The organism is Vineibacter terrae (assembly GCF_008039615.1).
Lineage (GTDB): Bacteria > Pseudomonadota > Alphaproteobacteria > Reyranellales > Reyranellaceae > Vineibacter > Vineibacter terrae.
The window spans coordinates 1-54,365 of sequence record NZ_VDUZ01000057.1; the positions used below are offsets into that span (position 1 = coordinate 1).

Below are 54,365 nucleotides of genomic sequence, written 5' to 3' on the forward strand. Positions count from 1 at the left end.
CGACCCCGAGCCGCGATACGACTTCACCATGCAAGACAGGTCCAGCCGATCAATCACCTCGACCACGAACCGCGCCAGGTGACGCTCCGGAAGCCACTCGTCCACCGACGGCGGCAGCAAAAAATCGATCTGACGATCAACTTGGCGGAAATTACTCATCACAACCACGCTGGCTCGAGCCAATATCAACCCTCGATAATGAATCTCATTCCAGCTCTCGGCTCAAGTCCGACAGGCTGCTAGAGGAGGCACGATGTCGGTCCAGGCGCGACGAGCACGCTACGTTCCGGTCGAGCAGGGCTTCAACATCGTGCGCCCCTCCATCGCGCCGCAAGCATTCGAGCCGCAAAAAGCCTGCGCATTCGCGACCGACGCCGCCACCGGGATCGTTCCGCTCGATCTTTCATCGCCTCTTGTCGTCCTGAGCGAAGCGAAGGACCTTGCGGTGGGTCGTCAGAGAATTGTGTGCTGATGCGCACCGGCATCTGCAGTGCCTGGGGCCAACACCGCAAGATCCTTCGCTTCGCTCAGGATGACAGCTGTGAGAACCGCGCTTCTTCCTAAATGCGCTACGTCCAGGGAGAGCGTGCATGGACTGATGCTCATCGGCAGCCTTCTCGACCGGGTGCATCAGGCCGTCGGCGCTACTCCTCGCCGCTCCCCATCCGGCGCAGGGCCTCGGCTTCGTAGTTCGGGCCGATCGACATGGCGCAGATGCGTGACACGTGCAGGACCGGCAGCCCGCTCTCGGCGGCCCAGGCGTTGAACTGGTCCTGGATCTTGCGCCGGTCCTTCTTCGAGGTCGGCTGCTCGGCGATATCGAGGCCTGAATCGCGCAGGCAGGCGATCACGTCGCGCGACAGCACGAAGCCGTCCTTGCCGATGAAGCGCAGGAGATACTGCCCGGTGTTGCCGCCCAGCCGCGCCCCGCGCTTGGCCAGCAGCTCCAGCAGGCCGATCTGGTCGGTCGCCGGCCAGGCGGCCAGGAACTTGCCGAAGCTGCCGTGCTCGGCCGCGATCTCGGTCACGAGCTTCGCGTTGTCGCGCACCGCCATGATCTTGGCGCCGTTGCGCACGATGCGCTGATCGCGCGTCAGCGCGTGCCAGAACTCCTCGGTCTCGAACAGCAGGCGCTGGGGCACGAAGCCGAGAAAGGCTTCCTCGAAGCCCGGCCACTTGTTCTCGATCACGCTCCACACGAAGCCGGCCGAGAAGATGCGCTTCGTCATCTCGGCCAGTGCCCGATCGTCCTTCAGCCGCGCCAGCGCCTTGGCATCGGGCGGCGGCGGCAGCAGGTCGGCCAGGGCGCGCTCGCCGCCCTTGCGCTTGGCGGCCCGGGCATGGATCGTCTTGAAGGAGGATGGCATGGTCGTCGTCCGGGAATCTGAAGCTGTGGAGTCTTACGCGAGCGCAGGCGGTTCGGAAAGGCGACGGCGCGGTGTTGCTTCATATGCGACAGCCCGGTCCGGATGCGATAAGCGGGAATGCTGCGGCCTTCGGCGCAGCACAATCGAAAACCGCGCGGGAGGCGGCGACATGACGGATGAGCTTGCGACCACGATCCAGCGCGCGCGGACCCAGGGCATCGGCGACATGCTGCGCCGCTCCGCCCGGCGGCTCGGCGACAAGATCGCCATCCAGTGCGGCGTCACGACCTGGACCTACGCGCAGATGAACACAATCTGCGACCGCCTCGGCCGCGGCCTGCGCCGGTTCGGCGTGACCAAGGGCGACCGGGTCGCGGTGCTGTCCCGCAACTCGCACAGCTTCGCCGCGCTGCGCTTCGCGCTGGCGCGCATCGGCGCCGTGATCGTGCCCATCAACTTCATGCTCAACCCGGACGAGATCCGCTTCATCCTGGCGAGCTCGGGCGCGACGGTGCTCGCCGCCGGCCCGGATCTCATCGACACGGCGCGGGCCGCATCGGCGACGGGCTGCGCGGTCAGGTCGCTGGTCTGGCTGCCCGGCGAGCAGCCGTCGGCACCGGCGGCCGGCATGACCACCTTCGACGACCTGCTCGATGGCGATGCGACGCCGCTCGGCGCCGAGGTCGACAGCCGCGACCTGGCGCAGATCATCTACACCAGCGGCACCGAATCCCTGCCCAAGGGCGCCATGCTCAGCCACGAGGCGGTGATGTGGCAGTATGTCAGCTGCATCATCGAGGGCGGCATGGCCGAGGATGACGTGGTCCTGCACGCCCTGCCCCTCTACCACTGCGCCCAGCTCGACGTCTTCCTCGGGCCCGCGATCTACCTCGGCGCCACCAGCGTGATCATGGGCCAGCCCGCGCCCGACCTGATCCTGCCACGCATCGCCGCTCATCGCGTGACGTCGTTCTTCGCGCCGCCCACCGTATGGATCGGCATGCTGCGCTCGCCCGCTTTCGATGCGACCGACCTCACCAGCCTGCGCAAGGGCTACTACGGTGCGTCGATCATGCCGGTGGAGGTGCTGCGCGAGCTGCAGCAGCGTCTGCCGGATGTGCGCTTCTGGAACTTCTACGGCCAGACCGAGATCGCACCGCTGGCCACCGTGCTGAAGCCCGAGGACCAGGTGCGCAAGGCCGGCTCCGCCGGCAAGCCGGCGATCAATGTCGAAACCCGGGTCGTCAACGAGGCCATGCAGGACGTCGCGGTCGGCGAGGTCGGCGAGATTGTGCACCGCTCGCCACATCTGCTGTCGGGCTACTACAACGACCCGCAGAAGACGGCCGATGCCTTCGCCGACGGCTGGTTCCACAGCGGCGACCTCGCCACCGTCGATGCCGACGGCTACATCACCGTCGTGGACCGCATGAAGGACATGATCAAGACCGGCGGCGAGAACGTCGCCAGCCGCGAGGTCGAGGAAGTGATCTACCGCCTGCCGCAGGTGTCGGAAGTCGCCGTGGTCGGCCTGCCCCATCCCCGCTGGATCGAAGCGGTCACGGCGATCGTAGTCGTCAAGACCGGCCAGGCCTTGACCGAAGCCGCGGTCGTCGACCACTGCGCCAAGGCCATGGCGCATTTCAAGACTCCCAAGCGGGTGGTCTTCGTCGACAGCCTGCCGAAGAACCCCAGCGGCAAGCTGCTGAAGCGCGAGCTGCGGCAGCGCTACCTGGACGCGCCACGGTCCGATCGATAGGGTATCGGCGCCGCCGCGTGTCCCGACACCGTCCTCACGCCGTCGCGACGTAGCCGTCGCGGCGCGGGTCGCAGGCGCCGGTCATGGCGCCGGTGGCGGCGTCGATGGCGATCGCCTGCATGCCGCCAACGCGCATGTGCCAGGCCGGCAGCGGCGAGACGGCATGGCCGCGCTGGCGCAGCGCCGCCTGGGTCTTCTCGTCGATGCGGCTCTCGGGGTGCACGGCGCGGCCGTCCATCAGGCGCGCCCGCGGCGCCTCGATCGCGTCCTGCAGCGGCAGGCCGAAATCGAGGTGCTGGACCAGCGCCTGCACCTGGGTCTGCAGGATGCCGTAGCTGCCGGGCGTGCCCAGGGCCAGCGCCGGCTTGCCGTCCTCGCGCAGGCCGATGGACGGCGCCATGCACACCGGCAGCACGCCGCCGGGCTTCGACCGGTTGGGGCTGTGCGGATTGACGTCGGCCCAGTACAGGAAGTTGTTGAGGCACATTCCGGTGCCGGGCACCACGACGCCCGATCCGAACGGGCTGCCCAGGCTCTGGGTGACGCACACCACATTGCCGTCGCGGTCGGCGATCGAGAACGAGGTCGTGTGCTGTTCGGCCATCGCGGCCGCCGCTGGTGAAGCCGCCGGCGGCGCGCCGGGCGTCCATTGCTCCGTCGGCCCTTCCACCGGCTGGCCGTCATGCAGGCGCGCCCGCAGCTGGCCGACATGCGCGTCGCCCAGCAGCCATGCCAGCGTCTCCGACGAGGGGTGGTTGTGGGCGATGCGGGCGCCGGCAGCGAGGCGGATGGCGCGCCAGACGAGGTCGAGATGCTCGACGCCGTTGCGCTCCAGGCGCGCCAGGTCGGCATCCTCCAGCAGCCGCAGGGTCAGCAGGTACTGGAAGCCCTCGCAGGGCGGCGCCAGCGTGTGCAGGCGCAGGCCGCGATAGGTGACGCAGAGCGGCTCGCCCCAGACTGGCCGCGCGGCCTCGAGATCCTCGATCGTGAGGCAGCCGCCCGCCGCCTGCAGGTGCGCCACGACGGCGCGGCCCAGGGCGCCGCCATAGAGATGGCCGGGGCCCTCGGCGGCCAGCGCCTCCAGGGTGCCGGCCAGATCGGGCTGGCGCAGGATGAAGCCGGGCTCCACCCGGCCGGTGCCGTCGGTGTAGGTGCGGGCCCAGGTGTCGAACAGCGCCGTGTGGCGCCGCAGCTCGGGCGCGGTGCCGCGTGTCTCCTCGACGTTGAACTCGATCAGCGGATAGCCGTCGCGCGCCAGCGCGATGGCCGGCGCGAAGATCTCGGGCAGCGCCTTGCGGCCATGGACGCGCACCATCTCGCACCAGCCGGCCAGATTGCCGGGCGTCCCGACCGAGAGCGCGCCGCGCGCCAGCTCCTCGCGCTGCGTGAAGCGCTCGACGGGGAAGCGCCGCGGGATCGGGTTGACGAAGTTCAGCGTGCGCACCCGGCCTTCGGCCGCGACGTAGCACGCCGCGTAGCCCAGGCCGGCAAGCCCGGACATGTAGGGCTCCACCACGTTGAGCGCCGCCGCCGTGGCCGCGGCCGCATCGAAGGCATTGCCGCCATTGCCCAGGATGCGGGCACCGGCCTGCGCCGCCAGCGGGTGGGCCGCGGCAACGACGCCATGGAGGGACGAGATCGTGGGACGTTTGCCGTGCAAGGTGGTGTCCTCCGCTGCGACCGCCAAATCCTGCACCGTCCCGCCGCCCGGTCGCCACCATCGATTCCGCCATGGCTGGCCCGCAACCATGAGGCGACGGGGACCGCTGCCGCGCCGCCGCCCGTGCTACGCTCCCCGCCAAGGCCGCGGCATCGATGGCGATGGCGACGGCCGCAAGCACAGGAGGAACCGATGCCCACGCTGCGCCGGCGCGTCACGCGCCGCAACCTTGCGCCCCTGGCCGCCACCACGGCGGCCGCCGCCCTGGCCACGCCCGCCATCGCCCAGCCGGCGGGCGAGCTGGTGCGCTGGCGGCTGGTCTCCAGCTTCCCCAAGAGCCTGGACACGCTGTTCGGCGCCGCGCTCACCATCGCGCGCGTCGTGGGCGAGCTGACCGACGGCAAGTTCGTGCTGCAGCCGTTCGCGGCCGGCGAGATCGTGCCGGCGCTGCAGGTGCTGGACGCGGTCTCCAACGGCACCGTGGAATGCGGCCACAGCTATACCGGCTACTATATCGGCAAGAACCCCAGCTTCATCTTCGACGGCTCGGTGCCGTTCGGCCTCACCCCGCGCCAGCACAACGCGTGGCTGATGTTCGGCGACGGCCGCAAGCTGATGGACGAGGTGTACGACAGCTTCAACGTCGTCGCCCTGCCGGCCGGCAACACCGGCGGCCAGATGTTCGGCTGGTTCCGCAAGGAGCTGAAGACGCCGGCCGATTTCCAGGGATTGAAGATGCGCACCGCCGGCTTCGGCGGCAAAGTGATGGCCAAGCTGGGCGCCGTGCCGCAGCAGATCGCCGGCGGCGAGATCTATCCGGCGCTGGAGCGCGGCACCATCGATGCCTGCGAATGGGTCGGCCCGCACGACGACGAGCGGCTGGGCTTCCACAAGGTCGCAAAATACTACTACACGCCCGGCGTGATGGAGATGGAGGCGATCAACCAGCTGTTCGTGCAGAAGGCGGCGTGGGATGCGCTGACGCCGCGCTACCAAGCGGTGCTGCGCTACGCCTGCAACTACGCCATGACCGAGATGCTGGCGTCCTACGATGCCAAGAACGCCACGGCGATCGCCCGCCTGGTCGCGGCCGGCACGCAGCTGTCGGTGCTGCCGACCGAGGTGGTGCGGGCGCTGCGCGGCGCGCTCGAAGCCGTGCTCGACGAGGAGGCGGCCGCCAACGCCCAGTTCAAGAAGGTGCTGGAGAACTGGCGGCACTTCCGCAGCGACCAGCACCGCTGGTTCTCCATCTCCGACACGAGGGCGGAGTTCGCGGCCTATAATTCGGTACGATGAGGCGGCCGGCTGGACTCTGCTCCTGGCAGGTTTCACATACCGACCTCGGATGCCATTATCAACAGTATGTGGCATTCGAGGTGATCCGATGGAAACGGCCAAGCTGTTCCGATGCGGACGTTCCCAAGCGGTCCGGTTGCCGAAGGATGTTCGCTTTCCAGGCAGGAAAGTCCGCATCCGACGCCACGGCAGCGCCGTCATCCTCGAGCCCGTTGCCAGCGACTGGAGCTGGCTGGACGCGATCGTCGACAAGCTTGACGACGATTTTATTGAGTTGATGAAGGAAGAGCCGCAGCAGCAGGATCGCCCCGGGCTGGATGATCTCTTCCGGTAATCCCTCGGCGAAAGCAATAGCGGTGCTGATGCCCATCAGCACCTGCAGTGCCTGGGATCAACACCGCAAGATCCTTCGCTTCGCTCAGGATGACAGCCGTGGGACGCGACGGCTTTCCTACGAGCGTGTGCCGAAGTTACGAATCAAGACCGACACACCTGCCGCATGGTTTTTGCATCGGCATGGCTGTCATCGTGCCACGCCGCATGCAACTATGCCGTACATAATGCCCGTCATGCCGACGCGGCAGGAGACTGCGCGATGACCACACCGCTGTCCGACGACGACCTCAGGCTGGAGCTCGACATTGTCGCGAGGAAGGCCGGACTGACCATTCCGGCGGACCGCCATGATGCGGTCCTGACCAGCTACAAGGAGCTCAAGCGCATGACCGCGCTGATGCGCCAGCCGCGCGGCGCGGCGGCGGAGCCGTCGAACATCTACTCGCTCGTCGGCAGCCGCCGTGGAGGCCGCCATGGCTGAGGCGCAGGCGCTGCACACGCTGTCGATCGCGGAGGCCGGTGGCCGGTTGCGGGCCGGCACGCTGACATCGACCGCGCTCACCCGCGCCGCGCTGGAGCGCATCGCGACGTTCGACGGCGCCCTCGACAGCTTCATCACGCTGACCGCCGAGCGGGCGCTGGCCGACGCCGCGACGGCCGATGCCGACTTCAAGGCCGGCATCGACAAGGGGCCGATGCAGGGCATCCCCTACGGCCTCAAGGACATCTACGACACCGCCGGCATCCGCACCACCTGCCACTCCAAGCTGCGGCTGGATGTCGTGCCCACCACCGACTCGGTCGTGGCGCAGCGGCTGAAGGACGGCGGCGGCGTGCTGCTGGGCAAATTGGCGACGCACGAGTTCGCCATCGGCGGCCCCAGCTTCGACCTGCCGTTCCCGCCGGCGCGCAATCCGTGGCAGCGCGACCACATCCCCGGCGGCTCGTCGTCCGGCTCGGGCGCGGCCGTGGCGGCCGGGTTCTGCCGCATGGCGATGGGATCCGACACCGGCGGCTCGATCCGCGGGCCGGCGGCGTTCTGCGGCATCGTCGGCCTCAAGCCAACATACGGCCTGGTGTCGCGCCGCGGCGTCTTCCCCCTGTCCTACACGCTCGACCATTGCGGCCCGCTGGCGCGCACGGTCGAGGACTGCGCGCTCACCATGCAGGTGATCGCAGGCTACGATGCGCAGGACCCGGCCAGCGCCGACGTCGACATGCCCGATTTCAGCCGCGGCCTGGACTGGGGCGTGCACGGCCTGAAGATCGCCGTGCCGCGGCATTTCTACGCCCGGGCCGACGGCGTCTCGCCGGAGACGATCGGCTTCATCGACTCGGCAGCCGAGGCGCTGGCCCGGCAGGGCGCCAAGGTCGAGGAGGTCACCCTGCCCGACTACGACCTGTTCAACGCCTGCGGCCGCATCATCCTGAACGCCGAGGCCTATGCGATCCACGAGCAGGACTTCCAGACCCGGCCGCTCGACTATGCGCGCATGACCTACAGCCGCATCATCACCGGCGCACTCATCTCGGCGGCCGACCTGACGCAGGCGCTGCGGCTGCGCCGCGAGCTGGCCACCGCGCTCAACGCCCAGGTGCTGCAACGCTACGATGCGCTGATCACCGCCTCGTCGCTCGGCCAGGCGCCGCGCTTCACCGACTACCGCGACGGCTACCCGACGGCGTGGCCGATGCAGTCCATGCCGTTCAATGTCACCGGCAACCCGGCGATGTCGGTGCCGACCGGGTTCTCGAGCGCGGGCCTGCCGCTGTCGCTGCAGATCGTCGGACGGCCGTTCGACGAGCCCATGGTGCTGCGCATCGGCGCGGCGCTGGAACGCGCGCTCGGCCTCGTCGACCGCTGGCCAGCGCTGGCGGCAGGCGAGCCGGCCCGGGCAGCCGCGACGGTCGCGGCGTCATAGGGACGCCGCCGCCTATATCCGCCGCGGATGCCCGGGCCAAGGCAGGTCCGCGGCATCGCGCGGCGCCGACAGGGCAGCCTGCCGTGACCCGGCCGGACCGGCGATATCCGCTCCGGCGGCTCAAGCGCTGTGGCGGGATGGTGCGGACACGCAGCCGCGCTGCGCTGCGGCTTGGATATCGAAGACATCGTCCGTCTCATCGTCGGCGAGCTCGACCTCGAGCCGCAGCCCGGACGGCATCATGACCATGAAGTCGAAGCCGTCCTTGCCCAGGCGCTCGCGCAGCTGCCGCAGCCGATCGTTCGTCATCGCCAGCGTGTCCGCCGGACCCGGCACATAGGTGGGCCTGCCTGCCCTGCCGAAGGTGAAGACGTCAGCGCAGCTGTCAGGGTTCACGCCGCCGAAGATCTGCTGCGCGGCGGCCAGAAGCGGCGGCGGCGGGAAGCCGATCGAGCCGGCCCAGGCTATAAGGTCGCGCACCAGCTTGCACGCGTAGGCGGGCCTGACAGCCCTGAACGGCGCATCATCACTCATCGCCTCGATGACCTGGGCGGCTTCATCGGGGATGACAGCCTGCGCGTCGACGTCCTTGACGCCCAGGCAGAACGCATCGAGCAGGAACGAGCACAACATCGTCTCGCCGGGCGCGCCGCGCACCACGACCAGCCGTGCCACGCCGGATTCGAACAGGCCTTCCTGCAGCAGGCAGTGGCGGAAGGGACCCGCGGCGGCACGGCGAATCCGGGCCGGAAGCGACATGTCCAGCACGGCGATCCGGCGACGTTCCGCCAGCACCGCCTTGCGTCGCGCGGCCTTCTGGTATCGCCGATGCGCCATGTTCTTTGCCATGGGTTTGACCTTGATCAGAAGGGGCGAGGCCACCCTAGGCACGCGTCCACCACCCGTCCAGCAGCTGCCGCCGACGCGCTGAGGATAACCGGAGCGTCTGCGGCTTTGCTCAGGGTGCCTTCTGCTCTTCCAGGCGGTCGGTGGCCGGCGGCGGCGTGCGTGAGAAGGCGGCGATCTCGGCCCGCAGCTGCGGCGTCATGTCGACGGCGGCGGCGGCCAGCGAATCCCGCAGCTGCTCGACGTTGCGGGCGCCGATGATGGGCGCGGTGACGGCTGGATGCGCCCCGACCCATGCGACGGCGGCGCTGACCGGATGCAGGTCGCGCTGGCGGCAGAAGGCGACGTAGCGTTCGGCGGTCTCGAACGCCCAAGGCTCGCCGTAGCGCGCCTCGTACATCTTGTTGGTCTTCAGGCGTCCCGTCGCCTGGCCCAGATACTTGCCCGACAGCAGGCCGGCGGCGCCGGGGCTGTAGGGCATGACACCGATGCCGTTGGCCAGGGCCATCGGCAGGATCTCGACCTCGGCCTGGCGCTTGACCAGATTGTACATCGGCTGGATCGCCTGCAGCCGCGACCAGCCATGGCGCTCCTGGACGCCCACCGCCTGCTGCGCCTGCCACGCCGTCCAGTTGCTGACGGCGGGGTAGATCACCTTGCCCGCGCGCACCAGATCCTCGAGCGCCCGCATCGATTCATCGATCGGCGTCAGCCGGTCGAACTGATGCAGGAACAGCACGTCGATGCGATCGGTCCCGAGGCGCCGCAGGCTGGCCTCGACGGCGCGCGCCGCGTGGCGGCGGGAATTGCCGCGGGCATTGGCATCGGCGCCGGTGGCGCCGAAGCACTTGGTGGTGAGGACCAGCGCGTCGCGGTGGCCGGCGCACAGGCGGCCGAGGATCTCCTCGGAGCGGCCGCCGTTGTAGACGTCGGCGCAGTCGAAGACGTTGATGCCGGCATCGCGGCAGGCCTTGTACATCGCCGCCGACATCGCCTCGTCGGCATCGCCGCCGAACGACATGGTGCCGAAGCAGAGCTCGGAGACGGAGATGCCGGTGCGGCCCAGGGGCTTGAGCTTCATGCGCCGACTCTAGCGCCGATCCGGCCGCGGTCAAACCGGGGCGCGGATGGCGAAGCGATGGGCGGCCCGCCGCAGAGTGCCGCGACGCCCCAATTCCGCCTCAAATCGCCCCGGTCTTTTCACAAGAAATCCCTAGTGGCAACCACATCGGCCATCACGGTCGCTGCAACAAAGTTGGGGACAGCAGCTGTCTTATCGTGCAGGGGAGAGAAAGCTCATGTCTCGCAAACTTCTTGCCGCTCTGATCATCGGCACTCTCGGCGCCGGCCTCAGCACGCAGGCCATGGCCGGCGACTGGAACAACAAGGCCGCCTGGTCCGCCAAGGGCGGCGGCGACCGCGACGGGCGCAGCGACTGGCGGCATCGCGGCTGGGAGCAGGGCAATCACAACGGCTGGCGCGACCGCAACCATGACGGCCGCGTCGACTGGCGCGACCGCCCCGGGGTGCGCGACTTCAACCACGATGGCCGCGTCGACTGGCGCGACCGGCGCATCCTCAGCCGCAACGACCGCAACCACGACGGCCGGCTCGACTGGCGCGATCGCCGCTCCTGGTGGTGGTAAGGGAACGCGCGAGATCGAGACGGGACGCGAGCCCGCCGGCAAAGCGCGCGCCGTCGCATCATCTTCCGGCGGGCCGCATCATCGTGCGGCCCGGCTGCATGCGGCGGCCGGCCACGCCGACACCATCTGACGACGCGGCCCGAGAGGCCTACCAGGGATCACTGCGGACCGGGCCTTGCCTCAGCCGCGCCATCTCCCGCTCGAGCGCCTCGACGCGCTCCCACAGATCAACGACGATCCTCGACAGGGCGGCCTCGTCAGCAGCGATCTCCGCCGCGACCTCCTCTGCCGGCTTCCAATCGGCATGCAACGTCATGGCAGCACCTCCTTGATGGTCGACACTTCGCAGGCAAGGCCCGTCAACGTCGCGCCCTGCGCCGCGGCGCGAAGGAAGGCGATCAGCGCTACATCCAATTCTAGCGGCGATTCCGGCCGGCGTCCTTGCGCTGCGTCAACCACGTCACGCATGCCGCCCGTCAGGCCGACGGTAGACATCAAGCTTGTCTCCACCTGCCGAGATGGTCATGAGCGATGCTCATGAGGCCCCGCGCGCTTTGAGGGCGGGCGCGACAAAAGCCACTTGCCGACGACCATCGGCTCGCATCATCAGGATGTCATCAGCACCCGGAGAGATAGTGCGCGATACTGCAAATTGTATCGGGGTCAGCGCCAACCGGGAGAGGCTGTGCATGTTCAAGGTTGGAGAAATCTACAGGATCACGATGATCGAGGGCGATTTGTGGTCGGAATATCCATCGTGCGAGATCCTGGACGTCAACAACACGCTCATCAAGATCAGGGGCATGTCGTTCCCGAACGAAGGCCAGCCGATCATCATCAACACCGCGTCCAGCTCGTTCATTTCGGCAGAGAAGGTCGATACGGACACGATGGCCTAGCTCGGCCGGCCTGTGGCCCGGCGCGGCAGCCGCGGGACGATCAACACGAGCGCCTTGCGGCCGGGCACGAATGGCTTCATGGCCCGCCTCGGGTCGAGGCGCCACGATCATGCATCCGGTATCGACAACGGCCCAGGCCCGACCTTGTATTCCCGCTTGGTGTCGCTGCTGGAGCACGGCGCCGTCCGGCGGCGCGGCCTGGTCGTGCGGCTGACCCATACGTGATGGTGCGCCTGCCCACAGTACGGGCATCTGATCCGAACCTGCGGCGCGATGTCATTGGTCCCGGGGATCAGCTGCCCCAGGACGACGGGTATTTCATCTTTGTCATCGGCCATGGGCGCCCCGGTCGGCAATCAAGCTGCCCACGAGCCCTCTCGACTCGCGGGAGCCGAGCGACCCGCTGAACTTGACTGCACGCTGCAGGGTTTTTCGCGCCCCTATGGAGCTGGACGGCCCGTCGGTCTCGGCGCGGACCTACCGTCCACCGAGCCGTAGCGCCGTCCTGCATACTGCTCATGGGCGGCGTTCATGATGTCCGGGTCTCAGGCGCTGAGGGTCGCGGAGATCGAGGCCGGCATGGTCACGTAGTTCCTCGTATCGGCCTGTCCGACCCGGGCGCACGATCCGTCATGACGCCGGAGGCACGGTGGAGCGGCATCGCGAAGCTGGTGCCGCGATGCTGCTGATCGAGCGGCCCACGCTGGGCACATCCTCAGGGCACCGAGTGCCTGACAGAAGTCCCAGGGCCAAAGCAAGGCCTCGTGTTGTGCGGGGCGGCAAAACCTGATAGGTCAATGGCTTAGGCGCCTGGGTCCCCGTAGCTCAGCCGGATAGAGCGGCGGTTTCCTAAACCGTAGGTCGGAGGTTCGAATCCTCTCGGGGACGCCACCTGTCTCCTATCCTGAAATATCCCGCAAAATCAATGGCTTACGAAACTGACGATTTCGCATTAGGGGACAGCTTTAGGGGACAATCGAGCCACTCTCAGAACCCTTGGTTTGCAGTTTGCAGCCCATTGGACAGGCAAAAGTGCAAACAAGTCTCCTGTCACGCTCCGGGGGACCAGAGGGAGCTTCGCTCTCTCCTCTGGCCCTCCCTACGCTCTAGGCTCGCCTGCGGCTACGCCGCTCCTACTACTGGCATTGCCGCAAGCAAAGCCCCTCAGCGACCATAGGGAAACCGTACCTCACCGCTGCCCCAGCCTATGACTGGCAGGACGAAGACGAGGGCCGACTGCGCTGGCTGTCGGTGGACGAGGAGAAGGCCCTGGACGGCTGGCTGAGGTCCTTCGGTCGGGACGAGCCCTAGGGTCCCTAAGATTTCCCAGGGCCATCCACTCCACGCTCCAGGGTCTAACAGCAACAACAAGCGGGGCTTTACCCGGCTTTGCGAAGTGGGGTCAGCCCATAGGGCCAAAGGGGCTCGGAACCGGTCCCGTAGGAGTCCCAAGCCCGTCCGCCCCCGCACCGCTCGCCCCCGCACCCCTAGAAGTCCGAAGCCCCCTTAAGCCTCTTCACTACTGTCTCCTCCTCGGTCCCATCCTTTGCAGCCTCCAGAAGAGTCTTAGCCTCGCCCCTCTTCAGCAGCCCTGAAGCCTCAGCCCTCTTGATGAGCCTCGTCACCTGATAGTCCTTAAGATCAAGCGCCAGACCAAGCTCCCTCTGTGTGCTGTGCTTCCCGCTCCTCAGCCCTTCAACAATCTCCGCAAGCTTCGCGTCCTCATCAACCGTGACGGCCCACTGCCCCGACTCCCCGAGGCTCCATCGGTTCTGCTGAACACTCGCGTCTCCCCTATTCCGGTTCTTCTCGAAGACCACGGAGAAATCAGCCTCATACACCTTCGCGTCCTTGGGCTTCTTCAGATGCACGATGGCATCAAAGGTCGCTGCAATGGCTGAGCTACCGCGATAGGAGTTCCCGCCCTTGTTGCTGTGGTGGATGAGAATGGTGGTCACACCCTGAGCCTTGGCCCCCAATAGGTTCCCTATGGCTGCCTTGAACGCAGTCGCGTCGTTCTCATCCTTAAGAGAGTCAGTGAGGGTCGTGAAGTTGTCGAAGATCACGACGTCCGGCCTAGCCTCTTCGATCATCTCAGCGATGAGCTTCTGTCCCGCATCGCTGGCAAGATCAACCCACACCGGGGCCTTGGTCCCCTTTGTGGTCTTCTGTGCCAGCCTAGGCACAAAGAGGATGTTGGCCGCCGCCACTGGTGGATAGATGGTGTCCCGGTATCCCTCAGCAATGACCTTGATGCGCTCTTCTAGGCTCCATGTTGGCATCTCGCCATCGACATACAGCACTCGCCTTGGCTTGTCGGTCCTCCATCCAGCTATCTCGCCTCCCCCGGCCAGAACCCAAGCCAGCGTGAGGGCAAACCATGTCTTCCCGACTCCCGTGTCCGCGTAGACCATGGCGTTCTGTCCCTCGCGAAGCCACGGCGAGAGTAGGTAGTCAGGTAACGGGCTGCTGCCCTTCAAAAGATCGGACGCCGTAAGCGCCACAAAAGGAATGTGCTTCTTCGCGGCCTCAAGCGAGCCGGTGGTTTTCGTCGTCGTGTTCATGCTCGTGTTGCTGTTGTGGTGGTCAGGCCCAAGGCGCTCAAGAGGCCCCCGGCCTATCGTCGTCGGTCTACAAATTCTCAGATAGAAAGACCAAACAAGGTACTACCCTTCTCGCCTCCCTATTGCTGTCCGAAGACTGTTTTCAGGGACAGGTTACTGCTGTGGTCTTACCCCAATTGTGCTGACGGTTGACGCGAATACTCACGGGACTCATGATCCCCTAAGCCCCTCGAAGGGGGCTTTCGGAAACCCTTTGCACTGAAGGTCTCGCGCCATGCTGCTGTCCGCCGTCGTCAACGAAGCCGACCACGACACCGTTGTCCGCTTCGATCGCTGTGCCTCACAGGGCCTAGCCCGCTTGAAGTTCAAGAGCGAGCCGGCCGGCCTCTACACAGTCGAAGCCTCCATTCGCCCCGAAGGCCGCTCCCGCTGGCAACGGGTCTTTGTGGCCCCCGAGACCCCTCTTGCTGATCTTGGCGGGTTCGCTCTGGGAGCGATGGGGGAAGCCCTTGAACGCCTTGGGCCACTGAGCGGCGCTGGCCGCGCCTAACCTCTCCGCAATGGAGGACGCAGGGCTCCAGCCCCTAATGAGGCATACGGAGCCCTGTATCCCTACGCTGTACTATAGGAGGAGGACGCCTCTACCTTCCTCTTCCCCAGAGCCCCGCAGCGGACCCAAGCGAGCCAATAGCGGAGGCAGTTCCCAAGATACCCGGGATGATGCCTAGAGACTGTGATGTCTTCGAGGACGAAGCCGTCCCCGGACCACCACCCCAACCGGAGAAGTTGAAATAGCGGTCAAGCAACTCCCAGGGTCGTTGATCGCTCTCGGACCACTTCTGGGCCTGTTCATCCAACTGGCCTTGCGAGTCCTGCTGATAGGCATTCCCCGCCGTAGACTGCATGTCGAAGCCAGCGCCGGCATTCGCCGCTGCACTACCGACCAGCGAAGACCCCAAAGACCCCGCGTTCCCGATGGCCGCATTGGCGCCCATCAGGTTATCGAAGCTCCTGTTGTACTGGTCCTGAGCCATCCCTAGGCCGCTCTGGAACGCTTGGCCTCGCATGGAGGCTCCAATATCCGCGACCCTATCCGCAGCACCACGGCGCATGATCCCTTCAGCCACACCGGTACGGCTGCTGTAGGCGTTACCGCTGGCGCTGGCGCTGTCATTCAACTGCGGTAGGTCGTTCTCATTGAGATTGCGGACCACGTCTCGCGACGAGGCATCAACCATGCTGTCCATGTAGGGATTGGAAGCATATCGACCAGCGTTGTTGACGATGGCCTCAGTTGGGTCATTGCCAGCCATGCCATACAGCGCATTGGCATTGGCCCCAAAGCTCCCAGAGGCATTGAGGTTCGCAAGCCCCGGCGTAAGCCCCGCCATCCCCGCTGAAGTGAAGCTACCTCCCGCCCTGAACATATTGTCCAAGGTGGACTGCTGCATGGGGTTCAAGCTGGCGTAGGTCGAACCTTGGTAGCTCGGGGAACCCTTCTGGTCGTTGTACAGCCGCTGAGCCTCCGAGAACGTCTCGTTGATATAGGGCTTCTGTGGCCCGTAGACATCCGGATGACTCTCACTCTTCGACTTTGAAGAGCCGAATAAACTGCCCATTGGTTTTGGGCCTTTCTGTTGTTGTTGGGTTGACCCGGGCCGCACCCTCAACCTGAGTGCAGCCCGGGGATCGGAGAGAAGCCTATCCGGTCTCTCCTGGGGTCAGAGGGCATCGCTTGAAGCTCTTAAGCCTCTGACTCCAGCAAAGGCCGGCATGGCCCCTCCTCTGGAATAGTGCGGATTAAATCCCCACCCTCCCCTAGGCGAAGGGCCTCCTGGGATACGCCCGACCATAAGGCTTCCCCCTCCTCCGCTTCCTGGAATAGGGGGGAATAAATACCCCGCCCGACGCAAAGCCCCCCTGGCTTAGCCCTTGGGAGGGCTTGCCTGGAGAAGTGCTGATTAATTGAGGCCTCCCCTATAGGGGGATTAAATGGTCTCCGCCCTGGGCGCTTCCTGGGATAGTGCTGATTAATTGGGTCAGGCCCGGGCTTCCTCAGCCCCAGGCACCAATAGCCCTTCAGAGCCGTTTTCAGACTCATACAGAGGGTTTTGAGGCGTTTGGGTAGGTTGTGGCCCTCAGCCACTCCCTAGCGTCTGGCGAGTCCCTAAAGCCCTCCTGGGAGGGTCTAGTCCATTTGTCTTCTCCTCGAAGGGCCTGACCCTAAAAGATCGCATAATATATGCAAATTAATGACCCAAAGTCTCGCTCTGGAATATGAGGATTAAATCCCCTCAGCCTACCCCGGCTTTCATGCATAGTTAATGCATATACCTTGAAGGGGGCAATGCAGCCGTCTCGCCTGTAGACAGACGGCCCTCTGCGGGAGGCCGTCGCCTTCCTTTGCCTTCTCAACATGGCGCCGGACTCTGGAATAGCACGGATAAATACCTAACCGCGTGGCCTCCCCTGCCATGTTACATTGACCTCATCGAACGTTGTTGTTAATGTAACAGTCACAACGACACCAATCCCAAGGGGACAGGGACATGGCTACCGGACGCTTCGTGGCCTACTACCGGGTCAGCACCGCGAGACAGGGACGCAGCGGCCTTGGCCTTGAGGCCCAAAGGGAAGCCGTGGGAGCATACCTCAACGGTGGCGACTGGAAGCTCATTGCGGAAGTCACTGAGATTGAGTCTGGCAAGCGGAGCGACCGCCCTGAGCTTGCCCGGGCTCTCGCCCTGTGCCGTGTCCGCAACGCCACTCTAGTCATTGCCAAGCTAGACCGCTTGTCTCGCAACCTCGCCTTCATCGCGAACTTGATGGAGAGCGGAGTTGAGTTCGTTGCGGTAGACCTTCCCGTCGTGAACAAGCTCACGCTCCATATCCTCGCAGCCGTCGCTGAGAGCGAGAGAGAGGCTATCTCTCAGAGGACCAAGGTGGCTCTAGCCCGCGCCAAGGCTCGTGGTGTGGTCCTGGGCGGGGACAGAGGCAATCTCCCCAAGGTCGCCAAGAAGGGCTCCAAGGCCAGCGCAGCAGCCCGCAGCGATGCCGCCGCGAAGCGAGCGAAGGACCTACAGGAAATCATCACTGATCTACGCCGCGAAGGCGCATCCTCCCTACGCCAGATAGCAGCCGGGTTGACGGAGCGGGAAATCTCCCCGCCGCGTGGTGGTGCGTGGTCAGCGACGCAGGTTGCAAGGGTGCTGAGGCAGGCAGCGTAAATGTCGGAATGCCCGGGGCCAAATGCCTGCGGTCCTGCCTGCGTTGATCCGTAGACCGTTCGGTCCTCCCGGCCACGGTAGCCTTGGAGCGTCGGAGCGGTCGGGACTCTTGGGACCCCCTTGGGACTCCTACGGGACCGGTTCCGAGCACTTAGGCGCAGCGTTCGACCTACCCCACTTCAAAAAAGCCGCTAAAGCCCGGCCTTGTTGTTGGTGTTAGACCCTGGAGCGTGTAGTGGCGTGCTGGAAATTCCGAGACCAGTCGGACTACTTCGCTCGCTCGATGGTTCTTGCGCTGAAAAGCAGATTGAATCATCCTCTCCATTCAACCGCGTTGATTGCGGAAGGGGAGGGGTTGGTATGCGGAGAGGCGTTCGCATCGCTGGCGGGCTGTTGCTGGCCGCATCTATTCTAGGAGCCTGCGCTACAGAGGCCGATAGGGAGCGCAGAGCGGCTGAGCGGTATCAGCGCTACCAAGACAAGGCTGCGGAGCGCTGCGCTTCTGCGGGGCTCCTAAGGGGCTCTGAGGCCCATTCGCAATGCACGGTCCGCGAGGCTTCCGCGATGGAGCGTGAGTACAACGGTGGAGGCCGTGGAGTGGTCTGCATGCCGATGTACGGCGGCAACGTGATTTGTAAGTGATAGGGGGGATAGCCATGCGCAGGGGAGTCGCGGCCATTCTGGCGCTAGCCGCAGTCCTTGGGGCCTGTATGTCACCGGAAGAGGAGGAGGCAGAGCGGAAAGCTTACGAAGAGCACCAAACCCGCAGGCTCGAAGCCGCCGCTAAGATATGCGACACCACAGGATACGAACGAGGCTCCGATGCCCATGGGAATTGCGTCGCCACTGTTCTCAACGGCGCATCGCGGCCGGCTCCCTCTCCTGTGATCTATGCCCCTTGGCCTGCCGCCCCGCAACCCCCGCCGCCGGCTTCGGGGTTTGTCCATTGCTGGCCATCCGACCGTCGTGGCGGGATGATCTGCCAATAGTGCGACTGCCGCCCCTCCCCAACACACATGCCCAAGACGCCGTACACCTTCAACTCCAGAGTGAACATCACTGAGCTAAAAGAGCTAGTGGTTCAGATGCTCGAAGTTATGGGGAGAGGGCCTGATGGCCGCGGCATTGCGCCGATACGAGCGGACTTCTTCTTTCAAGACCGCTTGGCATTCGTGAACGACGGCATCGACATTCCGGGTTCCTTAACGTCAAAGGAGAAGCGCCATCTTATCTTCAAGGCATTCTGCGACGCTAAAGGGGAAGGAGCCAGTTCATACGAGGGGTTTAGCCGTACGCTGGGCTCTGTCATCCAAGCTCGACTGGGCCTCCCGCAAAGCCGCTTCTATCTGACCACATCAGTCTCTCTAGACCGGTCAAAGCTTCAAGCGAACCTTCGCTTTTCCCATGCAGGCGTTCGGATGCAAATCAGTCGAGCTTATCCGCGGCGCCTAAAGCCCTTCAACAGGCCATCACGAAGAGGCGACGAAGAACCCGCCAGTTCAATCCCACCGCTAGGGTACAGCCATTTGACAGCGACAGTTCAGGCCCAGACCTTGGCGTCCGCGGCTGACCATATATTCCCCGCACTTGACCTATGGATGGGCATTCTTAACCACGCGTTTCCCGATGGACGCATCGCCTGGGTCTATCCCCCTCAGCCGGTCAACCGGCTTCGACTTGGGAAGTGGCACATCTTCTATGACGATGCGGGCAACCCTCGTGAAGATCATCCTTGGTATGACCCCGAATACCAGCGCGTCAACAACTTGCAAGAATTCCCGGCGGCCGAAAGCCCGTTTTGGAAGCGCTATAGGCGGGCCGTTGGGTTCATCAGACGTAGGAGCGACCTTGGGACGCTAATGATTTCCTACTTCCGCAACATGTACGACGCCGGCAGTTTGCGGGACCCGCACCTACGCCTGTTGCGGCACTGGGGAGTCCTCGAAACGCTGCTTGCGCTGCCTGACAAAAACACGACGACGGATAAAATAGTCGAGCGGGCGTCATTCACGTCGGCCCAGCCACAGTATCGTAAAAAGCGCCTCAAGATCATCGGTGAAGTAAGAAACCGTTTTGTTCATCGAGCCATAAGGGACGATGACCCCTTAAACTTCGATGAAGACCTCCGCGACTACCTTCGTGGTCTGGCAGGCTATTTCATATCCGGGAAGCACGGCTGTCGGACGCACGCAGAACTGTTGAAGCTGCTCGACATGAGTTGGGACCGGAAGGCTCTGCGGGAGCATGCGCGTCACACCAAGATTGCTATGCTGATGCGGGCAGGCGGCGACCCAAAACCTAAGAAGGGAGAGTAGCCCTTCGCGCTCCCTTTGTAAGGGCGGCGCTGCATTGGCCTTTCAAAGCGGGATACTTGATCTTCTCAACGGCCTCCCTTCGCTGCCTCAAGGACGTCCCACCACTGTAGGTCCCATAGGTGATCCTTGGCTTCTCGTGGCCCACGATATCGGCCGTCACGTTCTCCGATATGCCGGCCCTCTCTAGCTGCGTCGTCACGGTCTTGCGGATGGAATGGAACACCTGTCGGCTGTTGAAGCCCATTGCCCTCTTCAGCCTACCGAACCGTTTGCCTATGCCCGCAGAACGGTCACCGTATTTGTTAGGCTTCAGGCCGCTAAGCAGGAACCCATCGTCGCTGGCCTGGATGAGCCGTTTCACCACGGGCTTAAGGGCGGAGTGAATGGGAACGTCCCTTACGCCCGCCGTGGTCTTGGCCTCAGTGATCTTGAGGACGACACCGCGAGCCTCAGCGATCCCAAGGCTGCAAAGCTCCTCAATCCTCGCTCCGGTGTAGGCCCCTAGGAGGATCAAGTCGGCAAGACTATCATCGTCCTTCTCCTTTGCCGCCTTCCAGAGGCTCACGACTTCCTTGGGCTCAAAGGGAACGTACTTGTCCCCGCCGCTCTTGCCCTTCTGCTTTGCCCGCCGTGAAACATCGTGCTTGGCGAACGGCTCCATCTCCTCAGAGACCACTTCACGGTCCTGTAGCCACTTCCAGAAGCTACGCAGAGGGGTCAGGCTCCGGTTGACGGTTGTCCCGGCGCCCCCCGCCTCAAGGCGCTTCTCGATCCATTCGGCAACGGCCTTGCGAGTGATATCGTCCGCATGGGGATGCGTCTCAAGGAAAGCGAGAACGTCGCTCTTCCCCATGCTCGCGGTCTTGTCCTGTACATCTCTGCTGTAGGCCCTGTGCCAATCGTCAACGTGCGGGAGGAGCGGCGCTGTCTCACCAGTCGCCACCTTGAACCATCGTTTCGCGGGCGGCCCACCTAGAGCCTCGATAACAGCACGCCGATTGCTGTCCAATTCCCGGCTCTCGCGCTCCCGCATTTCATGTTCAATTTCCTGCCAAGGAACACCCTTGAGAAACCGCTTCTCAGCGGCGTCTTCTATATCATCTCGGACCGCATCCAACAGGCTGTCATCGCCGCTGGAGGCCAGCAGCGCCTTCGCGCCCCTCCACTGCTTCAGCCACTCCAGGGCGCCGCCATAGTCACTGCCCGGTAGCCCACCATTGCGGGCTGCCACCACCCGGCGTTGGAAATCGCCGCTCTCCGCCAATGCCCGCAAAGTCGCGTCACGCTTGAGCTTTGTCCCTAGGTGCTTCCAAAGCTCCCTCTTGCCGTCGAAGGCTTCGCGAACGTCCGGCGGAACCTGGAACCTCGCGTACCACGCACCGTTCTTGAACCTGAGGTAGGTAGCCATGGAGAAGCCAGTTAGGGGACATGTTTAGGGGACATTCCTATGGCTGAATTGCAGCAAAATCAATGGTTCTGGGCATCAGACACCCCTTGGTCCGCGTCTCCTCTCGGGGACGCCATCTTCCGAACAATAGAGAGAACCTCGGGCAACGAATCAGACGTGCCGGTTCATGTCCGTTGCTCGACAATGGCTTTGGCGCCTTCAACGATCTCGCCAGAGAAAGAGCCACCGGCTACCGTCTTCGGTCGGTCGAGGCTGCGCGGTGCCAAGTCGATCGTGATCGCATGCGCCTCTGCCCTCAATCCTCGTGCAGGATGATCCGGTTGAGGCCCGGAAAGCACCGTGACAGCTTGGTGCGAGCTCACCACGGAGGTGACCATGGACGACGGGACGCGTGAAGCGATCCGCGACGAGGTGCGCACACAGCTGCAGGCGGAACTCCAGCGTATGTCTGCCCGCATGGCGTCGCACGAGATGTTCATGCTGCATCTGGTCTCGGTGATCGACCGTCACAGCACGCTTTCGCGTCGCGAGCTTTCCGCGACGCTGAAACGGTGGGTCGACCGCGAGACGGTGCGGCTCGAGCCGCTGACGCGGCAACGCCTGCTGGGCTTCATCGAGATGCTCAAGCTCACGACACTTGACCCGACGCCGCAGGAGATGCGCGCGCGCCTGCGCGTGCTGCCGGCCACGGTCGTGCCCAAGGATTGATCGATCGGGTCGTCCGTTCTCAGGGAAGCTTGTACTTCAGGTCCCGCCAGAAGACGATGCCTTCAGCCTCGACACCTTGGGTTGCCGCGGTGCCGGCACCGAGCTTGCCGATGCTCGTGCGCACGGTCATCGGCCCTTCCCCCGACATGCCGGCAAGGCGTCCCGACCCGCCCGTGATGACGAACCTGCCGCTGCAGCCGACAAGGAAGTAGCCGCTGCACGTATACCGGCCATAGATCTCGCCGCCGTCCTCGGCCGTGATGAGGCAATGGCCGCTTCCCTGATGCGCGCGATCCTCGGTCCGGATCTCCAGCGCTGCCGAGCAGGCGATCGTGCCGGCGCGCATGGGGCCTTCCGAACCGTCGATGTACAACGGTCCCTCCAGTGTTCCGACGAACGTTCCCAGCTTCTCCCCGATTCTCAGCGTCGCACCCTTTGCGCGCACCACGGAAAAGGCGTTGATCCCCGCTTCCTCCGACTGTGCCAGCGATGGTGCCAGAAAGCTCATGGCCACGAGCGCCGACAGGACGGACCGTGTGACAAACCTTGAGATCATCGTCGCCTCCCACCACGCTACTTCATCTGGACGACGATGCCGTCGCCGCCGATCGTCAGGGCCAATCCCTCCCGCCTGGCGCGAAGGTGCATCTTCACGCCGTTGCTGTTTTCCAGCCAGAGCTGGCCGCGACCGGTTTCGCCGACAGCGATGCCAGTGCGCGCGCCGCCATATAGTCCGGGGAACTGTTCGATGCGGCTCAATCCCTGGACCGTGCCGACGGCCTCCAGCCTGTTGATGCCGAAGCCGCCGACACCCAGCCCGCCGATCGAGAATTCATAGGTGCGGCCCTGGAAATGGAGGCGGCCGCTGCCGAGATTGCCGCTCAGCAGGAACGCAATCTGCACCTGGTTTATCTCAACCGTGCCCGAGGGCGCCTGGGCCGGCGCCGATATCGACCCACCGGCCGCGCCGATGAGCGAGGCGACCACCGCGCCTGCGACCATCCTCGACCAACTCGCCATCTCTTCCTCCGCAGAACTGAAATGCTACCCCTCTGGCGCGGCAGGACCGGTCAGTCCTGAACCAGCTCCCATGTCTTGTCGGGGTTGTACTCGGTGATCTGCCGCACCACGGTCTCCGTGTTCGGCCCCAGATTCTTCTGGTAGATACGGCCCTGGCGGTTGACGACGAACGTCATCACGCCGCTCTCCCCCCACCTGGCCGGGTATGCGATGAGCGCGTGCCCGGCGATCATGTTGCCATTGATGATGTAACTGTGCGCGCCACCCGGTGCTGTCGGCCCCTGCCGGGTCAGGATGCGGAAGTAGTAACCGTAGTAAGGCTCGGGCTGACCGGGCGCAGCGCCCGCCACGACCGGATCGACACCGGCGGCGGCCACCTCTTCGATGATCGGGCTGCGATCGGCCTGATCTGGCGACAACCAGTACAGGCCGTCCCGCTTGCCGGGCGTGCTGACGAAGCGCTGGGCGTACTCGGGAACGTCATCACCGTCGCGGTCAACGCCGGCATACGCCTGCTGGGCGCGCAGGTACGCAACGCAGGTCTCGAGCGCTTCCATTTCGTTCTCGCCGACGATGCGGTCGATGATCTCCTCACGGCCGGCGATGACGTCGAACTGCCAGGTCCCGCCGTGGCGCACGATGGGAATCGCCATGGGCCACGCGGTCTGGCCGACGCGCACCACGCGCGTGCGTTCGTCCTTGGCTTCGAGCTTGAGCGCATCGTCGGCCAGCCGCAGGAACTCAGCCGCCTTCTGGGCAACCACATTGCGGTCCGTCAGACCGGTCAGCTTCTGCAGCTCGGCGCCAAACAGTGCCTTGAGCCGGTCGACATCCTTGGCCCGCGCCGCCTCGACCAGAGCGGCGGCAGCTGCTTGCGGCGTGGCGAATTTCTGTTGAGCGTCGGCGGAGCCGGCGGTCAACGACACCGCCAACGCGGCGATCACGATCGTCGGGCGATAGCATGCCGCCCTGCAGAATGAAGCGACCCGTTGCATGACCGGCCTCCCGGAAAGGGCTCTGTCCACGAAGCGGGCCATCAACGATTGCCGCCGGGCGGCCGGCGTCCGCCGCGTTCACCGAGCCCGGCTGCGCTGCGACTGGAGGCGCCGCGATGCCTGAACGCCTCGGTCCTGCCTGTATCGCCGGCATGATCGAACACCGTGCGCTGCGCGCCGGTCCGTTGGCGGGCCGCCGGCTGACTTGCATGCGGCCGTTGCGCCGGCTTCGGCGCGACACTGGCGGGGCGCGCGGCCGGGAGGGTCGCGGGTCGCGGGCTCATGGCCGGCGGCATGTGCGCGACCTGCGTCCGTGGTGCAGCTGCGGGCCGGTAACGGTCCGGGTCCGGCCGCCAGGGTTGTCCGGGACCGTAACCCGGCGGATTGTAGCCCGGCGGGTTCAGGCCCGGACGATATCCGGGAGGATTGTAGCCTGGCGGATTGTATCCCGGCGGCCGCGGATAGTAACTCGGCGGGAACGCCGTGGGCGGAATCCACACCGGCGGGTAGACGTATCCACGATGCCAATCCCACGGATGGCTGTTGCTGGCGATGACGGCGCCGAGCAGGACGCCGGCGCCGAAAGTCACGACCGGAGCGACCGCGCTCGTCGCGTACACGGTCGTCGGATTGTACTGCGGCACGTAGAGAGTGTCCGGCTTGGCGGGCTGGATCACGATGGTGTCGCCCTGCTCGACGACGCGCTGCTCCGGCGTCGGCTTCAGCGAACCTGCCTGCCTGGCTTGCCGGCGCAGGCGCTGGATCGAATCCGACAGATCCTTGGGCTGCGCCACGAAGGCCTGGCCGATATCGGTCGTCCATTCGAGATCGTCGTTCATCTTCTTGACGAGATCCGGAAAGCGCACCATGGATTTGACGCTGACGTCCCAGTCCTGTTTGTCGGCGGCGCTGAAATCGCGCTTCTCGAGGGCCGCCTTGTTGCTGTCGATCCAGCGTTGAGCACGGACGATGTCAAGCGGATAGGCCGCCGCCGGCAGCATCTGGGCGAGCAGAGCGTCGGGATAGAGCGCGACTGGCGCGGTGAGCTCATCAAGCTCGGTAGCGGTGAGACGCCCCGGCTGCGATTCCGGCGATTGCGGCGGCGGATTCTGCGTCGGCGGTGCTTGCGCGACCGAGGTACAGACATCTGTGCCGAAGACAACCGAACCGGTGAGCAACGCGATTGCCACACGGCGCGCCACCGTCGCTCGTATCGAGCCCGGCCTGCCCCTGCGGAGCACCATCATGTCCCTTCCCCGCTCTCCCTACGGCGCGCTGTTCAGCGGCCAGGCAACAAACGCGCAATACCCTGCTTCCACCACGGCATGAAGCGGCCGGGAAAAGCATCCCGGCCGCTTGCGATGAGCTTGGCTTTCGACCGAACCTACTGCAGCACGATCTCTACGCGGCGGTTCTGCGGCTCGCGCACGCCATCGGCCGTCGGAACCAGCGGCTGGCTCTCGCCACGGCCCACCACGGCGATGCCCGCGGCCGGGATGCCTTCACGCACCAGCTGGTCCTTCACTGCGTTCGCGCGACGCAGCGACAGCGCCATGTTGTAGCCATCGCTGCCCGAGCGATCGGTGTGGCCGGTGACGCCGACACGGGTGCGATTGCCCGACTTGGCCGACGCAGCAGCCTGCTTGATCGTGGCCATCGCCTGGGCCGTAAGGTTCGCACGATCGAAGTCGAAGAACACGATGAAGCTCGGGCTGGTCGCTGGCGGCGGGGACGGCGGCGCCACGGCAGGCTGCGGCGGGCCGAACTTGTAGCCGATCGAGATCGTGCCGCCGAAGTTGTGGAGATCCTTGCCCGACAGGAACGCGTTCTGGAACTTCAGGTCCGTCCTGATGAACATGCCGTTGTCGAAGCGATAACGCCCGCCGACCAGGCCCTGCATCGCGAACTTCATGTCGAGATCGGCGGCGGATCCACCCTTGGAGATGCTGCCGTCGGCAAAACCTAGGCCAATGCCGACGTGGAATGCAAAGTTGTTCTCCGGGGCAAATTGATAGAGCAGATTCGCCATTCCGGACCACTGATCGAGATGGACATTGCGCAGCTTGTTGTAGCGGTAGGCGCCCTCGATCTCGACCATGGGGCCGACGAAATCATAGCCGACGTATCCCGTGATGTTGAAGCCGAGCTTCTCGCCGCCGGTATTCGGAACGTCCACTCTATTGAGGCCGCCACCGGCCCCGATGTAGAAGCCAGGCGTGGCCACTTGCGCGTTCGCCGCCAACGGGGCAGCGAGCAGGGCCGCAGCGACTGCTGCGCCCAGTTTCATTCGCATTATCGTATCTCCCGATTTTGACTATTCCGCCGGGCAGGCGGCGGAGCAGACCTCAAGACAACTTCCTCATATCCCGGCCCGCCTGGTCACAACGCTCCAACGGAATACATCGGAAGCGCTGCGCCCGACCGGACCATGGGGTTCCCCATGCCAGCATCCTGCCGACCGCTTCGCTGCGCCCGGCAAGACGCCCGAAAGCACAACGATCCGTGCTGCTGCCTCAAGCTGCCATATGCGCTCGAGCAGAAACTATCCTGATTCCGCAAGAAACACTGGCGCTCAATACTTGCCGCTATGCGTATGACTCGTGACGCGCGGCGCTGTTTTTGCTCGACAGCCACAAGCGCAGACGACGCCTCGATCGACCACCACGCTCATTGGAGGGCGGCTCTGGCGAGCTGTCTAAGCGCAGGCACCATGAGCACGCGGTTGGTGCGGCCAAAGAGGTTTCATAGCCCGGATCTCGCCTCCGGTGTTCTTCGTGCTGCCCTGCGGTCTGGTTGCGCGAGCATGCCGGATCTGCAACGGCCTGTTGGAAAATCGTAGCCACGGTCACTGAACGCGTGCTGCGCCCGGTAGACGACGCCCAGGATGCTGCCCCTGCAAGCGCGGCTCTTCGTGGAGAAGGGCTGTGCGAGCGGGTGATCAGGTGTGCGTCGGCCGTCATTGATCTTTTCCGTGCAAACTGTATGCTAACGCGGTGTATTTAAATCACAATTTGCAATCTGAAATCGGTCATGGGGGAGTTGGGGTGGATGCTCAGCCAGGAACCTCCGATGGGGCGCTCAGCCAGTTATGGTTCAATGACAGTGACGAGTTTGCCGCTCTGCTCGGCTACGCGGACGCCCGACTGACGCGGCTGAGCAAGGGGTCCAGCAAGACTCGGCTTGTTCTAGGGAAGATATGTGATCTGGAGTTCCGGACGACCAAAACGACAGGATTCCATCATCTCGAAGGGAGCCTGGACGCCGGAATCGTGCACATGCATATGGACCTGGGGTCGGGCGGATCGAGGCGGCTTGGCGGCCGGGCTGTCGAAATCAGCGATCTGGTTGTCGGAGCGGGCGGCGCGCAGTTCGATTTCCTTACCGCGGAGCAGTACGACGGCGTGGACTTCAGGCTTCCGGAAACGCTCGTCGCAGCGGCGCTGGACCTTCGAGAACCCATATCGGCGGAGCTGTTCCGGGGGACCACCTTGCACGTTGTCACGAACTGCGATCGCTGGATCACAAGAGTCCGCGGATTGACGGAGGCGCTGATCGCGTCGTGCACGCAACCGGCCGGATCGCGTGCCCACGAGCACGCTCATGCGGGCATCAGCGATGCTCTCGTCGCGATGCTCCTGCTGCCGTGGAAGCGGTCGGACACCGTGGCTTTCCGTTCGCTGTACTATCAGCGCCTCCCCATCGTGCGCAGGGTGACGGAGTTCATGCATGCGAATCTGGGCGAGCCGCTGATGACGCATGACCTGTGCCGCGCGGGCCGTGCCAGCGAGCGGGCCGTGGAGTATGCCTTCCGCGATGTCTGCGGCATCGGGCCCAAGCAGTACCTGAAGATGCTTCGCCTCAATCGCGTGCGCCGCGACCTCAAGGCGCTGCCCGCCGACGTCGCGAGCGTGACCCAGATAGCGCACCAGTATGGCTTCTGGCACATGGGCCATTTCTCCAAGGACTATCGCCAGCTCTTCGGCGAAACACCCCGCCAGACACGCAACCGGCGGACCTGAAGGGAGGACACAGGGGACCTGGTGGCGTCGAGCTTACTGCACGGCAATGTTGGGCTCCGCACCGGTCCGGGTCCTCATCCTCATCGCTCGAGCTCACGCACAAGTCGGCTCACGCCGGGATCATCAGGCAAGACCTCCAGGAGGAGCCGGGCATAGCGAAGGGCGTCGCCGACCGCGCCCTGTTCCCGGGCAAGCGAGACAAGCGCGCCGAGGATATCCGGATCATAAGGATGGCGGGCGTCCGCGTCCGTCAGGATGGCCATGGCCTCCTGGCGCCGCCCCGCCGAATGCAGCGCGATGGCGTAGACATAGGCGTGGCGCGGGTTGTCGGGGGCGGACGCTGCCGCCTCGCCAAGCTCACGCAGGGCACCGGGAAGGTCATTGGCACGCACGAGCCGCAACCCCAGCGCATGATGCAGCTCGGCCGACTGCGGCAGCAGCTCGAGGCCGCGGCGCAGCACCTTCTCCCCTTCGATGTCGGTCCCTTCCTGGCGGTGCAGATCGGCGAGATTGACGTACGCGCCGACAAATTTCGAATCCAGCGCCAGCGCCTGCCTGTAGGCCTGGAACGCTTCAAAGAGCCTGCCTTGCCGCACAAGCAGATTGCCGAGCGTGACGTTGGCCGCAGGCCAGTCCAGATTCTCCTTCAGGGACGCGATATAGGCGTTCGTGACGGTATCGCGGATCGCGCGCTGTGCCGGCGGAAGCTGCCCGTCCGGAATATCGGCAAGCAGACGCGCCGCCTCGAAGCGCACCCCCTGCACGCCATCGCCCAGCAGCGCGGTCGCCGCCTCGAGCCGGATGGCGGCAGGAAACGGCTCGACAAGGCCGAGCGCCGCGATCCGCACGAGCGGGTCGGGATCGCGCAGCAGGGCCCGCGCCAGCGGCAGCAGGGCAGGCCGCATATGCGGCTGCGCGATCGTCGCGGCAGTGGCGCGCACGACCGGCGCGTAGGCGGGGTCGCGCGCCAGCTCGAGCAGTGATGGCAGGGCACGCGCGCCCTGCGTCAGGCCTGCGTGCACCGCAAGCCCGTGCTGGGGCCGCTTGCGCCACCCGGAGCCGTACCAGCCGTCCATCGCAGAAGCCGCCCATCCCGCATCGCGGGTGGTGTGGCATGTGGTGCAGGCATTCGGCGCGTCGATGGCGCCTGACACGTCCGGCCGCGGGATGCGAAAGCCGTGGTCGCGACGGGCGTCGATGATCATGTATGTCTGCGCCGGCATGTGGCAATCGACGCAAGCGGTGCCCTTGCCCGAGGCCGAATGGAAGTGGTGGCGCGGCGTATCGAACGCCGCCGGATCATGACACCGGCCGCAGACCGCGTTGCCTTCGGCGCGGAGCTTCAGGGCGTGCGGCTCGTGGCAGTCCATGCAGGTGACGCCCTGCCGGAACATGCGGCTCTGCAGGAACGAGCCCCACGTATATACTTCATCCCTCTGCTGACCGTCGGCATGGTAGCCGGGCGGAACCAACATGGCCAGGCGATGCGTCTCTTCCAGCGGCGCACCAGCCGGCACACCATCCGCCAATGTCGAGCGGCGCGCATGGCAGGCGGCACAGACATTCATCAGCGCCGCGTCCGGCGGCGCGTCCCGCCGGGCGATCGGGCCGCCCTGTTCGGCAAACCGCCAGGCTACGTCCCAGCGGCTCTGCAGGTGCACGGCGAGCCCCTTGTCAGCCGGCTCCTGGCCCCGGCGTGACGACTGCGCGGCCCATGTGACATGTCGCGAGCCGGGGCCGTGGCAGGCCTCGCAGGCGACGTTGATCTCGCTGAACGTGGTCCGATAGATCCGCGCCTCGGCGTCGTAGCCCTTCCGCAGGTTGGTGCTGTGGCACTCGGCGCATTGCAGGTTCCAGTTCTGGTAGAGACCCGTCCAATGCAGCGGGTCGTCATGTGCGATCTCTTCGTCGGGGATAAGGTGGAACCAGCGCTGCCCGCCTTCAACCTTCGGGCGGCTGTCCCAGGCTATGCTGAGGGCCTGCAAGCGGCCGCCGGGAAAGGCGATGAGGTACTGCTGCAGGGGATACACCCCGAAAGTGTACGCTATCTCGAAATCGGTCAGCGCACCGTCGGCTCCCTCCGTGTGGACAAAGTACCTTCCGTTACGGCTGTAGAATGTTGACTCGATTCCGTAGTGAACAAACCTGGCGTTGTTGAAGTCGCCCACAACGGTGCGGCCATCGGCCTTCTGCATAGCCCTGTCGTGATGCGAGCCGGTCCACGCCTTGAGCTGATCCTGGTGGCACTGACCGCATGCGGCGGCTCCGACATATGTCGGCGGCCTGCTCGCCACAGCGCTGGAGGGCGTCTCGGATGGCGACCGGGGAGCAAGGAGGTAGTAACCGGCGAGCACGATCGCTGCCACGGCCAGCATTGCCGTGAAAAGCCCGACTGCTGCCGGTCTTCGCAGCAGCCCCGCCCGTACAGCCGGCCTGTCGGGCGACGCCGTCACGGATGCCTCGTGCCGATGTCTTCCCCTTCTACCGGTCACTCTCCGGCGGCGACGGCTCATCCCCGGTCACTCGACGCGATGCAGGCGCGGCCACGGCCGCGCCTGCCAACTGCAGCAAGCCTAGTGAAGGTACTTGATGTGCACCCTGTCAATTCGGCCATTGAACTTGAATGGTGCGCGGTCGAAGTAGGCAAGCGATACCGGCGAATAGCTGTCGATGCCGACATCGAAAGCATCGTTGGCGGTGAAGGCCAACGCTGCGGTTCTCGGCACACGTCCCTTCGCCATCTCGATGCCATTGACACGGACCGCAATGTCGGCGGCGCCGCGCGGCGCGGCAATTCGCGTTTCGACCTCGATCTTCACCTTGCCGAGCGGCAGAGGGGCGGCGCTTTCGAGGCGCGTACGCTCGATCTCGAACAGGTTGTACTCGAAGCTCAGCTTGCCCTTGTCCACCCACAGGGACAAGCCGCCGGAGAACGCGCCCAACGCGTAGAGGACCCCCGCCGAGTCGGGTTTCAGCTCGGCCTCGATGACGACCAGGTTGCTGCGCGCGCCGACTTTCGGGCCGGCGAACTCGGGAATGCCGACCACGTCCTGCGTGTACTCGAACTCGGTTGCCGGGTTTTGCGGGGCCGATTGCGGACTCCAGACGACCGACCATAGACCGCCGCCGACGGGGTAGACGAGATTGGCTTCCGCCTCCTTGTCGAACAGCGCCTTCATTCTGGCCAGCCTTTCGGCATTCCTGCCGGAAAGATCGACAGCCTGCGAGAAGTCAGATCCGAGGTCGTACAGCAGCCATGTGTCCTTGTCGGGCGACCACGTGGCAATGCCGGGAGGCACCCCGGGAACCCAGGGGATGCGCGGCCCCCAGACCGCCGCGAACCACCCCTCGGCGTAGATGCCGCGATCGCCCATCACCTCGAAGTATTGGGCCCCCTTCCGACCCGGGACCCTCGCGTCGGCAAAGGTGTATTTCATGCTGACGCCGTCCATCGGCTGCTGCGTGACCCCGTCGACCTTGCCGGGTGCCTTGATGCCGATGACATCGTACAGCGTCGGTACGATGTCGTTGACGTGATGGAACTGGGTACGCGGCGTCTTGTCGGCCTTGATCGACCGTGGCCATGAGATCGCAAGCGGTGTGCGGGTGCCGCCGAAATGCGAGGCATTGAGCTTGGTGCCCTGGAAAGGCGTGGAGCCCGCCCAGGCCCAGCCCGCGTGATACATGTTGTCGGTCTTGTTGCTGCCCAGCACATCCAGGCCCCCGAGCTCGTTGAGGGCCCGTATGTGGTCCTTGATCTCGGAGGGAATCCCGTTCTGCGCGAGCAGCTCGCTGATGGTGCCGTGCTGACCTTCGGCGCTCGAGCCGTTGTCGCCCCAGATGTAGATGATCAGCGTGTTGTCCCGCAGGCCAAGGCGTTCGAGCTCGTCGACGAGCATGCCGGCCTGCGTGTCGGCGTGCTCGGTGAAGCCGGCAAACACCTCCATCAACCGACGGTGAAACGGCTTCTCATCCTCGGGAATGCTGTTCCAGGCAGCCAGGGTGGCGGGACGCGGTGTCAGCCTGGTGTCCCCAGGGATCCACCCGAGCTGCTTCTGGTGGGCGAAGATCTTCTCGCGCTCGACGTCCCAGCCGGCGTCGAACTTGCCTTTGTACTTGTCGGCCCATTCCTTGAAGATATGGTGCGGCCCGTGGGAGGCGCCCGGCGCCCAGTACATCAGGAACGGCTTGTCCGGGTAGACCGCCTTGTGCCGCCGCAGCCAGCTCACCGCCTTGTCCGTCATGTCGTTGGTGAAATGATAGCCCTCGCGGTGCGGCGCCGGCAGGCGAATCGTGTTCTCCACCACGGCCGGCTCCCATTGCGAGGACTCACCTGCCAGAAAGCCATAGAAGTAGTCGAAGCCGACCAGGCGGCCGGTCGGCCAGCGATCGAACGGTCCCTGGCTGGTGGTCTGCTCGGCCGGCGTGTTGTGCCACTTGCCGAAAGCGGCGGTCTCGTAGCCATAGTACCCGAGCACCTTGGCGAGTGACGCCGTGGTCGCTGGCCAATGACCGGTATAGCCGTCCCAGTCGTTCGCGAGCTCCGCGATCTGGCCGAAGCCGACGCGATGATGGTTGCGTCCGGTCAACAGGGCGGCGCGGGTCGGGGAGCACATCGCCGCATTGTGGAAGCTGTTGTAGGAGATGCCGCTGTTCGCGATGCGCGAAAGAGTGGGCGTGTGAATGGGCCCGCCGTAGGTCTCGGGCAGCGCCGGGCCAACGTCGTCAAGCATGATGATCAGCACGTTCGGTGCGTCGGCCGGCAGCCGGTCAACCGGCTTCGCGGGCGCATAGACCGACTGTGCGATCGTCGGCCCGGCCTTGCTGCCTGACGGCACGGGTGGAAACGGAAGACTGTCCTGGGCCGATGTGACGGCCGGCAGCAGCAGGCAGGTCAGGGCGCAAATGGCTGATCTGATTGGCTTCATTGGTCCCACCACTGTTGGCTCTGTCCGGTCGATTGCGTTCAAGGGCAAGGGCAAGGCCTCGCCCTTGCAACCTCATGGCATCAGAAGCGGAACGTGGCGCCGACCATCGGCCCCGTTATGCCGACCTTGATGTCGTCGCGCTTGACCTCGATGTGTCGCCAACCCGCGCGCAGCTCGATCCAGTCCGCGGCGCGATAGTTCACGGTCCCCAGCAGCTGCCAGGTGAGCTCGGAGCTGCTGATGTCGAACGCTCCCATGTCGAAATAGCCGGTTACGCTCCAGCGTTCGGAGAGAGACAGATTGGCTCGGACAGCCACGATCGGGTCGGCGAATGTCTTGTCGAACTTTGTCGAGGTCGCGGGCAGCAGGCCCGCATTCAGCCTGGCTTTCGATGACACCGACCACAGGCGGAATCCGGCCCCGACATCGACCTTGATATCCGAACCGTCGGCCACGCGATAGAACCCGGCGACCTCCACCATCAGGGTCGACATCTCGGATTTGCCGTCGTTGAAAAGCAGGTTCCGGGTGTCGATCCGGGCCGCCACCGGCAGATACAACAGATCGCCGATCAGACCGAAGCGCCCGTTCCTGACTTCGCCGCCGATGACGACCGGGACGCCGTCGAGGTTCTCGATGATATCGCTGAACTTCACATCCACGTCATGCGAACTGGCAGCGCGCGACGGCGACACCTTGGCGTTGATCCCCGTCGCCCAGAGATAGGGCGTGACTGAGAACTCCCACGGTGCTTCCTGCGCTGCCAACGGCGACGGCAAGGCCGCACCCGCCCACGCGAATCCGACCAATCCGACGATCGCATTGGCCACGATCCGCTGCCTGCCGATGATTGTCACCTGTTCCCCCAACGTTATCTGGCGTGCAGAGAGCAAACCAAAGGACGCTTTCAGCTTCATGTCACATCAAGCCCGAATGCGGCCTAGCAGGCATCCCTCCTCGCCAATGTGAGATCCCACTTCCTGCCCAGCCGATGGTTGGAGAATGTGCCGTGCAGTTCCCCGCCCCTCAGCGCCAAGTCGAGACTCACGGTCCAGTCGACGACAATCTTGAGAGTCCCCGCGGTGATGTTTCCTTGAATGGAGACCCCGACCGGGTCCGGTCCCCTCCAGGCATAGGTTCCGAACGCAACACCGTCGTTTACCGTAGCAATTGCCAGCTCGATCGATCCCGAGTCGAGGTGGTGAAGTGTTCCGCTGCACCAGAGCCCAACAAAGCGGGATGCGTCGGCAGGCTGAGCGGACGCGCCGCCAATACAGCCCGCCGCGATCGAAAGGCCCACGACGATTCCCTTGATTGTACACCCCATCGACATCCGGGTTCGCAAATGCGGCGCGTCGACGTCGCTCACCACGGCCTGCGGTTGAACGGCTTCGCCCCCTCGACGAACTCCGCCGGCTGCCCGATCTCGGTTGACGACAAGCATGAACGCGCCTCATCGCCTGCCCTCAGTGCGACTGAGTCGGCCCCATCGTAGCTGTGCCCTCTTGATGAGTCGGCGTTCGCAGCCTCCAAACGTGCGAGGGCCACGGTTTGTAGCGTCCTGCGCGCGGGATCATCTATCCCGTTTCCGCAAGTTCTGAACTCGAACGACCTCGCGCCCGCTCTGAGCGGGCCCAAGGATTGCCTGCGATGCATGCTCTGCGCCCTCAAGATGTACAGCAGCAATGACAAGCATATCCTCCAATTGACTACGATGATGCTCGTCGGCAATAAGAGTTTAAGGGGGTGACATGAGCACGATCAGGAAGATGTTGGCGGCTGGGGGAATGCTGGCCGCCAGCGTGGCCCTTGGCGCCTGCGGCCAATTGGAACGGATCGACGCGGTGCCCGCCACCACGCTCGACCAGGTCAAGGTCGCCGGCATCACCAACGCCCGGTTCTATGTCGACACGGACGGCCCGGCGATGGAGGCCGAAGGCATCGCCGCGTTCCAGCGCGAGCTCGCGTGGCGCAAGAGCCAGGGCCTGACGGGGCCCCTGCCGCCAGCCCAATTCCTTGCGATTTCCGGCGGCGGCGATGACGGTGCGTTCGGTGCCGGCTTGCTGACGGGCTGGACCAAGCAGGGTAGCCGACCCGAGTTCAAGCTCGTGACCGGCATCAGCACGGGTGCCCTGTCGGCGCCCTTCGCGTTCCTCGGACCGGAATACGACGAGGCGCTGGCGGCTGTCTACACCAGGACCAAGCCGGACGACATCTTCATCAAGCGTTCGTTTCTGGCCGCGCTCACCAGCGATGCGCTGAGCGACAACGCGCCACTCTACAAGACCATGTCCAAGTACCTCACGATGGACATGATGCGGAAGATCGCGGCAGAGTACGACAAGGGCCGGCTGCTGCTGATCGCTACCACCCATTTCGACGCGGCCAGGCCGGTGATCTGGAACATCGGCGCCATCGCCAAGACCGACACGGCCGAGGCGCTCGAGCTGATCCGGCGAATCCTGCTGGCGTCGGCCGCGGTGCCGGCTGCGTTTCCGCCCGTCCTTCTGGACGTCGAGGTCAACGGCAAGAAATACCAAGAGATGCATGTGGACGGCGGCGCCATTTCCCAGGTCTTCCTCTATCCGCCGACGCTGCACCTCGCTGAGACGAGTCAGAGACAACACGTTCAGCGCAAGCGCATCGCCTACGTCATCCGGAACTCGAAGCTGAACTCGCCGTGGGAGGACGTGCCGCGCAAGACGCTGACGATTGCCGGGCGCGCGATCTCCATGCTGATCGCCAGCAACGGCGTCGGCGACATGTATCGGATCTACACCACGACCCGACGCGATGGCGTGGACTTCAACCTCGCGTATATCGACCGCGACTTCACGGCCGAGTATGTCGGGCCGTTCGACCCGCGCTACATGGTGCCGCTCTTCCAGTACGGTCATGAGCTGGGACAGCGCGGCTATCCCTGGAAGAAGACGCCGCCCGGACTCGGCTCGGCATCGTGAGACAAAAGAGCGGCTGGGGAGGAATGTCCGGCTGGTCGGGCGCCGTACGGACTCTCGTCCTCTCGGCTCTGATTGCCGGCGCCTTGTCATCCTGCGCCGCCCTGCCTGATCGCGTGACCTACACGCCCAGTGAATCAGATCAGGCACGGCTCGCGGGCTTTCCTGACGATATCCGGTTCTGGGCTGACGCGCAGAGCAAGGTCGTGATCCGCGAGGCCACGGAGCGCTTCGCGGCAGAGCAGAAGGCGGGCCTCTACAAGGCAGGGAAGGCGCCGCCGGCCCGTATTCTTGCCCTGTCGGGCGGCGGCGAGGATGGCGCATTCGGCGCAGGACTCCTCGCCGGCTGGTCCGAACAGGGCGGCAGGCCCACCTTCGACATCGTCACCGGCGTCAGCACCGGCTCGTTGATCGCGCCGCTGGCGTTCGTCGGCTCCACGAAGGATGCGGAACTCAAGGCTGCGTATACGACCATCGACAAGAAAGCCATTCTTGCGGTTCGAAGCATCTTCGCCATTCTCGTCGGCGACTCACTGGCCACGACCGCGCCATTGCGCGACATGATCAGCCGCTACGTCACGCCCGACCTGATCAGCGCGATCGCGCAGGAGCATGCCAAGGGACGGCGACTGTACGTCATCACCACCAATCTCGATGCCCAGCGGCCGGTGCTATGGGACATGGGCCGGATCGCCAGCAGCGGCCACCCCGGGACCGTGGCCTTGTTCCGGGAGGTCCTGGTCGCCTCGGCGGCGGTTCCGGGTGTCTTTCCGCCGGTCTACTTCGACGCGGAAGCGGAGGGACGCAGGTTCCAGGAGATGCATGTCGACGGCGGCGTGACGGCACAGGTGTTTTCGGTCCCGGTCGCCGCGGCGCTGGCGGCCACGACCGCCCCGGCCATCGCCGGTCGGAAGCGCACGCTCTATGTCATCGTCAACAACCGCATGGAGCCGCAGTTCGGGCAGGCGAAGCGCGGCCTGCTGCCAATCGCCGGCCGGTCGATCTCAACCCTGATCAAGGTGCATGGCGCCGGCGGCGTGCGCGACCTGTATCACCTCGCCCGCAGCGTCGGCGCTGATTTCAGGCTTGCCTATGTCGATCGCGGGTTCACGGACATCGCGCCGACCCCTTTCGACAAAGCCTACATGAACAAGCTGTTCCAGCACGGCTACGAACTCGGCCGCCGGGGATATCCCTGGAAGGACGTGCCCCCGGGGCTTGATGAGGACAAGCCGCTGCATCCTTCCGCGCCGGCTGCCGGTAGCGGGTGAGTCGCGACGGTCATCCCGAGCAGCGATTCCCATTCACCGCTTGCGGAGCAAGTTCCGGACTTCCTCGAAGTAGTCGGCGAATGTCATGTGCTGCGGCATGACCTTGTGGAAGCGCAGGATGAGGTCATTGGTGACGTTGAGGTCGCGCTGCAGCATGGCGAGGCCGTCCGATATCTGGCCGACCATGGCGATCGTCGCCCGGCAGAGGGCATGCACGTCCTCGATGCTCGGCTGCATAGTGTTGGAGTTGAGATAGTGCGTGATGGCGTTGCTGCTGGTCATCTCGAAGCGCTTCTCAGCCCGGCTCGGCGGCACATACAGCTCATTGGGCATGATGGAACCTCCTGGAAGCAGGGGACGGGATGCCGACGGACCACACGGCATCGGTCTCGGCACCTTAGGTGCGCGATCCAGCGGCGTCGCATAAGCAATCCTGATTGGACCGATAAGAAGTGCTTTGCGCGGCGCCAGGTAGCGATGCCGATCCAGACAATCGCAATCGTCGTCGCGAGCCTGGTCGTGAGCGCATGCAAAGGGCCGCCGGAACCGTAATCGTGCGGGAATTGGATAGTCTGGCTCTGCACGGCGGAGTAGACATGGGCACCGAAGTCGGTTGTTCTCGCCCGGCAGTAGTATGTGCTCAGCTGGTCCTTTGGCATATCTCCAGGATGGCTGAACGTATCGTCAACTCCCCTGAGCTTGGCGAGATGTTGCCGTCCATAGTTTCAGAGACCATGGCGCTCCTGGTCCACTCGAACCCTTAACATTTTGCGGCATCATACGTCACTTCGCCACGCGTGGGTTTATCGGACTTGAGGAAGACCAGCATGAACAGAGCTAGGGGGCTGCTGGTATGCGGGATTCTCGGCCTGTGGGCCTGTGGGCCACTCGAGCGTCAACACGCCGTGCCCGCCCAGGACGTCGACCGCGTCACGGTTGTCGGAATCCCCAACGGGCGATTCTACCCGAACCTCGATGCGGGGGCGCTGGCTGCCGAGGTCAAGGCAGCCCACGAACGAGAGGTCGCGTGGTATCGCAGCGAGGGTCACAAGGGACCGCTACCACCGGCATACCTCCTGGCGATTTCCGGCGGCGGTGATGACGGCGCGTTCGGGGCCGGCCTGCTGACGGGCTGGACCAAGCGCGGTGATCGACCCAAATTCAAGCTCGTCACCGGCGTCAGCACCGGTGCCCTGACCGCGCCATTCGCCTTTCTCGGCCCCGAGTACGACGATGCGTTGACCGAGGTGTATACCAGGATATCGCCCGACAGCATCTTCACCAAGCGATCCTTCTTCGCCGCATTCACGAGCGATGGGCTGAGCGATAATGCGCCGCTCTACAGGACAGTGTCCAAGTACCTGACCATGGATATGATGGGCAGGATCGCCGTGGAGTACGACAGAGGCCGGCTCCTGCTGATTGCGTCAACGCAATTCGATGCCGCGAGAACGGTGATATGGAACGTCGGGGCCATCGCCAAGACCGGCACGCCCGAAGCACTGGAATTGATCCGGCGCCTGCTGGTCGCCTCGGCGGCCGTGCCAGGCGCCTTCCCTCCGACCATGATCGATGTCGAAGTCAACGGCAAGAAGTACCAGGAGATGCATGTCGACGGCGGCGCCATGGCGCAGGTCTTCCTTTATCCGCCGACCGTTTCGCTCAAGGCTATCGACAACGCCGAACACTTTCAGCGCAAGCGGGTCGCCTACGTGATCCGCAATTCCAAGCTCAGCGCACCATGGGAGGATGTGCCACGCCACACGCTCACCATCGTCGGCCGCGCCGTCTCCATGCTGCTGGCGAGCGATGGCGCGGGTGACATGTACCGGATCTATGCCGAGAGCAAGCGGGACGGCGTCGATCTCAACATCGCCTACATCGACACCGATTTCACGGCGGCCTACGTCGGCCCGTTCGATCCGGCATACATGGTTCCCCTGTACCAGTACGGTCACGATCTCGGACAGCGCGGCTATACGTGGAAGAAGGTGCCGCCCGGATTCGCGTCTCCGCCATAGTCGCACGGCAGCATGACGCCCCTTTCCGACCGGGGAGCGCGCAAACGATGGGCCGTCACTCTGACGAAAGAGGGCCGCGTGCCAGTGGCGGCAAATGAACGCGTTGAAATGTCGGCGTGGCGTTTTGGCGGCTTCGACATCAGCTCCAAGCCCAATGGTAATCGGCGCAAGCGCCTGCCAGGCGCGGCGTTTCGTGTCGTATCAATCACGGGCCAGCAGCTTGCGTCGTGCCTCGTTCATCATCGGCGTATCCATCTTGAACCGGTCGATGCTGGCCAGGATCGCCGCCCTGAGCTGGTCGGCGTCATCCGGTGCCCAGGCAATCCAGGGGTACATCGCACAGCAGGCGGTGCGGCTCCCGATCATGTCTGTGTCCTCTGCGAGGATCTTTACCGCCCTGGCAACAGAAGTCTGCCGCCGGATACTGCCCGAGGAAGTGGCCGGGCAAGCTACCCGGTGCAGCGGGTATACGGGTTTCCGCGTACGCGCCCGATGTCTCGGGCAGGCACAGCGCAAAACGTGAAGAGCGAAACCTTCCCCAAGATTTCCCGAGCTTCATCCTGCTACGCGGCCGCCCGGCGCTTCTATCCAGTTCCCGCACGATTCGGACTGTCGGTCGGATTTCCTGTTGCGGGTGCTGTCCCGCCGCCGATGAAGCTTCGGCTCACGCGCGCGAAAGAAGTCGCTGCCCACCGTCTGGCTGGGCGTTTCGCCGAAGAGACGAATGGTATGCCGCGGAGAAATGGCCCATGTGCCTGAAGCCGTAGCGGTGGGCGATGCTCCTCACACTCTCGACGTCCGGCGGCAACAGTCTCAGCGCCGTCGCGCTGCGCTCAGCTGGGCGTCATGCGAAAGCGCTGGCGGTGCTGACGATCCCTGACAAGCGTCACCCGTCGCTCGCCATGGGGCTTCCTGGCTATCTGACAAGTTCTGATCTTCGACCACCGCGGCACGCCAGGCTCGTTTCTGCTCCTGTCGAAGGCGCGCAACGGACGTTGCCCGAGTCTCGACTCGGGCAGCGTCGCAGACGGCTCGCGATTTACCCCTTGCGGAATTCGGTGCGTGCCGATCGTGCCGCGCCGAAGGCGGCGGTCAGCTGGCTCTGATCGGCATCGGCGAAGGCGCTGGCGGCGTGCAGCGCGCCGGCAGTAGCGTTCACCGCCTCCTTTACCATGCGCACCGTCGGCGCCGGCATGGCGCGCACCACGTCGGCCATCGCCAGCGCTTTCTCGACCGTCGCGCCGTCGTCGGCCAGCTCGTCGACCAGGCCCCAGTCGAGCGCCTGCGCCGCCGGCATCTTCTCGCACATCAGGCAGATCCGCTTGGCGCGCGCCGGGCCGACCAGGGTCACCAGCCGCGGCAGGGCGCCCCATTGCAGGTTCAGGCCGATCTTCACCTCCGGCACGTAGAGATAGGCGCCCTTGCCCAGCACGCGCCAGTCGCAGGCCAGCGCGATGGCGACGCCAGCCCCGACCGCCAGCCGCTCCATGGCGGCAATGGTGATCTGCGGCATCGCCTCCCACGCCTTGCAGAGGCGCACGCCGCCATAGGCGCGGTGCCGCCGCTTGAGGTCGTCGGTTTCGGTGGTCCAGCTGCCGGTGGCCTTCAGGTCGAAGCCGGCCGAGAAGCCGTTGGCGGCGCCGGCCAGGACCACGACATGCGTGTCGAGGTCGTCATGGAAGCTGCGTGCCGCCGCGGTCAGCTCGACCACCAGCTTCTCATTGAAGGCGTTGAGGTTCTCGCGGCGGTCGAAGCGCACCACGGCGACGCCGTCGCGCTTCTCGATGGTCACATAGTTCAGCTTCATCACATGTCCTTTGCGGCAGGCATCATCGGGCGTTCTTTGCTTCCAGGAGCGCGACCATGTCGCGATAGCCGCGCCGCCTTGCATGCGCAAGCGGCGTGACGCCGTCGCGGTCGGCGATGTTGGGATCGGCCCCGGCATCGAGCAGCATCTTCAGGATCGCGACATGCACCTTGCCGCCGTCGGACAGGATGATGGCCTCGAGCAGCGCCGTCCATCCCAGGCGATTGACATGATCGATGTCGATCGCGGTGCGCAGCAGCTCGCGCACGATGTCGGGATGGCCGTGATGCGCCGCCGGGATCAGGCCGGTGCCGCCGTATCGGTTGGTGCTCCTGAGGTCGGCGCCGGCGGCCAGGGTCAGGCGCAGGATCTCCAACCGGCCTTCGGCCGCGGCGTAGAGATAGGGCGAGTCCTGCTGGCTGTCCTTGGCGTTCACGTCGGCGCCGGCCGCGATCAGCACACGCGCCGCCTCGACGGCATCGGCGTGCGTGGCCAGCAGCAGCGCGGTGCGGCCGCCGGCATCGCGCACGTCGATCGCCGCGCCCTGGCGCAGCAGCGCCGTGACCTTGGCCGCGTCATCGGCCGCGGCCGCCTGGTGCAGCGCCGTCTCGCTGGCCATCGCCACGCTACCGACCATCGAAGCCGCCAGCAGCAGCAACAGGACGAGACAGGGACGCGCCCTGGACCGCCATCGCATTCACGCGCCCTCGCCTTCCTTGCGCATCTCGGCGAACACCTCCTTGGCCGTCAGCATCGCCTCGCGCACCGACGGCAGGCCGATATAGCCCGCCAGGTGCAGCAGCCCCTCGCCCAGCTCTTCCTCGGTCCAGCCCTGGCGCCGCGCCATGCGCAGATGGATGGCGAGCTCGGGCCAGGCGCGGGTGGCGGCGTCCGAAATGACGCAGATCAGGGCCCGCGTCTTGAGGTCCAGGCCCGGCCGCGACCACAGCATGCCGAACACCGCCTCGCGCGCGTAGTCGCCGAACTTCTTCATCATCGGATCGTCATAGACGCTGGCGGCCATCTTCTGGACCTGCGAGTCGCCCATCAGCTGGCGGCGGATCTCGCTGCCCTTCCGGTACATGTCGCTCTCGGTCATCTGCGATCCTCCCAGGTGGAAGGCGCAGCCTAGCGCATGGCGAAGACCCCGCAAGCGCTGCAAGCGCTGGGCCACGCAGGGGTGGCTTGCTATGGTCGGCACCCGTGATCCGGAGGAGCCCGCATGCTGGCCTCGCAACGCGCGCTGTTCGATATCCCGCGCGATGTCTGCTACCTCAACGCCGCCTCGTACAGCCCGTTGCCGCTGGCGGTGCAGGAAGCCGGCCGCATCGGCGTCGGCCGCAAGGGCCAGCCCTGGACACTCGACCCGGGCTTCGCGTCGCAGGTCCATGAGCGCACGCGGCGGGCGGCGGCGGCGCTGATCAACGCCGAGCCCGAGGACATCGCGCTCGTCCCGTCGGTCGCCTACGGCGTGGCCACGGCCGGCAAGCAGATCCGCATCCCGCCCGGCCAGCGCGTGCTGGTGCTGCAGGACGACCATTCCTCACCGGTGCTGGAATGGATGACACGCGCCGCCGACGGCGGCTTCACGCTGGACATCGTGCGCCAGCCCGGCGACGGCGACTGGACGCAGGCGGTGCTGGACGCCATCGCGCGGCCGGGTGCGCCGCCCGTGGCGCTGGCCTCGGTGTCCTCGATCCACTGGTCCGACGGCGGCGCGCTCGACCTGGCGCGCATCGCGCCGCCGTTGCGCGCGCAGGCCGCGGCGCTGCTGGTCGATGCCACGCATGGTGTCGGCGTGATGCCGATCGACGTGCGCACGCTCGATCCGGATTTCCTGCTGTTCCCGACCTACAAATGGGTGCTGGGACCCTATGGCCGCGCGTTCCTCTACGTCGCCAAGCGCCGCCAGGACGGCGTGCCGCTGGAGCAGACGAGCCATGGCCGCCGCGCCATCGCGGCCGAAGGCACGCCCTACATGAAGGATACGGCCTACGCCGCCGGCGCGCGGCGCTTCGACATGGGCGAGCGCGATCATTTCATCTCCATGGAGATGGCCGCTTTGGGCATGGAGATGATGGCCGGCTGGGGCCAGGCCGCGATCGCCGGACGGCTGGGCATGCTGACCGCGCGCCTGGCCGCGGGGCTGGGCGCGGTCGGCAACACACGCCTGCCCGACCCGCTTCTGCGCGCGCCGCACATCCTCAGCGTCGTCTTCCCCGCCGGCATGCCGCCGGGGCTGATCGAGCGGCTGGCGGCGGCCAACGTGCACGTGGCGCCGCGGCTGGGCCGCGTGCGCATCAGCCCGCATGTCTACAACGACGAGGACGATATCGAGCGCTGCGTCAGCGCGTTGCGGCGGCTGGTGGGGTGATCCGACAGTCTCCTGTCATCCCGAGCATAGCGAGGGATCTCCTGCGGCAAGGCGCACGGTGCGCTATTCGCAGGAGATCCCTCGCTGCGCTCGGGATGACAGAGGGTCACGTATCGGCCGCGCCCAGCTTGCGGTTGAGGACGGCGAAGCGCTCCTTGGGGCTCCTCTCGCGCGCGGCGTTGCCGTAGGTGCCATGCTCGATGCGCGTGGGAATGGTCAGCATGTAGTTCTTGAAAGCGTTCTCGAGCGCGGCGCGCTGGCCCTGGGCATCGAGCGTCTCGTTCACCGAGCGCTTGGCCATGCGCAGCGCGTAGGCGTCGTTGACGGCGATGCGCTGCGCCAGCTCCAGGGTCTGAGCCTCCAGCGCCGCGCGCGGCACGACGCGGTTCACCAGCCCCATCGCCTCGGCCTGCGCCGCCGTGAAGAACTCGCCGGTGAACAGGTACTCCTTGGCCTTGCGCGGCCCCAGATCCCACGGCATCGAGAAATACTGCACATGCGCGCCGCCCCAGCGCACGGCGCGATCGGCGAACAGCGCGTCGTCGGCCGCGATGATGAGGTCGCAGCACGACGCCAGCATCAGGCCGCCCATGATGCAGTAGCCCTGGACCTGCGCGATCGTGGGCTTGGGCACGTCGCGCCAGCGCAGGCAGGTCTCGAGATAGAGCGCCGACAGGCGCCGGTACTCGCCCTCGAAGCCGGGCGCCACGGGATGGCGCTTCTGGTCCTCCATCTCCTGCGGGCTGCCCAGGTCGTGGCCGGCGGAGAAATGCTTGCCGGCGCCAGCGATGATCACGACCTTGACGTCCGTCTCGTCGACGGCACGCTGCAGCGCCGCGTCGAGCTCCGTCAGCAGCACCCGGCTTTGCGCGTTGAGCACCTCGGGCCGGTTGGCGGTGATGCGCAGCACGGCGCCGAAGCGCTCCCACAGCAGGGTGGTGTAGGTCATGGGTCCGCGGCCTATCCTGCCGTGGCGCTTTCGATCACCGTCGCCTTGCGCGCGGCGGTGTCGAACTTCAGGCGCTGCACGTAGTCGAGGTCGCGGCCGGTGACGCGCACGAAGCGCGAGCCCTCGGGATAGTCGATCGAGTGGATGGCGCCGACGTCGTAGACGCCGGCATGGCCGGGCTCCAGGCGGTAGCTGCGCACGGCCTCCAGGTCGGCGGCGCCGGCCGCGGTGCCGCCGTCGGTGCGGCGCCACTCGGTCATGTCGGTATGCTTGACCGCCTGGCCGTAGACCGCCCAGGAGCTGCCATGGTCATGCGGCGGCGAGCGATGGGCGCGCGGGTTGCAGTGCGCCAGCACGACGAAGCCCAGGTCGGCATCCTCGTGCAGCTTGCGCGTGCCGATCGGCGCCGCCGGCCCGACCGCCGAGTCGACGAACACCGGGTTGGCCAGCAGCTGCTCCAGCAGCGCGCGCACCTTCTCGCGCCCGGCCGGCCCGGCATTGTCCTTCAGCGCCACGCGGCAATCGTCGATGAAGCTTTCGAGCGTATAGGCCATTGCCTTCCCTCCGCATCGCCTGTCGCTCAAGCCTAGCAGAGAGTCGCAGCCCGTCCATAGGCCCGCGTCAGCGACGGACGCAGACGCGCCTTGCATCGGCAGGGCCGCCAGCCGAGAGTGCCGGCGTCCGCGCCATGGCGATGGACAACCACGGGAGGGGAGACATGGGCACGGAGCTATCCTTGCTGGTGTGGTCGGTGGCGTTGACGGTCGGCCAGATGGTGGTCGCCGCGATGGGCGCGAACATGCAGGTCGGCCTCACAAAATTGGCTGGCAACCGCGAGGATATGCCGGCCATCACCGGCTGGGCCGGCCGCGCCAAGCGGGCGCATCTCAACATGCTGGAGAGCCTGGTGCTGTTCGCCGCCCTGGTGCTGGTGGCGCATGCCGCCGGCAAGACCAATGCCATGACGGTGCTAGGGGCGCAGCTCTTCTTCTGGGCCCGGCTGGCCTATGCCGTGATCTATGTCGCCGGCATCCCGTGGCTGCGCACGCTGGTCTGGGCGGTGTCGCTGGTCGGGATGATCCTGATCTTCCTGCAGCTCGTCGGCTGAGCCGGCGCCGTGATCCGCATCACCAGCCGCATCGCGCTCGACGAGGCCGAGATCGAGGAGAGCTTCGTGCGCGCCGGCGGGCCGGGCGGCCAGAACGTCAACAAGGTGTCGACGGCGGTGCAGCTGCGGTTCGACGTGCGCGGCTCGCCGTCGCTGCCCGACGCGGTGCGGGCGCGGCTCGAGCGGCTGGCCGGCAAGCGCCTGACCCGCGACGGCGTGCTTGTGATCGTGGCGCAGCGGCACCGTACCCAGCAGCGCAACCGTGAGGACGCGCTGGCGCGGCTGGTCGACCTGATACGCGCCGCCGCCACGCCACCCGTGCCGCGCCGCCCGACCCGGCCGACAGCGGCCTCGCGCCGGCGACGGCTGGAGTCGAAGGAGCGGCGGTCGAAGACCAAGACCCTGCGCCGCGGCCCACGCGAGGGAGAGTAGCGCGGTCGTTCTGAGCTCGGGACTTTTCAGTATTTCGACACCATGGGAGGGCTATCGCACGACGAAGATTCACCACAGAGGCACAGCGCAGCCGTTGGCCGCAACCAAATGCGGGGAAAGCGCTTCATGGTGAGCTTGTCGAACCATGAAGCGGCGCACCACTGCCCGTGCGACGCCTTCATGGTTCGACAAGCTCACCATGAAGGCTACAAAAATCACCGCGGCTCGCGAAGTTTCTTGAAGTCAGTAATACAGAGGACACAGAGGATCACAGAGAAGATGACTTTGCGCACCGGCGGCGCGCGCGGATTTCTCTCGGTGATCTCTGTGTCCTCTGTGCCTCTGCGGTGAATGGTGAATCTTGCTACTCCCGCATGGTGCGGGCGGCGCGGGCGGCGGGGCGGTCCCAGCAGCGATGCAGCCAGTCGCGCGCGTGCGGCTTGTCGTCGAGGTCCATCCACAGCGCGCGATACATCACCGACGCGGCATTGAGGTCGGCGACGGTGAAGCGGTCCTCGACCAGCCACGGGACGCGGGCCAGGGTCTGGTCGAGCGTGTGCAGCGGCCGCTCCATCTCCAGGCGCGCCGTGCGCGCGCGCTTGGGATCGCGCTCTGCTTCCGGCAGCACCGAGCTGTGCAGGGCCCAGTCGATGATCGTCTTGTCGATCTCGGTGACGGCCCAGAAGCTCCATTGCCAGGCCCGCGCCTCGCCCTGCGGCGTCGCGGGATAAAGAGCGCCGCCGTAGGTCTTGGCGAGATAGAGGTTGATGGCCATCGACTCCGAGAGCACGAAGCCGCCGTCATCGATCGCCGGCACGCGGCCGGTGGGATTGAGGGCGACGAAGTCGGGCTTCAGGTTGGCGCCGTCCTGGGTCGTGATCGGTACATGCTCGTAGGGCATGCCCAGCTCGCCCATCATCCAGAGCGTGCGCACTGTGCGCGTTCGCGCCGCACCATAGACCTTGAGCGCCATCCGCCGAATCCCTCCTCTGTTGGAGGTTCCAGTAGAGCACAGCCGGGCCGCTTCTCAACCCGCGATCACGCCTTCGCCGGACAGCCGCGCAATGTCGGCCGCGCCATATGCCAGCCAGGAGGCCAGAACCTCCGCCGTGTGCTGGCCGACATCCGGCATGGCGCTGCGGATCGTGAGCGGGGTGTCGGACAGGCCGATGGTGACGCCAGCGGTCGGGACCGGACCGATGGCGTCGTGCGCGACGGACGTGATCTGCCGCCGATGATGGAGCTGCGGGTTGGCCACGACCTCGTCCAGGGTCGCGACCAGGGCGCAGGGAATATCGATCGCATTGAGGGCCGACACCGCGTCGGCGGCCGACAGGGACGCGATCCAGCCGGCGACCTCGCTGTCGATGCCGTCGACATTCTCGAGCCGGGCCGCCGCGGTCGCAAAGCGCGCATCGTGGGCCAGCGCCGGCCGTCCCATGGCCGCCGCCAGGCGCGCGAACGCCGGGTCCGAGGCCGTCACGAGATGGACCCAGCGCCCATCTGCCGTGCGGTAGCTGTTGGTGGGCGCCGAGTAGCGGTCGCGATTGCCGCGCCGCGTCGCCGGGCGCCCGAACAGGATCTGCTCCGGAATCGCCGTCATGAGCATCGAGGTCGCAACATCGAGCAGCGCGACATCGACCACCTGCCCGCGGCCGCTGACGTGGCGTGCCTGCAGCGCCGCCAGGATGCCGATCACGGCATTCATCGCCGTGGTGTAGTCGCACACCACGGTTCCCGCCATCTGCGGCGGCCCGTCGGCCGGGCCCGTCATCTCCATCAGGCCGCTCATCGCCTGCGCGACCACGTCGAAGCAGGGATGCTGCGCCAGCGGGCCGTCCTGGCCGAAGCCTGAGATGCGCGCGACCACCAGCCGCGGGTTGTCCGCGTGCAGGACGTCGGGGGCGCAGCCGAGCCGCTCCAGCACCCCGGGACGGAAATTCTCGACCAGCACATCGGCCCGGCCGGCCAGGGCGCGCAGCAGATGCTGCCCGCCGGGCTGGGCCAGGTCGATCGCCACACTGCGCTTGTTGCGGTTCTGCATCATGGCGTAGAGGCCGCGGCCCTCGACCGCCGGGCCGAAGCGGCGCAGGGGATCACCGACGCCCGGCCGTTCGACCTTGACGACATCGGCGCCCATGTCGCCCAGCATCATCGCGCAGTAGGGACCGGCGACGTAGTGCGACAGGTCGAGCACCTTCAGCCCGGTCAGTGGTCCCGTCATGCATTCATCCGGATGCGGGGCCGAGCGAACTAGGCCGCGCGGCGTCCGGCACGGATGAGGCGACCCGGCAGCGCGCCGGTAGCCTCGCCGTGCCGCCATGTCACGACGCCGGCGGCGATGGTCGCATCGTAGCCTGTCGCGTGCTGCAGCAGGCGACGCCCCTGGGCGGGCAGGTCGTGCGCCCAGCGCGGCGGCTGCAGCCGCAGCCGGTCGAAGTCGATCACGTTGACGTCGGCCCGCAGGCCCGGCGCGAGCCGTCCGCGGTCCGTGAGCCCGTAGGCTGCCGCGCCGCGGCTGGACTGCAGGGCGACGGCCTCCTCCAGCCCCAGGAGCGGGCCGCGCCGGCGGTCGCGCGCCCAGTGGCTGAGCAGGAAGCTCGGCGCGCTGGCATCGCAGATCAGGCCGCAATGCGCGCCACCATCGGCAAGGCTGAGCAGCGTGTTCGGGTGGCGCATCATGTCGTAGAGCGGCTGCAGGCTGCGGTCGGCGTAGTTGATGAAGGGGAAGTACAGCCAGTCGTGGCCGCCATGCCCGGCCAGGATGTCGAGGACGATCTCCTGCGGCCGGCGTCCGCTGGCGCGCGCCATCGCCTCGACGGAACGCTCCGGCGGCGGCTCGTAGTCCGGCGGATCACCGAGCTGGAACATGTTGTGGAAATGCGCCATGCGGCTGCGCCAGAACCGGTTCGTGCTGGTCGTCTCCTCGGCCAGCAAACGCGCCCGCAGCTCGGGCTGCTGCAGCGCCTGGATGCGCGCTTCCAGCGGCAGGTGGGCGATGGCGAGATAGGAGGGATGCTCCGAGAACGGATGATACCGGCTTTCCAGGTTGATCAGCATGCCGACCGGCCGGCAGCCGACCAGCGCCGTGATGTCGGCGCCGCCTTGCGCCGCCCGGCGCGTCATCGCCAGCAGCTGGCGCCACTTGTCCGGCTGCTCCTCGAACTGCACCAGGATGTAGTGCACGGGCACGCCGTGCTGCCGGGCGAGCTGCTCCATCCAGGCGAACTCGGCCTCGGGATCGACCAGGTCGGAGACCATCTGGAAGACGCCGTGACCGGCCCGCGCCATGGCCTGGCCGATCGCCAGCAGCTCCGTCGAGTCGGCGAAGCTGCCGGCCACCGCGCTGCCGTCGGCGGCCAGATGCAGCTTGGTGCGCGAGGTCGAGAAGCCGATGGCGCCGGCGCGCAGCGCCTGCTCGACGATCGCCGCCATCGCCTCGACGTGGTCGGCAGTGGCGACCGCGCGGGTCGCGCCGCGATCGCCCATGACGTAGTCGCGGACCGCGCTGTGCGGCACCTGGGCGGCGATATCCATCACCCGCGGCATGGCCTCGAGGACATCGAGATACTGGGGAAAGCTCTCCCAGCCCCAGCTGATGCCCTCGTGCAGCGCCGTGCCGGGGATGTCCTCCACCCCTTCCATGACATTGATGAGATGGTCGTGGCTGTCGGGGCGGGCCGGCGCGAAGCCGACGCCGCAATTGCCCATCACCGTGGTCGTCACGCCATGGAAGCCGGACGGGCTGACGTAGGGATCCCACGTCACCTGGCCATCGTAGTGCGAATGGATGTCGACCCAGCCCGGCGTCACGATGCGGTCGCGGGCGTCGATCTCCTCGCGCCCGGCGCCGACGGATCCGCCGACGGCGACGAGCTTGCCGTTCTCGATCGCAACATCGCCCTCGACGGCCGGCGCGCCGGTGCCATCGACGATAAGACCGCCACGTATCACGATGTCATGCATGGCCCTCTCCGCTCCGTTCGATGCGACTTCACGTTGCGCTACTGCGCCGAGATGATCGAGCCGAAAAGGTTCCAGCTCGTGCCGTCGAAGCGCGCCAGCTGCAGCTTGCGGAACGGGTTGAAGTCCTTCGGCGTGGTGGTGACCGTCACGCCCGGCAGCAGCATCGGCATCTGCATGCCGCTGAGGTTCGTGGCCTGCTTCATGAGGTTCTCGCGCGTCAGCTCGCTGCCGCACCGGCGCAGCAGCTCCAGCAGCAGCTGGTTGGCGGAATAGCCGAAGATGTTGCTGGTATCGGCCGGCTGCCCGTCGGGATAGTACGCCTTCATGAAGTCGAGATAGGCCTTCATGCCGGCGTCGTTGTCCCAGGTCGGATCGCCCGGTGTCTTATAGGACATGGCGGTGATCAGGCCGACGGCCTTTTCCGGCCCGACCGGCTGCAGGACGGCGCCGATCGAGCTCGACACGCTGGCCAGGAGGTGAACCGGCTTCCAGCCGAGATCGTAGGTCTTGCGGATCGCCTGGGCCGCGAATTTCGGCGTCGCGATGTTGAAGAACACGGTGGCGCCCGATGCCTTGAGGCTGATGACCTGCGAGTCGACCGTGGGATCGGTCACCTCGTAGCTCGCCTCGGCGACGATCATCGCCTTCGCCTTGTCGCCCAGACCGGCCTTGAAGCCGTGGACATAGTCTTTCCCCATGTCGTCGTTCTGATACAGGATCGCGACCTTGGCGTCGGGCTGGTTCTGCAGCAGGTATCGCGCATAGACCTGCGCCTCCATCTCGTAGGACGGGTAGAACGACGTGGTCCACGGGAAGTTGACCGGGTCGTTCCATTTCGAGGCGCCGGTCGAGATCAGCAGCTGCGGCACCTTCTTGAGGTTCATGTACTTGTGCACGGCCGTGTTGGTCGGGGTGCCCACCGAGTTCACCACCGCCAGGACATGATCGTTCTCGACCAGCCGCCGCGTCTGCTCGACCGTCTTGGGTGGGCTGTAGGCATCGTCGAGCACGATCATCGCCACCTTGCGGCCGTTGACCCCGCCCTTCTCGTTGGCCATCTTCCAGAACGCCGTGGCGATGCGTCCCTGGGTGCCGTAGGCCGAGGCCGGCCCGCTGAGCGGCTGCGTCTGGCCGACCCGGATCTCGCTGTCGCTGACGCCAGGACCATATTTCGGCTGCGCCGCCGCCGGCGCCAAGAGTGCTGCGGCCAGCAGACAGGCTGCCGCGCCGACCAGGCTTCGCATGACTTTCCCTCCCACAACCACGCTTGGGGCCTTGCGCCGGCATGCAGCCGCCGGCAGCCCTTGGTCGAAGCGTAGGGTCGACGTGAGGAGCGATATACGCGATTAGGAGAAAAATACTTTGGCCAGTTTGAGAAAAATAATAACCTGCTGGCTGGTGTCGTTCGCGACCGTCATCCCGAGCGCAGCGAGGGATCTCCCGCGAATGGCGCACCGTGCGCCTTACCGCGGGAGATCCCTCGCTGCGCTTGGGATGACAGAACGGCCTCGAGGACAATCATGGATCAGTTCAGGGCGATCCTGGCCTATGTGAAGCTGGTGGAGCGCGGCAGCTTCACGGCCGCGGCGGAGCATCTGGACGTCTCGATATCGTCGGTGACCAAAAGCATCGCCCAACTCGAGAAGTCGCTTCACATCCGCCTCGTCAACCGCACCACGCGCCGCATCGCGCTGACGGACGAGGGCCGCGAGTACTACGAGCGGTGCCGGCGCATCCTGGAGGACATGGAAAGCGCTGACCTGGCGATGCGCCAGGTCAGCACGACACCGCGCGGTCGGCTGCACGTCCTGATGCCCGTGGCCATCGGCCGGCTCCACATCATTCCGGCATTGCCGCGCTTCACGGCGATGTACCCCGACATCAGCCTGCACCTGACCCTGAGCGACCAGCACATGGACCTGATCGCGCATGGCATCGACGTCGCGATCTGGGTCGGCGAGATTCCCGAGTCCAGCATGATCGCCAAGCTGCTGCTGCGCACCTACCGGCTGACCTGCGCCACGCCGGACTATCTGCGGATCCACGGACGGCCTGCCACGCCGGACGACCTCGTCCGGCATACTTGCCTCGCCACCACGAGCTGGCGGCGCGGGCGCGACTGGCTGTTCCGGACCCCGGAAGGCGACCGCACCGTCCCCATCCGCGGCAACCTGATGCTCGACAACGGCGACGCCTACCGGGAAGCGGCGCTCGCCGGGCTGGGCATCGCGCAGGCGGCTTCCTATCTGTTCGGCGAGGATGTCGCGGCGGGACGGCTGGAGCCGGTGCTCGGCGAGTACAGCGCACCCGGCCAGGATTTCTGGGCCGTGTATCCCAGCAGCCGGCACGCCGCCCCCAAGGTCACGGCCTTCCTCAGGTTCGTCAGCGGCACATTCAAGGCCCTGCCCGCCATCATCACGTCGCCGACCCTGGCACGGCACCAGGTCCGGGCCGTCGGCGGCCGCCGCCATCCCGCGGCGACGGCGGCGAAGCCGGCGCGGGTCAGGCGTCGCAGCGGGCGAGGTTGATGGCGCCGCTTTCGGGCGGCTGCACGCCGTGGTCGACCAGCGCCGCGACGCGCCGCAACAGGCGCGCCGCCTGCGAGGTCCCGACCTCGTCGACCAGGGTCTCGACCGCGACATTGAGCAGGGCGTTGCCGGCCAGGTCGCGATGCGCCTCGGGCAGCGCCGCGACGGCATCGGCGATGCGGTGCATCGCCTGCCTCAGCGCCGGCAGGCGGTCGGGTTCAGCAGCAGCCATCAAGACATCCTCATTGCACGAGACGCAGGCCGCGATTGGCGGCACGCACGGCAGCGGCACGGGCCGCGCCGGGAACAGCGGTGAGCGGCAGCAGCAGGCCGGCGGCGGTCATGGCGCTGCCCAGCGCCAGCGCCGATGACGCCGCCACCCCGGAAGCGGCCGGCGCCAGGAACTCGTCGAACGCCAGCGCCATCAGGTCGTCGCGGTCGCGCTGGCCGGCCGCCACGGCGTTGAGGAACATGCTTTCGTCGTCGCTCACGAAGCGGCAGCGCAGGCAGCGCACATCGAGCGGCCGCTGCGTGCCGGCGACCACGGCCCGCATCATGCCGTCGAACGGCGCCAGGCCGTCGGGCAGATAGGCCGCCTCGAAACCGTCATGCAGCACGCGCCCGTCGGGCAGCCCGGCCCGCCAGCCCTCGACCCACTGGCGCAGGCACCAGACGAGGAAGCGCTCGGCGACGGCGAGCGTCTCGACACCGCGCGCCTGCGGCGGGCAGCCGTGCTCCGCCGTCATATCGGTTGTCTGTGCGGTCGGCCCCTGGTCCGGCATGGTCCCTCCCTCGGTGCGCGAGACGAAGGATCATGGCCTATATTGCGAGTGACTCGCAATCGCAAAATTATGCAGCCCGATCACCCTTTCATGAGGCTGGGCAGCCATAGCGACAGCCCGGGCACATAGGTCACCAGCACCAGCACGACGAACATCACGAGGTAGAACGGCCAGATGTGGCGCGTGATCTGCTCCATGGTGACCCGGCCGATGGCGCAGCCCATCACCATGGTGGGGCCGACCGGCGGCGTCACCAGGCCGATGCCCAGGTTCAGCAGCATGACCATGCCGAAATGGACCGGGTCGATGCCGAACTTCAGGATCACCGGCATCAGGATGGGCGTGCAGATCAGCAGCATCGGCGCCAGGTCCATGAAGGTGCCGAGCACCAGCAGCAGGATGTTGATCAGCAGCAGGAAGACGTACTTGTTGTCGGAGATGGAGAGGAAGAACTCGGTCGCCTTGGCCGGCAGCTGGATCAGCGCCATGGCGTAGGCGAAGGCCACCGAGAAGCCGATCATGATCATGACCATGCCGACGGTGCGCGTCACCCGCGCCACCAGCTTGGGCAGGTCGCGCCACTTGCATTCGCGGTAGACGAACATGGTGATGAAGAACGCATAGAGGCAGGCCACCGAGCCGGCCTCGGTCGCGGTGAAGATGCCGGACAGGATGCCGCCGATGATGATGACGACGGTGAACAGGCCCCACAGCGAATCGAGCGCGATGAACAGCGCCTGGCGCAAGCTCACCGGCTCGCCCTTGGGGTAGCCGTTGCGGTGCGACAGCAGCAGGCACAGCGCCATGATCGCCACGCCCAGCAGCACGCCGGGAAAGATGCCGGCCAGGAACAGGTGCGCGATCGAGATCGAGCCGCCGGCGGCGGAAGCGTGAGCCCGGCTCCCGTGCTGAACCCGATGTCATCCCGAGCGCAGCGAGGGATCTCCCGCGGCCGGACGCACGGTGCGTCATTCGCAGGAGGTCCCTCGCTGCGCTTGGGATGACATCGGGCCTGCCACGACGGTAGCAAGCCCTGCACATCCGCGCGGCCGGCATGCCGCACATGGCGTTCCATCCGGTGCCGGATGTGGGCTAGCATTGCGCCGTTCGCCGTCGTCACGAGGATTACCGATGAAAACCCGCGCCGCCCTTGCCGTTGCCGCCAAGCGACCGCTGGAAGTCGAGATGGTCGATCTCGAGGGGCCCCGGCAAGGCGAGGTGCTGGTCGAGATCAAGGCCACCGGCATCTGCCACA

General features: G+C 65.8%; 52 protein-coding genes, 1 tRNA gene and 2 pseudogenes. 22 read left to right on the forward strand and 33 right to left on the reverse strand.

Translation table 11 applies throughout. The features are described 5' to 3' along the window. Positions 1 to 159: pseudogene (locus FHP25_RS42065) on the reverse strand (IS5/IS1182 family transposase); the annotation flags it as partial. A 94-nt stretch (positions 160 to 253) separates the two neighbouring features. On the opposite strand from FHP25_RS42065, the gene FHP25_RS33980 reads away from it, so the two are divergent. Continuing rightward, positions 254 to 472: a hypothetical protein gene (locus tag FHP25_RS33980; RefSeq protein ID WP_147851443.1), complete on the forward strand. Its 219-nt coding sequence runs from the start codon at positions 254 to 256 to the stop codon at positions 470 to 472. Positions 473 to 644: 172 nt separating this feature from the next. On the opposite strand, the gene FHP25_RS33985 is transcribed toward FHP25_RS33980, so the two are convergent. Beyond that, positions 645 to 1,367: a DNA-3-methyladenine glycosylase I gene (locus tag FHP25_RS33985; RefSeq protein WP_147851444.1), complete on the reverse strand. Its 723-nt coding sequence runs from the start codon at positions 1,365 to 1,367 to the stop codon at positions 645 to 647. Between the two features lie 169 nt (positions 1,368 to 1,536). Here FHP25_RS33985 and FHP25_RS33990 point away from each other — a divergent pair, with 169 nt between their 5' ends. Beyond that, positions 1,537 to 3,126, forward strand: coding sequence for an acyl-CoA synthetase (locus tag FHP25_RS33990; protein ID WP_147851445.1), 1,590 nt, complete (start codon positions 1,537 to 1,539; stop codon positions 3,124 to 3,126). A 34-nt stretch (positions 3,127 to 3,160) separates the two neighbouring features. Here FHP25_RS33990 and FHP25_RS33995 read toward each other — a convergent pair whose 3' ends face one another. Next, a complete protein-coding gene (locus FHP25_RS33995; protein WP_231712579.1) occupies positions 3,161 to 4,786 on the reverse strand; it encodes a gamma-glutamyltransferase family protein in 1,626 nt (541 codons plus the stop codon). A 192-nt stretch (positions 4,787 to 4,978) separates the two neighbouring features. On the opposite strand from FHP25_RS33995, the gene FHP25_RS34000 reads away from it, so the two are divergent. From FHP25_RS34000 to FHP25_RS34015, 4 genes are all read left to right on the forward strand, one after another. Then, entirely contained in the window at positions 4,979 to 6,082 is a 1,104-nt protein-coding gene (locus tag FHP25_RS34000) for a TRAP transporter substrate-binding protein (RefSeq protein ID WP_147851447.1), read from the forward strand. A gap of 88 nt (positions 6,083 to 6,170) precedes the next feature. Then, positions 6,171 to 6,416: an antitoxin gene (locus FHP25_RS34005; RefSeq protein ID WP_147851448.1), complete on the forward strand. Its 246-nt coding sequence runs from the start codon at positions 6,171 to 6,173 to the stop codon at positions 6,414 to 6,416. A 261-nt stretch (positions 6,417 to 6,677) separates the two neighbouring features. Continuing rightward, a complete protein-coding gene (locus FHP25_RS34010) occupies positions 6,678 to 6,899 on the forward strand; it encodes a hypothetical protein (protein ID WP_147851449.1) in 222 nt (73 codons plus the stop codon). Beyond that, entirely contained in the window at positions 6,892 to 8,340 is a 1,449-nt protein-coding gene (locus tag FHP25_RS34015) for an amidase (RefSeq protein WP_147851450.1), read from the forward strand. Before FHP25_RS34010 ends, FHP25_RS34015 begins: the two co-directional genes overlap by 8 nt. A 120-nt stretch (positions 8,341 to 8,460) precedes the next feature. Here the strand turns inward: FHP25_RS34015 and FHP25_RS34020 are convergent, their stop codons facing one another. Both FHP25_RS34020 and FHP25_RS34025 read right to left on the reverse strand, forming a co-directional pair. Beyond that, a complete protein-coding gene (locus FHP25_RS34020) occupies positions 8,461 to 9,189 on the reverse strand; it encodes a hypothetical protein (RefSeq protein ID WP_147851451.1) in 729 nt (242 codons plus the stop codon). A gap of 109 nt (positions 9,190 to 9,298) precedes the next feature. Beyond that, positions 9,299 to 10,267: an aldo/keto reductase gene (locus FHP25_RS34025; protein ID WP_147851452.1), complete on the reverse strand. Its 969-nt coding sequence runs from the start codon at positions 10,265 to 10,267 to the stop codon at positions 9,299 to 9,301. Between the two features lie 217 nt (positions 10,268 to 10,484). Here FHP25_RS34025 and FHP25_RS34030 point away from each other — a divergent pair, with 217 nt between their 5' ends. After that, positions 10,485 to 10,832, forward strand: a complete 348-nt coding sequence (locus FHP25_RS34030) for a hypothetical protein (protein WP_147851453.1) — start codon at positions 10,485 to 10,487, stop codon at positions 10,830 to 10,832. Between the two features lie 148 nt (positions 10,833 to 10,980). Here FHP25_RS34030 and FHP25_RS41105 read toward each other — a convergent pair whose 3' ends face one another. Together FHP25_RS41105 and FHP25_RS34035 are read right to left on the reverse strand one after the other, a co-directional pair. Next, on the reverse strand, positions 10,981 to 11,148 hold the full coding sequence (locus FHP25_RS41105) for a hypothetical protein (RefSeq protein WP_178133987.1): 168 nt from the start codon (positions 11,146 to 11,148) through the stop codon (positions 10,981 to 10,983). Beyond that, positions 11,145 to 11,327 (reverse strand): hypothetical protein, encoded by a 183-nt coding sequence (locus FHP25_RS34035; RefSeq protein WP_147851454.1) that lies wholly within the window; start codon positions 11,325 to 11,327, stop codon positions 11,145 to 11,147. Before FHP25_RS34035 ends, FHP25_RS41105 begins: the two co-directional genes overlap by 4 nt. A gap of 194 nt (positions 11,328 to 11,521) precedes the next feature. Here FHP25_RS34035 and FHP25_RS34040 point away from each other — a divergent pair, with 194 nt between their 5' ends. After that, positions 11,522 to 11,731: a hypothetical protein gene (locus tag FHP25_RS34040; RefSeq protein ID WP_147851455.1), complete on the forward strand. Its 210-nt coding sequence runs from the start codon at positions 11,522 to 11,524 to the stop codon at positions 11,729 to 11,731. Between the two features lie 814 nt (positions 11,732 to 12,545). Further along, positions 12,546 to 12,622, forward strand: a tRNA-Arg gene (locus tag FHP25_RS34045). A 596-nt stretch (positions 12,623 to 13,218) separates the two neighbouring features. On the opposite strand, the gene FHP25_RS34050 is transcribed toward FHP25_RS34045, so the two are convergent. Then, positions 13,219 to 14,295, reverse strand: a complete 1,077-nt coding sequence (locus FHP25_RS34050) for an AAA family ATPase (RefSeq protein ID WP_147851456.1) — start codon at positions 14,293 to 14,295, stop codon at positions 13,219 to 13,221. Positions 14,296 to 14,569: 274 nt separating this feature from the next. On the opposite strand from FHP25_RS34050, the gene FHP25_RS34055 reads away from it, so the two are divergent. Further along, positions 14,570 to 14,845 carry a hypothetical protein gene (locus tag FHP25_RS34055; RefSeq protein ID WP_147851457.1) on the forward strand — a complete coding sequence of 92 codons (276 nt, stop codon included), beginning with the start codon at positions 14,570 to 14,572 and terminating at the stop codon, positions 14,843 to 14,845. A 91-nt stretch (positions 14,846 to 14,936) separates the two neighbouring features. Here the strand turns inward: FHP25_RS34055 and FHP25_RS34060 are convergent, their stop codons facing one another. Next, positions 14,937 to 15,914: a hypothetical protein gene (locus FHP25_RS34060; protein WP_147851458.1), complete on the reverse strand. Its 978-nt coding sequence runs from the start codon at positions 15,912 to 15,914 to the stop codon at positions 14,937 to 14,939. A 930-nt stretch (positions 15,915 to 16,844) separates the two neighbouring features. Here FHP25_RS34060 and FHP25_RS34065 point away from each other — a divergent pair. Together FHP25_RS34065 and FHP25_RS34070 are read left to right on the forward strand one after the other, a co-directional pair. Then, positions 16,845 to 17,522 (forward strand): recombinase family protein, encoded by a 678-nt coding sequence (locus tag FHP25_RS34065; protein WP_147851459.1) that lies wholly within the window; start codon positions 16,845 to 16,847, stop codon positions 17,520 to 17,522. Between the two features lie 1,016 nt (positions 17,523 to 18,538). Further along, positions 18,539 to 19,837: a hypothetical protein gene (locus FHP25_RS34070; RefSeq protein ID WP_147851460.1), complete on the forward strand. Its 1,299-nt coding sequence runs from the start codon at positions 18,539 to 18,541 to the stop codon at positions 19,835 to 19,837. On the opposite strand, the gene FHP25_RS34075 is transcribed toward FHP25_RS34070, so the two are convergent. Next, entirely contained in the window at positions 19,821 to 21,245 is a 1,425-nt protein-coding gene (locus tag FHP25_RS34075) for a tyrosine-type recombinase/integrase (protein ID WP_147851461.1), read from the reverse strand. The genes FHP25_RS34070 and FHP25_RS34075 overlap by 17 nt on opposite strands. A 375-nt stretch (positions 21,246 to 21,620) precedes the next feature. Between FHP25_RS34075 and FHP25_RS34080 the strand changes: the two genes are divergently transcribed. Beyond that, a complete protein-coding gene (locus FHP25_RS34080) occupies positions 21,621 to 21,953 on the forward strand; it encodes a hypothetical protein (protein WP_147851462.1) in 333 nt (110 codons plus the stop codon). A gap of 19 nt (positions 21,954 to 21,972) precedes the next feature. On the opposite strand, the gene FHP25_RS34085 is transcribed toward FHP25_RS34080, so the two are convergent. The 5 genes from FHP25_RS34085 to FHP25_RS34105 all read right to left on the reverse strand — a co-directional run bounded on the left by FHP25_RS34085 (position 21,973) and on the right by FHP25_RS34105 (position 26,261). Continuing rightward, positions 21,973 to 22,509: a hypothetical protein gene (locus FHP25_RS34085; RefSeq protein ID WP_147851463.1), complete on the reverse strand. Its 537-nt coding sequence runs from the start codon at positions 22,507 to 22,509 to the stop codon at positions 21,973 to 21,975. A gap of 17 nt (positions 22,510 to 22,526) precedes the next feature. Continuing rightward, positions 22,527 to 22,973 carry a hypothetical protein gene (locus FHP25_RS34090; protein WP_147851464.1) on the reverse strand — a complete coding sequence of 149 codons (447 nt, stop codon included), beginning with the start codon at positions 22,971 to 22,973 and terminating at the stop codon, positions 22,527 to 22,529. A 50-nt stretch (positions 22,974 to 23,023) separates the two neighbouring features. After that, positions 23,024 to 23,968 (reverse strand): DUF2950 domain-containing protein, encoded by a 945-nt coding sequence (locus FHP25_RS34095; RefSeq protein ID WP_178133988.1) that lies wholly within the window; start codon positions 23,966 to 23,968, stop codon positions 23,024 to 23,026. 41 nt (positions 23,969 to 24,009) lie between these two features. Continuing rightward, positions 24,010 to 25,215 carry a DUF3300 domain-containing protein gene (locus FHP25_RS34100; protein WP_147851466.1) on the reverse strand — a complete coding sequence of 402 codons (1,206 nt, stop codon included), beginning with the start codon at positions 25,213 to 25,215 and terminating at the stop codon, positions 24,010 to 24,012. Positions 25,216 to 25,352: 137 nt separating this feature from the next. After that, positions 25,353 to 26,261 carry an OmpA family protein gene (locus FHP25_RS34105; protein ID WP_147851467.1) on the reverse strand — a complete coding sequence of 303 codons (909 nt, stop codon included), beginning with the start codon at positions 26,259 to 26,261 and terminating at the stop codon, positions 25,353 to 25,355. A gap of 751 nt (positions 26,262 to 27,012) precedes the next feature. Here FHP25_RS34105 and FHP25_RS42345 point away from each other — a divergent pair. Then, positions 27,013 to 27,987, forward strand: a complete 975-nt coding sequence (locus FHP25_RS42345) for a helix-turn-helix domain-containing protein (RefSeq protein WP_147851468.1) — start codon at positions 27,013 to 27,015, stop codon at positions 27,985 to 27,987. Positions 27,988 to 28,067: 80 nt separating this feature from the next. On the opposite strand, the gene FHP25_RS34115 is transcribed toward FHP25_RS42345, so the two are convergent. The 4 genes from FHP25_RS34115 to FHP25_RS34130 form a co-directional block, all read right to left on the reverse strand. Next, positions 28,068 to 30,500, reverse strand: coding sequence for a tetratricopeptide repeat protein (locus FHP25_RS34115; protein WP_331461717.1), 2,433 nt, complete (start codon positions 30,498 to 30,500; stop codon positions 28,068 to 28,070). 60 nt (positions 30,501 to 30,560) lie between these two features. Next, positions 30,561 to 32,915 (reverse strand): arylsulfatase, encoded by a 2,355-nt coding sequence (locus tag FHP25_RS34120; protein WP_147851470.1) that lies wholly within the window; start codon positions 32,913 to 32,915, stop codon positions 30,561 to 30,563. Between the two features lie 80 nt (positions 32,916 to 32,995). Continuing rightward, positions 32,996 to 33,832, reverse strand: coding sequence for a porin family protein (locus tag FHP25_RS34125; RefSeq protein WP_147851471.1), 837 nt, complete (start codon positions 33,830 to 33,832; stop codon positions 32,996 to 32,998). A 23-nt stretch (positions 33,833 to 33,855) separates the two neighbouring features. Further along, on the reverse strand, positions 33,856 to 34,359 hold the full coding sequence (locus FHP25_RS34130) for a hypothetical protein (protein ID WP_147851472.1): 504 nt from the start codon (positions 34,357 to 34,359) through the stop codon (positions 33,856 to 33,858). 307 nt (positions 34,360 to 34,666) lie between these two features. Between FHP25_RS34130 and FHP25_RS34135 the strand changes: the two genes are divergently transcribed. Both FHP25_RS34135 and FHP25_RS34140 read left to right on the forward strand, forming a co-directional pair. Beyond that, positions 34,667 to 35,875, forward strand: a complete 1,209-nt coding sequence (locus FHP25_RS34135) for a patatin-like phospholipase family protein (protein ID WP_147851473.1) — start codon at positions 34,667 to 34,669, stop codon at positions 35,873 to 35,875. Positions 35,876 to 35,898: 23 nt separating this feature from the next. Then, the gene (locus FHP25_RS34140) at positions 35,899 to 37,143 is read left to right on the forward strand and encodes a patatin-like phospholipase family protein (protein WP_147851474.1); all 1,245 of its coding nucleotides are present in this window, start codon (positions 35,899 to 35,901) and stop codon (positions 37,141 to 37,143) included. 33 nt (positions 37,144 to 37,176) lie between these two features. On the opposite strand, the gene FHP25_RS34145 is transcribed toward FHP25_RS34140, so the two are convergent. Further along, on the reverse strand, positions 37,177 to 37,476 hold the full coding sequence (locus FHP25_RS34145) for a hypothetical protein (protein ID WP_147851475.1): 300 nt from the start codon (positions 37,474 to 37,476) through the stop codon (positions 37,177 to 37,179). Between the two features lie 572 nt (positions 37,477 to 38,048). On the opposite strand from FHP25_RS34145, the gene FHP25_RS34150 reads away from it, so the two are divergent. Continuing rightward, positions 38,049 to 39,164: a patatin-like phospholipase family protein gene (locus tag FHP25_RS34150; RefSeq protein WP_178133989.1), complete on the forward strand. Its 1,116-nt coding sequence runs from the start codon at positions 38,049 to 38,051 to the stop codon at positions 39,162 to 39,164. 201 nt (positions 39,165 to 39,365) lie between these two features. Here the strand turns inward: FHP25_RS34150 and FHP25_RS41110 are convergent, their stop codons facing one another. From FHP25_RS41110 to FHP25_RS41115, 4 genes are all read right to left on the reverse strand, one after another. After that, complete coding sequence (locus FHP25_RS41110; RefSeq protein WP_178133990.1) at positions 39,366 to 39,530, reverse strand: hypothetical protein; 165 nt, start codon at positions 39,528 to 39,530, stop codon at positions 39,366 to 39,368. 673 nt (positions 39,531 to 40,203) lie between these two features. Beyond that, positions 40,204 to 40,971, reverse strand: a complete 768-nt coding sequence (locus FHP25_RS34155) for an enoyl-CoA hydratase/isomerase family protein (protein ID WP_178133991.1) — start codon at positions 40,969 to 40,971, stop codon at positions 40,204 to 40,206. A 22-nt stretch (positions 40,972 to 40,993) separates the two neighbouring features. Next, positions 40,994 to 41,608 carry an ankyrin repeat domain-containing protein gene (locus FHP25_RS34160; protein WP_218578811.1) on the reverse strand — a complete coding sequence of 205 codons (615 nt, stop codon included), beginning with the start codon at positions 41,606 to 41,608 and terminating at the stop codon, positions 40,994 to 40,996. Positions 41,609 to 41,668: 60 nt separating this feature from the next. Next, positions 41,669 to 42,070 carry a carboxymuconolactone decarboxylase family protein gene (locus FHP25_RS41115; protein ID WP_178133992.1) on the reverse strand — a complete coding sequence of 134 codons (402 nt, stop codon included), beginning with the start codon at positions 42,068 to 42,070 and terminating at the stop codon, positions 41,669 to 41,671. A gap of 123 nt (positions 42,071 to 42,193) precedes the next feature. Between FHP25_RS41115 and FHP25_RS34170 the strand changes: the two genes are divergently transcribed. Next, positions 42,194 to 43,345, forward strand: a complete 1,152-nt coding sequence (locus tag FHP25_RS34170; RefSeq protein WP_147851480.1) for an aminotransferase class V-fold PLP-dependent enzyme — start codon at positions 42,194 to 42,196, stop codon at positions 43,343 to 43,345. A gap of 106 nt (positions 43,346 to 43,451) precedes the next feature. Here FHP25_RS34170 and FHP25_RS34175 read toward each other — a convergent pair whose 3' ends face one another. Together FHP25_RS34175 and FHP25_RS41120 are read right to left on the reverse strand one after the other, a co-directional pair. Further along, positions 43,452 to 44,294 carry an enoyl-CoA hydratase gene (locus tag FHP25_RS34175; RefSeq protein WP_147851481.1) on the reverse strand — a complete coding sequence of 281 codons (843 nt, stop codon included), beginning with the start codon at positions 44,292 to 44,294 and terminating at the stop codon, positions 43,452 to 43,454. An 11-nt stretch (positions 44,295 to 44,305) separates the two neighbouring features. Further along, the gene (locus FHP25_RS41120; RefSeq protein WP_178133993.1) at positions 44,306 to 44,848 is read right to left on the reverse strand and encodes a cupin domain-containing protein; all 543 of its coding nucleotides are present in this window, start codon (positions 44,846 to 44,848) and stop codon (positions 44,306 to 44,308) included. Between the two features lie 164 nt (positions 44,849 to 45,012). Here FHP25_RS41120 and FHP25_RS34190 point away from each other — a divergent pair, with 164 nt between their 5' ends. Together FHP25_RS34190 and arfB are read left to right on the forward strand one after the other, a co-directional pair. Next, positions 45,013 to 45,402 carry an MAPEG family protein gene (locus FHP25_RS34190; protein ID WP_178133994.1) on the forward strand — a complete coding sequence of 130 codons (390 nt, stop codon included), beginning with the start codon at positions 45,013 to 45,015 and terminating at the stop codon, positions 45,400 to 45,402. Positions 45,403 to 45,411: 9 nt separating this feature from the next. Further along, positions 45,412 to 45,834, forward strand: coding sequence for an alternative ribosome rescue aminoacyl-tRNA hydrolase ArfB (gene arfB / locus FHP25_RS34195; RefSeq protein ID WP_147851485.1), 423 nt, complete (start codon positions 45,412 to 45,414; stop codon positions 45,832 to 45,834). Positions 45,835 to 46,198: 364 nt separating this feature from the next. Here the strand turns inward: arfB and FHP25_RS34200 are convergent, their stop codons facing one another. From FHP25_RS34200 to FHP25_RS34215, 4 genes are read right to left on the reverse strand one after another with little or no spacing between them, the layout of a single operon-like run. Further along, entirely contained in the window at positions 46,199 to 46,807 is a 609-nt protein-coding gene (locus tag FHP25_RS34200) for a glutathione S-transferase family protein (protein ID WP_147851486.1), read from the reverse strand. 54 nt (positions 46,808 to 46,861) lie between these two features. Continuing rightward, positions 46,862 to 48,058 carry a CaiB/BaiF CoA transferase family protein gene (locus FHP25_RS34205; RefSeq protein ID WP_178133995.1) on the reverse strand — a complete coding sequence of 399 codons (1,197 nt, stop codon included), beginning with the start codon at positions 48,056 to 48,058 and terminating at the stop codon, positions 46,862 to 46,864. A gap of 29 nt (positions 48,059 to 48,087) precedes the next feature. After that, a complete protein-coding gene (locus FHP25_RS34210; protein ID WP_147851488.1) occupies positions 48,088 to 49,800 on the reverse strand; it encodes an N-acyl-D-amino-acid deacylase family protein in 1,713 nt (570 codons plus the stop codon). Between the two features lie 38 nt (positions 49,801 to 49,838). After that, on the reverse strand, positions 49,839 to 51,044 hold the full coding sequence (locus FHP25_RS34215) for an ABC transporter substrate-binding protein (RefSeq protein WP_147851489.1): 1,206 nt from the start codon (positions 51,042 to 51,044) through the stop codon (positions 49,839 to 49,841). 276 nt (positions 51,045 to 51,320) lie between these two features. On the opposite strand from FHP25_RS34215, the gene FHP25_RS34220 reads away from it, so the two are divergent. Beyond that, on the forward strand, positions 51,321 to 52,328 hold the full coding sequence (locus FHP25_RS34220) for a LysR family transcriptional regulator (protein WP_147851490.1): 1,008 nt from the start codon (positions 51,321 to 51,323) through the stop codon (positions 52,326 to 52,328). On the opposite strand, the gene FHP25_RS34225 is transcribed toward FHP25_RS34220, so the two are convergent. The 3 genes from FHP25_RS34225 to FHP25_RS34235 all read right to left on the reverse strand — a co-directional run bounded on the left by FHP25_RS34225 (position 52,303) and on the right by FHP25_RS34235 (position 53,979). Beyond that, on the reverse strand, positions 52,303 to 52,560 hold the full coding sequence (locus FHP25_RS34225) for a hypothetical protein (protein ID WP_147851491.1): 258 nt from the start codon (positions 52,558 to 52,560) through the stop codon (positions 52,303 to 52,305). The two genes, FHP25_RS34220 and FHP25_RS34225, sit on opposite strands and share 26 nt — an antisense overlap. 10 nt (positions 52,561 to 52,570) lie before the next feature. Further along, positions 52,571 to 53,110 (reverse strand): hypothetical protein, encoded by a 540-nt coding sequence (locus FHP25_RS34230; RefSeq protein WP_147851492.1) that lies wholly within the window; start codon positions 53,108 to 53,110, stop codon positions 52,571 to 52,573. 80 nt (positions 53,111 to 53,190) lie between these two features. Beyond that, complete coding sequence (locus tag FHP25_RS34235; RefSeq protein WP_147851493.1) at positions 53,191 to 53,979, reverse strand: TRAP transporter large permease; 789 nt, start codon at positions 53,977 to 53,979, stop codon at positions 53,191 to 53,193. Between the two features lie 262 nt (positions 53,980 to 54,241). Between FHP25_RS34235 and FHP25_RS42075 the strand changes: the two are divergent. Then, positions 54,242 to 54,365 (forward strand): annotated as a pseudogene (locus FHP25_RS42075) (S-(hydroxymethyl)glutathione dehydrogenase); the annotation flags it as partial.

Coding starts and splice junctions, on each gene's coding strand:
- FHP25_RS34220 (WP_147851490.1), top strand. CDS start 51,321: ATGGATCAGTTCAGGGCGATCCTGGCCTATGTGAAGCTGGTGGAGCGC.
- FHP25_RS34080 (WP_147851462.1), top strand. CDS start 21,621: ATGGACGACGGGACGCGTGAAGCGATCCGCGACGAGGTGCGCACACAG.
- FHP25_RS34205 (WP_178133995.1), bottom strand. CDS start 48,058: ATGACGGGACCACTGACCGGGCTGAAGGTGCTCGACCTGTCGCACTAC.
- FHP25_RS34155 (WP_178133991.1), bottom strand. CDS start 40,971: ATGAAGCTGAACTATGTGACCATCGAGAAGCGCGACGGCGTCGCCGTG.
- FHP25_RS41105 (WP_178133987.1), bottom strand. CDS start 11,148: ATGACGTTGCATGCCGATTGGAAGCCGGCAGAGGAGGTCGCGGCGGAG.
- FHP25_RS33985 (WP_147851444.1), bottom strand. CDS start 1,367: ATGCCATCCTCCTTCAAGACGATCCATGCCCGGGCCGCCAAGCGCAAG.
- FHP25_RS34020 (WP_147851451.1), bottom strand. CDS start 9,189: ATGGCAAAGAACATGGCGCATCGGCGATACCAGAAGGCCGCGCGACGC.
- FHP25_RS34085 (WP_147851463.1), bottom strand. CDS start 22,509: ATGATCTCAAGGTTTGTCACACGGTCCGTCCTGTCGGCGCTCGTGGCC.
- FHP25_RS41115 (WP_178133992.1), bottom strand. CDS start 42,070: ATGACCGAGAGCGACATGTACCGGAAGGGCAGCGAGATCCGCCGCCAG.
- FHP25_RS34055 (WP_147851457.1), top strand. CDS start 14,570: ATGCTGCTGTCCGCCGTCGTCAACGAAGCCGACCACGACACCGTTGTC.
- FHP25_RS34100 (WP_147851466.1), bottom strand. CDS start 25,215: ATGATGGTGCTCCGCAGGGGCAGGCCGGGCTCGATACGAGCGACGGTG.
- FHP25_RS34145 (WP_147851475.1), bottom strand. CDS start 37,476: ATGCCCAATGAGCTGTATGTGCCGCCGAGCCGGGCTGAGAAGCGCTTC.
- FHP25_RS34025 (WP_147851452.1), bottom strand. CDS start 10,267: ATGAAGCTCAAGCCCCTGGGCCGCACCGGCATCTCCGTCTCCGAGCTC.
- FHP25_RS34190 (WP_178133994.1), top strand. CDS start 45,013: ATGGGCACGGAGCTATCCTTGCTGGTGTGGTCGGTGGCGTTGACGGTC.
- FHP25_RS34225 (WP_147851491.1), bottom strand. CDS start 52,560: ATGGCTGCTGCTGAACCCGACCGCCTGCCGGCGCTGAGGCAGGCGATG.
- FHP25_RS34070 (WP_147851460.1), top strand. CDS start 18,539: ATGCCCAAGACGCCGTACACCTTCAACTCCAGAGTGAACATCACTGAG.
- FHP25_RS34060 (WP_147851458.1), bottom strand. CDS start 15,914: ATGGGCAGTTTATTCGGCTCTTCAAAGTCGAAGAGTGAGAGTCATCCG.
- FHP25_RS34115 (WP_331461717.1), bottom strand. CDS start 30,500: ATGAGCCGTCGCCGCCGGAGAGTGACCGGTAGAAGGGGAAGACATCGG.
- FHP25_RS34075 (WP_147851461.1), bottom strand. CDS start 21,245: ATGGCTACCTACCTCAGGTTCAAGAACGGTGCGTGGTACGCGAGGTTC.
- FHP25_RS34120 (WP_147851470.1), bottom strand. CDS start 32,915: ATGAAGCCAATCAGATCAGCCATTTGCGCCCTGACCTGCCTGCTGCTG.
- FHP25_RS34130 (WP_147851472.1), bottom strand. CDS start 34,359: ATGCTTGTCGTCAACCGAGATCGGGCAGCCGGCGGAGTTCGTCGAGGG.
- FHP25_RS34105 (WP_147851467.1), bottom strand. CDS start 26,261: ATGCGAATGAAACTGGGCGCAGCAGTCGCTGCGGCCCTGCTCGCTGCC.
- FHP25_RS33980 (WP_147851443.1), top strand. CDS start 254: ATGTCGGTCCAGGCGCGACGAGCACGCTACGTTCCGGTCGAGCAGGGC.
- FHP25_RS34000 (WP_147851447.1), top strand. CDS start 4,979: ATGCCCACGCTGCGCCGGCGCGTCACGCGCCGCAACCTTGCGCCCCTG.
- FHP25_RS34095 (WP_178133988.1), bottom strand. CDS start 23,968: ATGCAACGGGTCGCTTCATTCTGCAGGGCGGCATGCTATCGCCCGACG.
- FHP25_RS34135 (WP_147851473.1), top strand. CDS start 34,667: ATGAGCACGATCAGGAAGATGTTGGCGGCTGGGGGAATGCTGGCCGCC.
- FHP25_RS34125 (WP_147851471.1), bottom strand. CDS start 33,832: ATGAAGCTGAAAGCGTCCTTTGGTTTGCTCTCTGCACGCCAGATAACG.
- FHP25_RS41110 (WP_178133990.1), bottom strand. CDS start 39,530: ATGATCGGGAGCCGCACCGCCTGCTGTGCGATGTACCCCTGGATTGCC.
- FHP25_RS34090 (WP_147851464.1), bottom strand. CDS start 22,973: ATGGCGAGTTGGTCGAGGATGGTCGCAGGCGCGGTGGTCGCCTCGCTC.
- FHP25_RS34200 (WP_147851486.1), bottom strand. CDS start 46,807: ATGGCGCTCAAGGTCTATGGTGCGGCGCGAACGCGCACAGTGCGCACG.
- FHP25_RS34215 (WP_147851489.1), bottom strand. CDS start 51,044: ATGCGAAGCCTGGTCGGCGCGGCAGCCTGTCTGCTGGCCGCAGCACTC.
- FHP25_RS34030 (WP_147851453.1), top strand. CDS start 10,485: ATGTCTCGCAAACTTCTTGCCGCTCTGATCATCGGCACTCTCGGCGCC.
- FHP25_RS34160 (WP_218578811.1), bottom strand. CDS start 41,608: ATGGTCGGTAGCGTGGCGATGGCCAGCGAGACGGCGCTGCACCAGGCG.
- FHP25_RS34005 (WP_147851448.1), top strand. CDS start 6,171: ATGGAAACGGCCAAGCTGTTCCGATGCGGACGTTCCCAAGCGGTCCGG.
- FHP25_RS34050 (WP_147851456.1), bottom strand. CDS start 14,295: ATGAACACGACGACGAAAACCACCGGCTCGCTTGAGGCCGCGAAGAAG.
- FHP25_RS41120 (WP_178133993.1), bottom strand. CDS start 44,848: ATGGCCTATACGCTCGAAAGCTTCATCGACGATTGCCGCGTGGCGCTG.
- FHP25_RS34065 (WP_147851459.1), top strand. CDS start 16,845: ATGGCTACCGGACGCTTCGTGGCCTACTACCGGGTCAGCACCGCGAGA.
- FHP25_RS34035 (WP_147851454.1), bottom strand. CDS start 11,327: ATGTCTACCGTCGGCCTGACGGGCGGCATGCGTGACGTGGTTGACGCA.
- FHP25_RS34015 (WP_147851450.1), top strand. CDS start 6,892: ATGGCTGAGGCGCAGGCGCTGCACACGCTGTCGATCGCGGAGGCCGGT.
- FHP25_RS33990 (WP_147851445.1), top strand. CDS start 1,537: ATGACGGATGAGCTTGCGACCACGATCCAGCGCGCGCGGACCCAGGGC.
- FHP25_RS34040 (WP_147851455.1), top strand. CDS start 11,522: ATGTTCAAGGTTGGAGAAATCTACAGGATCACGATGATCGAGGGCGAT.
- FHP25_RS34175 (WP_147851481.1), bottom strand. CDS start 44,294: ATGACCTACACCACCCTGCTGTGGGAGCGCTTCGGCGCCGTGCTGCGC.
- FHP25_RS34210 (WP_147851488.1), bottom strand. CDS start 49,800: ATGCATGACATCGTGATACGTGGCGGTCTTATCGTCGATGGCACCGGC.
- FHP25_RS34170 (WP_147851480.1), top strand. CDS start 42,194: ATGCTGGCCTCGCAACGCGCGCTGTTCGATATCCCGCGCGATGTCTGC.
- FHP25_RS34010 (WP_147851449.1), top strand. CDS start 6,678: ATGACCACACCGCTGTCCGACGACGACCTCAGGCTGGAGCTCGACATT.
- FHP25_RS34140 (WP_147851474.1), top strand. CDS start 35,899: ATGTCCGGCTGGTCGGGCGCCGTACGGACTCTCGTCCTCTCGGCTCTG.
- FHP25_RS34230 (WP_147851492.1), bottom strand. CDS start 53,110: ATGCCGGACCAGGGGCCGACCGCACAGACAACCGATATGACGGCGGAG.